At 61.0% G+C, this 54,380-nt stretch carries 58 protein-coding genes and 5 tRNA genes (2 of these 63 cut by a window edge); 23 read left to right on the top strand and 40 right to left on the bottom strand.

Translation table 11 applies throughout. The annotated features are described in order from the left end of the window. On the bottom strand, positions 1–415 hold the 5' portion of the coding sequence (gene moaB, locus ACF8R3_RS11890) for a molybdenum cofactor biosynthesis protein B (RefSeq protein ID WP_078478147.1). Its footprint begins 101 nt before the window's first position; 415 of the gene's 516 nt are visible here — the first part of the coding sequence; its start codon is at positions 413–415; its stop codon lies beyond the left edge, outside the window. Positions 416–556: 141 nt separating this feature from the next. On the opposite strand from moaB, the gene ACF8R3_RS11895 reads away from it, so the two are divergent. Beyond that, a complete protein-coding gene (locus ACF8R3_RS11895; protein WP_196127463.1) occupies positions 557–1,444 on the top strand; it encodes a LysR family transcriptional regulator in 888 nt (295 codons plus the stop codon). A gap of 9 nt (positions 1,445–1,453) precedes the next feature. On the opposite strand, the gene xenA is transcribed toward ACF8R3_RS11895, so the two are convergent. Continuing rightward, the gene (xenA, locus tag ACF8R3_RS11900) at positions 1,454–2,545 is read right to left on the bottom strand and encodes a xenobiotic reductase XenA (RefSeq protein ID WP_027914248.1); all 1,092 of its coding nucleotides are present in this window, start codon (positions 2,543–2,545) and stop codon (positions 1,454–1,456) included. Between the two features lie 48 nt (positions 2,546–2,593). Here xenA and ACF8R3_RS11905 point away from each other — a divergent pair, with 48 nt between their 5' ends. Further along, positions 2,594–2,929 (top strand): helix-turn-helix transcriptional regulator, encoded by a 336-nt coding sequence (locus tag ACF8R3_RS11905; protein ID WP_078478144.1) that lies wholly within the window; start codon positions 2,594–2,596, stop codon positions 2,927–2,929. 165 nt (positions 2,930–3,094) lie between these two features. On the opposite strand, the gene mqo is transcribed toward ACF8R3_RS11905, so the two are convergent. Together mqo and ACF8R3_RS11915 are read right to left on the bottom strand one after the other, a co-directional pair. Beyond that, a complete protein-coding gene (gene mqo, locus ACF8R3_RS11910) occupies positions 3,095–4,735 on the bottom strand; it encodes a malate dehydrogenase (quinone) (RefSeq protein ID WP_058638482.1) in 1,641 nt (546 codons plus the stop codon). Positions 4,736–4,974: 239 nt separating this feature from the next. Next, entirely contained in the window at positions 4,975–5,835 is an 861-nt protein-coding gene (locus ACF8R3_RS11915) for a LysR family transcriptional regulator (protein WP_144967166.1), read from the bottom strand. 195 nt (positions 5,836–6,030) lie between these two features. Here ACF8R3_RS11915 and ACF8R3_RS11920 point away from each other — a divergent pair, with 195 nt between their 5' ends. The 5 genes from ACF8R3_RS11920 to ACF8R3_RS11940 are packed head-to-tail and all read left to right on the top strand — an operon-like array spanning position 6,031 to position 8,730. Then, on the top strand, positions 6,031–6,777 hold the full coding sequence (locus tag ACF8R3_RS11920; RefSeq protein WP_182139795.1) for a 2OG-Fe dioxygenase family protein: 747 nt from the start codon (positions 6,031–6,033) through the stop codon (positions 6,775–6,777). After that, the gene (locus ACF8R3_RS11925; protein ID WP_145129942.1) at positions 6,761–7,243 is read left to right on the top strand and encodes an N-acetyltransferase; all 483 of its coding nucleotides are present in this window, start codon (positions 6,761–6,763) and stop codon (positions 7,241–7,243) included. Before ACF8R3_RS11920 ends, ACF8R3_RS11925 begins: the two co-directional genes overlap by 17 nt. Then, positions 7,240–7,941 carry an AzlC family ABC transporter permease gene (locus ACF8R3_RS11930; protein WP_027914243.1) on the top strand — a complete coding sequence of 234 codons (702 nt, stop codon included), beginning with the start codon at positions 7,240–7,242 and terminating at the stop codon, positions 7,939–7,941. The genes ACF8R3_RS11925 and ACF8R3_RS11930 overlap by 4 nt, the downstream gene beginning before the upstream one ends. Beyond that, the gene (locus ACF8R3_RS11935; RefSeq protein ID WP_023536306.1) at positions 7,920–8,240 is read left to right on the top strand and encodes an AzlD domain-containing protein; all 321 of its coding nucleotides are present in this window, start codon (positions 7,920–7,922) and stop codon (positions 8,238–8,240) included. The genes ACF8R3_RS11930 and ACF8R3_RS11935 overlap by 22 nt, the downstream gene beginning before the upstream one ends. Before the next feature lie 55 nt (positions 8,241–8,295). Further along, a complete protein-coding gene (locus tag ACF8R3_RS11940; RefSeq protein WP_182139794.1) occupies positions 8,296–8,730 on the top strand; it encodes a hypothetical protein in 435 nt (144 codons plus the stop codon). Positions 8,731–8,884: 154 nt separating this feature from the next. On the opposite strand, the gene ACF8R3_RS11945 is transcribed toward ACF8R3_RS11940, so the two are convergent. From ACF8R3_RS11945 to ACF8R3_RS11955, 3 genes are read right to left on the bottom strand one after another with little or no spacing between them, the layout of a single operon-like run. Beyond that, complete coding sequence (locus ACF8R3_RS11945; protein WP_392515655.1) at positions 8,885–10,099, bottom strand: hypothetical protein; 1,215 nt, start codon at positions 10,097–10,099, stop codon at positions 8,885–8,887. 10 nt (positions 10,100–10,109) lie between these two features. Beyond that, positions 10,110–11,972, bottom strand: coding sequence for a hypothetical protein (locus ACF8R3_RS11950; protein ID WP_392515656.1), 1,863 nt, complete (start codon positions 11,970–11,972; stop codon positions 10,110–10,112). An 8-nt stretch (positions 11,973–11,980) separates the two neighbouring features. Beyond that, positions 11,981–12,841 (bottom strand): SH3 domain-containing protein, encoded by an 861-nt coding sequence (locus tag ACF8R3_RS11955; protein WP_145255009.1) that lies wholly within the window; start codon positions 12,839–12,841, stop codon positions 11,981–11,983. A 757-nt stretch (positions 12,842–13,598) separates the two neighbouring features. Here ACF8R3_RS11955 and ACF8R3_RS11960 point away from each other — a divergent pair. Then, positions 13,599–14,036, top strand: coding sequence for a GNAT family N-acetyltransferase (locus ACF8R3_RS11960; protein WP_392515657.1), 438 nt, complete (start codon positions 13,599–13,601; stop codon positions 14,034–14,036). A gap of 262 nt (positions 14,037–14,298) precedes the next feature. Continuing rightward, positions 14,299–14,997: a hypothetical protein gene (locus ACF8R3_RS11965; RefSeq protein WP_392515658.1), complete on the top strand. Its 699-nt coding sequence runs from the start codon at positions 14,299–14,301 to the stop codon at positions 14,995–14,997. A 135-nt stretch (positions 14,998–15,132) separates the two neighbouring features. Here the strand turns inward: ACF8R3_RS11965 and ACF8R3_RS11970 are convergent. From ACF8R3_RS11970 to dapA, 5 genes are all read right to left on the bottom strand, one after another. Then, a tRNA-Ser gene (locus ACF8R3_RS11970) sits at positions 15,133–15,222 on the bottom strand. A gap of 92 nt (positions 15,223–15,314) precedes the next feature. Beyond that, positions 15,315–16,025: a phosphoribosylaminoimidazolesuccinocarboxamide synthase gene (gene purC / locus ACF8R3_RS11975; RefSeq protein WP_016498342.1), complete on the bottom strand. Its 711-nt coding sequence runs from the start codon at positions 16,023–16,025 to the stop codon at positions 15,315–15,317. Between the two features lie 29 nt (positions 16,026–16,054). Continuing rightward, a complete protein-coding gene (locus tag ACF8R3_RS11980) occupies positions 16,055–16,813 on the bottom strand; it encodes an MBL fold metallo-hydrolase (RefSeq protein WP_058638489.1) in 759 nt (252 codons plus the stop codon). After that, entirely contained in the window at positions 16,814–17,935 is a 1,122-nt protein-coding gene (gene bamC / locus ACF8R3_RS11985; protein WP_058638490.1) for an outer membrane protein assembly factor BamC, read from the bottom strand. Between the two features lie 15 nt (positions 17,936–17,950). Next, complete coding sequence (dapA, locus tag ACF8R3_RS11990) at positions 17,951–18,838, bottom strand: 4-hydroxy-tetrahydrodipicolinate synthase (protein ID WP_058638491.1); 888 nt, start codon at positions 18,836–18,838, stop codon at positions 17,951–17,953. A 259-nt stretch (positions 18,839–19,097) separates the two neighbouring features. Between dapA and ACF8R3_RS11995 the strand changes: the two genes are divergently transcribed. Both ACF8R3_RS11995 and ACF8R3_RS12000 read left to right on the top strand, forming a co-directional pair. Next, entirely contained in the window at positions 19,098–19,658 is a 561-nt protein-coding gene (locus ACF8R3_RS11995) for a glycine cleavage system protein R (RefSeq protein WP_023536329.1), read from the top strand. 10 nt (positions 19,659–19,668) lie between these two features. Beyond that, entirely contained in the window at positions 19,669–20,142 is a 474-nt protein-coding gene (locus ACF8R3_RS12000; RefSeq protein ID WP_058638492.1) for a peroxiredoxin, read from the top strand. 42 nt (positions 20,143–20,184) lie between these two features. Here ACF8R3_RS12000 and ACF8R3_RS12005 read toward each other — a convergent pair whose 3' ends face one another. Continuing rightward, complete coding sequence (locus ACF8R3_RS12005; protein WP_058638493.1) at positions 20,185–21,255, bottom strand: AI-2E family transporter; 1,071 nt, start codon at positions 21,253–21,255, stop codon at positions 20,185–20,187. A gap of 18 nt (positions 21,256–21,273) precedes the next feature. Further along, on the bottom strand, positions 21,274–21,513 hold the full coding sequence (locus ACF8R3_RS12010; protein WP_058638494.1) for a sulfurtransferase TusA family protein: 240 nt from the start codon (positions 21,511–21,513) through the stop codon (positions 21,274–21,276). Between the two features lie 121 nt (positions 21,514–21,634). Between ACF8R3_RS12010 and ACF8R3_RS12015 the strand changes: the two genes are divergently transcribed. Next, positions 21,635–23,071: a M48 family metalloprotease gene (locus ACF8R3_RS12015; RefSeq protein WP_058604302.1), complete on the top strand. Its 1,437-nt coding sequence runs from the start codon at positions 21,635–21,637 to the stop codon at positions 23,069–23,071. 248 nt (positions 23,072–23,319) lie between these two features. Here the strand turns inward: ACF8R3_RS12015 and nadA are convergent, their stop codons facing one another. Continuing rightward, positions 23,320–24,378, bottom strand: a complete 1,059-nt coding sequence (nadA, locus tag ACF8R3_RS12020; RefSeq protein WP_058604303.1) for a quinolinate synthase NadA — start codon at positions 24,376–24,378, stop codon at positions 23,320–23,322. Between the two features lie 225 nt (positions 24,379–24,603). After that, on the bottom strand, positions 24,604–26,115 hold the full coding sequence (locus ACF8R3_RS12025) for a YdgA family protein (RefSeq protein WP_392475509.1): 1,512 nt from the start codon (positions 26,113–26,115) through the stop codon (positions 24,604–24,606). 431 nt (positions 26,116–26,546) lie between these two features. Between ACF8R3_RS12025 and ACF8R3_RS12030 the strand changes: the two genes are divergently transcribed. Then, positions 26,547–27,902, top strand: coding sequence for an APC family permease (locus ACF8R3_RS12030; RefSeq protein ID WP_392515659.1), 1,356 nt, complete (start codon positions 26,547–26,549; stop codon positions 27,900–27,902). A 12-nt stretch (positions 27,903–27,914) separates the two neighbouring features. Further along, positions 27,915–28,874 carry a cation diffusion facilitator family transporter gene (locus ACF8R3_RS12035; RefSeq protein ID WP_058604307.1) on the top strand — a complete coding sequence of 320 codons (960 nt, stop codon included), beginning with the start codon at positions 27,915–27,917 and terminating at the stop codon, positions 28,872–28,874. Positions 28,875–28,884: 10 nt separating this feature from the next. Here the strand turns inward: ACF8R3_RS12035 and ACF8R3_RS12040 are convergent, their stop codons facing one another. Then, positions 28,885–29,670, bottom strand: a complete 786-nt coding sequence (locus ACF8R3_RS12040) for an EAL domain-containing protein (RefSeq protein ID WP_058638499.1) — start codon at positions 29,668–29,670, stop codon at positions 28,885–28,887. 225 nt (positions 29,671–29,895) lie between these two features. Here ACF8R3_RS12040 and ACF8R3_RS12045 point away from each other — a divergent pair, with 225 nt between their 5' ends. Further along, complete coding sequence (locus ACF8R3_RS12045; RefSeq protein WP_232105907.1) at positions 29,896–30,669, top strand: alpha/beta fold hydrolase; 774 nt, start codon at positions 29,896–29,898, stop codon at positions 30,667–30,669. A 66-nt stretch (positions 30,670–30,735) separates the two neighbouring features. Here ACF8R3_RS12045 and ACF8R3_RS12050 read toward each other — a convergent pair whose 3' ends face one another. The 20 genes from ACF8R3_RS12050 to ACF8R3_RS12145 form a co-directional block, all read right to left on the bottom strand. Next, positions 30,736–31,113: a hypothetical protein gene (locus ACF8R3_RS12050; protein ID WP_058638501.1), complete on the bottom strand. Its 378-nt coding sequence runs from the start codon at positions 31,111–31,113 to the stop codon at positions 30,736–30,738. 22 nt (positions 31,114–31,135) lie between these two features. Beyond that, the gene (locus ACF8R3_RS12055) at positions 31,136–31,699 is read right to left on the bottom strand and encodes a hypothetical protein (RefSeq protein ID WP_058638502.1); all 564 of its coding nucleotides are present in this window, start codon (positions 31,697–31,699) and stop codon (positions 31,136–31,138) included. A gap of 331 nt (positions 31,700–32,030) precedes the next feature. Continuing rightward, positions 32,031–32,106 (bottom strand) — tRNA-Lys (locus ACF8R3_RS12060). Positions 32,107–32,167: 61 nt separating this feature from the next. After that, complete coding sequence (queC, locus tag ACF8R3_RS12065) at positions 32,168–32,842, bottom strand: 7-cyano-7-deazaguanine synthase QueC (RefSeq protein WP_145254988.1); 675 nt, start codon at positions 32,840–32,842, stop codon at positions 32,168–32,170. A gap of 15 nt (positions 32,843–32,857) precedes the next feature. Beyond that, positions 32,858–33,505, bottom strand: a complete 648-nt coding sequence (gene queE / locus ACF8R3_RS12070) for a 7-carboxy-7-deazaguanine synthase QueE (protein ID WP_058638540.1) — start codon at positions 33,503–33,505, stop codon at positions 32,858–32,860. 174 nt (positions 33,506–33,679) lie between these two features. After that, positions 33,680–34,486: a tol-pal system protein YbgF gene (gene ybgF / locus ACF8R3_RS12075; RefSeq protein WP_325942795.1), complete on the bottom strand. Its 807-nt coding sequence runs from the start codon at positions 34,484–34,486 to the stop codon at positions 33,680–33,682. A gap of 6 nt (positions 34,487–34,492) precedes the next feature. Next, positions 34,493–34,996 carry a peptidoglycan-associated lipoprotein Pal gene (gene pal / locus ACF8R3_RS12080; RefSeq protein WP_023536326.1) on the bottom strand — a complete coding sequence of 168 codons (504 nt, stop codon included), beginning with the start codon at positions 34,994–34,996 and terminating at the stop codon, positions 34,493–34,495. A 54-nt stretch (positions 34,997–35,050) separates the two neighbouring features. Further along, positions 35,051–36,322, bottom strand: coding sequence for a Tol-Pal system beta propeller repeat protein TolB (gene tolB, locus ACF8R3_RS12085; protein WP_058604312.1), 1,272 nt, complete (start codon positions 36,320–36,322; stop codon positions 35,051–35,053). Between the two features lie 26 nt (positions 36,323–36,348). Further along, complete coding sequence (gene tolA / locus ACF8R3_RS12090; RefSeq protein WP_392515660.1) at positions 36,349–37,470, bottom strand: cell envelope integrity protein TolA; 1,122 nt, start codon at positions 37,468–37,470, stop codon at positions 36,349–36,351. Further along, positions 37,470–37,922 (bottom strand): protein TolR, encoded by a 453-nt coding sequence (tolR, locus tag ACF8R3_RS12095; RefSeq protein ID WP_003254760.1) that lies wholly within the window; start codon positions 37,920–37,922, stop codon positions 37,470–37,472. Before tolR ends, tolA begins: the two co-directional genes overlap by 1 nt. A 14-nt stretch (positions 37,923–37,936) precedes the next feature. After that, complete coding sequence (gene tolQ, locus ACF8R3_RS12100) at positions 37,937–38,632, bottom strand: protein TolQ (RefSeq protein WP_023536305.1); 696 nt, start codon at positions 38,630–38,632, stop codon at positions 37,937–37,939. Between the two features lie 2 nt (positions 38,633–38,634). Continuing rightward, a complete protein-coding gene (gene ybgC / locus ACF8R3_RS12105) occupies positions 38,635–39,087 on the bottom strand; it encodes a tol-pal system-associated acyl-CoA thioesterase (RefSeq protein ID WP_058604314.1) in 453 nt (150 codons plus the stop codon). Positions 39,088–39,211: 124 nt separating this feature from the next. Then, entirely contained in the window at positions 39,212–40,258 is a 1,047-nt protein-coding gene (ruvB, locus tag ACF8R3_RS12110) for a Holliday junction branch migration DNA helicase RuvB (protein ID WP_023536242.1), read from the bottom strand. Next, a complete protein-coding gene (gene ruvA, locus ACF8R3_RS12115) occupies positions 40,255–40,872 on the bottom strand; it encodes a Holliday junction branch migration protein RuvA (protein ID WP_058604315.1) in 618 nt (205 codons plus the stop codon). The genes ruvB and ruvA overlap by 4 nt, the downstream gene beginning before the upstream one ends. A gap of 108 nt (positions 40,873–40,980) precedes the next feature. Continuing rightward, positions 40,981–41,505, bottom strand: a complete 525-nt coding sequence (gene ruvC / locus ACF8R3_RS12120; protein WP_023536229.1) for a crossover junction endodeoxyribonuclease RuvC — start codon at positions 41,503–41,505, stop codon at positions 40,981–40,983. Positions 41,506–41,664: 159 nt separating this feature from the next. Beyond that, positions 41,665–42,411 (bottom strand): YebC/PmpR family DNA-binding transcriptional regulator, encoded by a 747-nt coding sequence (locus ACF8R3_RS12125; RefSeq protein ID WP_144966268.1) that lies wholly within the window; start codon positions 42,409–42,411, stop codon positions 41,665–41,667. 107 nt (positions 42,412–42,518) lie between these two features. Further along, positions 42,519–44,294, bottom strand: a complete 1,776-nt coding sequence (gene aspS, locus ACF8R3_RS12130; RefSeq protein WP_027914214.1) for an aspartate--tRNA ligase — start codon at positions 44,292–44,294, stop codon at positions 42,519–42,521. 93 nt (positions 44,295–44,387) lie between these two features. Then, the gene (locus tag ACF8R3_RS12135; RefSeq protein ID WP_023536249.1) at positions 44,388–44,609 is read right to left on the bottom strand and encodes an FmdB family zinc ribbon protein; all 222 of its coding nucleotides are present in this window, start codon (positions 44,607–44,609) and stop codon (positions 44,388–44,390) included. A 92-nt stretch (positions 44,610–44,701) separates the two neighbouring features. Beyond that, complete coding sequence (locus tag ACF8R3_RS12140; RefSeq protein WP_027914213.1) at positions 44,702–45,031, bottom strand: ribbon-helix-helix domain-containing protein; 330 nt, start codon at positions 45,029–45,031, stop codon at positions 44,702–44,704. Positions 45,032–45,169: 138 nt separating this feature from the next. Next, on the bottom strand, positions 45,170–45,643 hold the full coding sequence (locus tag ACF8R3_RS12145) for a Dps family protein (RefSeq protein ID WP_023536324.1): 474 nt from the start codon (positions 45,641–45,643) through the stop codon (positions 45,170–45,172). Between the two features lie 274 nt (positions 45,644–45,917). On the opposite strand from ACF8R3_RS12145, the gene ACF8R3_RS12150 reads away from it, so the two are divergent. Next, positions 45,918–46,511, top strand: coding sequence for a cold shock domain-containing protein (locus tag ACF8R3_RS12150; protein WP_058638507.1), 594 nt, complete (start codon positions 45,918–45,920; stop codon positions 46,509–46,511). A gap of 78 nt (positions 46,512–46,589) precedes the next feature. On the opposite strand, the gene ACF8R3_RS12155 is transcribed toward ACF8R3_RS12150, so the two are convergent. Further along, on the bottom strand, positions 46,590–46,796 hold the full coding sequence (locus ACF8R3_RS12155) for a SlyX family protein (protein ID WP_058638508.1): 207 nt from the start codon (positions 46,794–46,796) through the stop codon (positions 46,590–46,592). Beyond that, positions 46,786–47,217: an HIT domain-containing protein gene (locus ACF8R3_RS12160; protein WP_058638509.1), complete on the bottom strand. Its 432-nt coding sequence runs from the start codon at positions 47,215–47,217 to the stop codon at positions 46,786–46,788. The genes ACF8R3_RS12155 and ACF8R3_RS12160 overlap by 11 nt, the downstream gene beginning before the upstream one ends. Before the next feature lie 587 nt (positions 47,218–47,804). On the opposite strand from ACF8R3_RS12160, the gene ACF8R3_RS12165 reads away from it, so the two are divergent. The 3 genes from ACF8R3_RS12165 to ACF8R3_RS12175 all read left to right on the top strand — a co-directional run bounded on the left by ACF8R3_RS12165 (position 47,805) and on the right by ACF8R3_RS12175 (position 52,100). Continuing rightward, complete coding sequence (locus ACF8R3_RS12165; protein WP_058604319.1) at positions 47,805–49,076, top strand: OprD family porin; 1,272 nt, start codon at positions 47,805–47,807, stop codon at positions 49,074–49,076. 337 nt (positions 49,077–49,413) lie between these two features. After that, a complete protein-coding gene (locus ACF8R3_RS12170; protein WP_058638510.1) occupies positions 49,414–51,129 on the top strand; it encodes a proline--tRNA ligase in 1,716 nt (571 codons plus the stop codon). 20 nt (positions 51,130–51,149) lie between these two features. Further along, positions 51,150–52,100, top strand: a complete 951-nt coding sequence (locus ACF8R3_RS12175) for a hypothetical protein (protein ID WP_058604321.1) — start codon at positions 51,150–51,152, stop codon at positions 52,098–52,100. A 73-nt stretch (positions 52,101–52,173) separates the two neighbouring features. On the opposite strand, the gene dinB is transcribed toward ACF8R3_RS12175, so the two are convergent. Further along, complete coding sequence (dinB, locus tag ACF8R3_RS12180) at positions 52,174–53,232, bottom strand: DNA polymerase IV (RefSeq protein WP_392515674.1); 1,059 nt, start codon at positions 53,230–53,232, stop codon at positions 52,174–52,176. A gap of 215 nt (positions 53,233–53,447) precedes the next feature. On the opposite strand from dinB, the gene ACF8R3_RS12185 reads away from it, so the two are divergent. The 4 genes from ACF8R3_RS12185 to mprF form a co-directional block, all read left to right on the top strand. Then, a tRNA-Met gene (locus ACF8R3_RS12185) sits at positions 53,448–53,524 on the top strand. Positions 53,525–53,658: 134 nt separating this feature from the next. Then, positions 53,659–53,735, top strand: a tRNA-Met gene (locus ACF8R3_RS12190). Positions 53,736–53,895: 160 nt separating this feature from the next. Continuing rightward, a tRNA-Met gene (locus ACF8R3_RS12195) sits at positions 53,896–53,972 on the top strand. A gap of 259 nt (positions 53,973–54,231) precedes the next feature. Beyond that, positions 54,232–54,380 carry the start of a bifunctional lysylphosphatidylglycerol flippase/synthetase MprF gene (gene mprF / locus ACF8R3_RS12200; RefSeq protein WP_058604323.1) on the top strand. 2,494 nt of this gene lie beyond the right edge of the window, so the window shows 149 of its 2,643 coding nt (coding positions 1–149); the start codon lies at positions 54,232–54,234; its stop codon lies off the right edge, out of view.

The following is a 54,380-nucleotide window of genomic DNA, read 5'->3' on the forward strand; positions in this document are numbered from 1 at the left end:
CTGACAGACAACAGACCAGCGTACGATTGCTCAGCCCTGCCAAGGCGCGGCTGTGCACGGTCGAGGCGCCGACATCCAGAATGGACAGCGCACGGAACAACTCGCCGAACCCGTCCACGCGCCGTTCGAGCAGGCATTCGACCGCCTCCGGGGTGCTGTCCCTGCCACTAAAGCCTGTTCCACCGGTGATCAACACTGCCTGCACCTGCTCGTCGGCAATCCAGGTCGCCACCTGGGCGCGTATCTTGTAGACGTCATCCTTGAGCAGAACCCGTGCAATCAGGCGGTGCCCCACCTGCACCAAGCGATCCGCCAGCAGTGCACCTGATGTGTCGTTCTCGACAGTGCGGGTATCGCTGACGGTCAAGACAGCGATGTTGAGCGGCACGAAAACCGCATTGGGTTGAACACGCACAGCACAGCTCCTTGCAGTGGGGTTACGGCCACGCTAGTAACAGGCGCTGCCAGCGTCCAATCGATAGCGCAAACGGCTCGATCGATGGCATCTATCGCCACGGTACGTTACTGTCGGCGTAACCCTTTAGCAGGCGCAGGCATGGATATCAAGCAACTGAAGTTTCTCATCGCCCTGGACCAGACTCGCCATTTTGGCCAGGCGGCTGCGTTGTGCCACATCACCCAGCCCACGCTGTCCATGCGCCTGCGTAACCTGGAAGACGAACTGGACCTGGTGCTGGTCAAGCGCGGTCAGCGGTTCGAAGGGTTCACCGAGGCGGGCGAACGCATTCTGGCCTGGGCGCGGACCCTGCTGGCCGCCCATGACGGTTTGCACGCCGAAGCTGCCCATTGCCGCGGTCAGGTGGTCGGGAGCCTGCGCCTGGGCACGGTGCCGCTGGCCAGTTTCAACCCGATGCAACTGCTGTTGCCGTTGCGGGCCAAGTACCCGGGCCTGCACTTCGAACTCAGTTCCCTAAGCTCCGAGCAGGTGATCGACGGTCTGAGCCGTAATCAACTGGACTTGGGCATCTGCTACCTGGACCAGGTCAACACGCAGTTTTTCGACGTCATCGAGCTGGGTACCACTACCATGGGCCTGCTGCACGATACCCGGCATTTTCAGTTCGAGGCCCAAAGCCTGCACTGGGACCAACTGGGCGATACGCCGCTGGGCCTGTTGAGCAAGGGCATGCATTACCGGCAGTCGCTTGACTTGAGCTTCCGTAGCCGCGGCCTGGAACCGAACGCTGTACTGGAAAGCGACTCCAGCTTCCAGCTGATCCAGGCCATCACCACTGGCCTGTGCTGCGCCATCATGCCGCTGGGGTGCGGCCTGGAAGGCCTTAGCGAGCACCTGCGCATCGTGCCGGTCACCGATGCTGCCATCCACAGCCCGGTGGGCCTGTTATTGCGCCGCAGCGAGCCCCGCTCGGCGATTGCCGAGCAGTGCTTCGCCGAGGCGCAGGTGGCACTTCAAACGCCCTGACCGCGACCCTTAGCGATACCGTTCAAGCCAGTGTGCATAGGGCGCTGGCAAGGTCCATGCAGCTTTCTCCACCCCCAGCTCCTTGGCCGCGAAATAAGCCCAGTGCGGGTCAGCCAGGTGCGCACGCCCGACCGAGACCAGGTCCAGTTGTTCGGCACGTACGGCCGCTTCTGCCAATTCCGGTTTGCCAAAGCCCCATGCCGAGGTGACGGGGATACCCGCTTCGCGGCGCACGCGTTCGGCAATCGGGCCCATGAAGGCTGGGCCCCATGGAATGTTGGTGTCGGGAATGGTAAAGCCCACGCTTACGCTGAGCAGGTCCAGACCGCCCGCCTTGAAGCGGCGCGCCAGCTCGATCGACTCTTCCAGCGTCTGCTCGTCCCGACCATCGTATTCCAGCACCCCGAAGCGAGCGGTCAACGGCAGGTGCTCAGGCCACACTTCGCGTACCGCTGCCAGGGTTTCGAGCAGGAACCGGCTGCGGTTCTCGAAGCTGCCACCGTAGGCATCGGTGCGCTGGTTGGAGTGCTCGGAGAAGAAGCTCTGGCCTAGGTAACCGTGGGCAAAGTGCAGCTCGATCCACTCAAAGCCGGCGTCGCGTGCGCGGCGCGCTGCATCGACGAAGTCCTGCTTGACCCGAGCGATGTCGTCCAAGGTCATGGCGCGCGGCACCTTGGGCAGGTTGGCACCGAAGGCGATGGCCGACGGGGCGATGGTTTCCCAGCCGCGTGGATCATCGACCGCGATGTGATCATCGCCTTCCCATGGGCGGTTGGCGCTGGCCTTGCGACCGGCGTGGGCGATCTGGATGCCTGGGACGGAGCCCGCCGCCTTGATCGCCTGCACCACAGGCACGAACGCCTGGGCGTGGGCATCGCTCCAGATACCGGCGCAGCCTGGGGTAATGCGGCCTTCGGGCGATACCGCCGTGGCCTCGACCACCAGCAGACCGGCGCCGCCCCGGGCCATGCCAGCCAGGTGCACGTGGTGCCAGTCGTTGATCATGCCGTCTTCAGCGCGGTATTGGCACATCGGCGGGATGGCGATGCGGTTGCGCAGGGTAACGTCTTTGAGGGTATAGGGTTCGAACAAGGCTGCCATGGAACACTCCAGGATCATTGAATACTGTAGTTCGATCATAATCGAACTATGGCAATAATGAAAAGCCCCGGTATCATGCAGACCATGCGAGCCTACAAACATCCCAATCCTGATGATCTAATTCTCGAACGCGTGCTGTACGCCTTGAGCGACCCAGTGCGCCTGGGCATCGTCCGCCATCTTGCCGGGGTGACCGAGGCCAGCTGCGGCGAGCTGGACGGAGGGCGGCCCAAGTCGAGCATGTCCCACCATTTTCGTGTGTTGAGGGACGCCGGGCTGGTACACACCCGCAACGTGGGCACCACGCACATGAACTCACTGCGCAGCAAAATGCTCGACGAGCGTTTCCCGGGGTTGCTGGACTGCATTTTGCGGCAGGCCTGAGTGACCTGCGCCCTGCCCAGGTTTCCCCAAGCGATCGCCTCGCGCACCATCAAGGCTGCCGAGTGCCTGCGCGGGCGCGATCTTGGCCAAGCCCTGCCTGTCTAACCGCGCAAAAAAAAACCACGAGGTCACCCCCGTGGCTTTCGATTACGTCAGGGCCGTGAGTTACAGGGCCATGTCGTTCTCAGGCTTGCTTTCAACCGGCTGGCTTGGCGCAACGACGCTGGTGCCGACGCTTTCGTCGATGACCGGCGGCTTGGCCAGCTGCAGCACTTCGGCCGTGTAGTTCCACTCTTTCTGCGTAGCAGCGGCCGAGTCGTTCAGCTTGGTGCCGTAGCTCGGGATGATTTCCTTGATCTTGGCCTGCCACTCTGGGGTAGCGACCTTTTCCTTGAACACGGTTTCCAGCACGTTCAGCATGATCGGCGCAGCAGTCGATGCACCTGGCGAGGCGCCCAGCAGACCGGCAATGGTGCGATCCTGAGAGGCCACCACTTCGGTGCCCAGCTTCAGCACGCCGCCCTTCTCTTCGTCACGCTTGATGATCTGCACGCGCTGACCGGCTTGCCACAGTTTCCAGTCTTCCTTCTTGGCATTCGGGAAGTAGGTGCGCAGGGCGTCGAAACGGTCGTCGTCAGACAGCATCAGCTGGCCTGCGAGGTATTCCACCAGTGGGTACTGGTCGATGCCCACGCGGGTCATTGGCCACAGGTTGTGGGTGGTGGTGCTGCTGAGCAGGTCCAGGTACGAGCCGTTCTTCAGGAACTTGGTCGAGAAGGTCGCGAATGGGCCAAACAGAATCACACGCTTGCCGTCGAGCACGCGGGTGTCCAGGTGGGGTACCGACATGGGCGGCGCACCGGTGGAAGCGATGCCGTAGGCCTTGGCCATGTGCTGCATGGCAATGGTTGGGTTCTCGGTCACCAGGAACGAGCCACCCACAGGGAAGCCTGCATATTCCTTGGCTTCCGGAATGCCGGACTTCTGCAGCAGCTTCAACGCGCCACCGCCAGCACCGATGAACAGGAACTTGGCATCGGTAGCCGACTTGCTACCGTCCTTCAGGTTCTTGTACTCGACGTGCCAGGAGCCGTCCTTGTTGCGGCTGATGTCCTGCACTTCGCTGGACAGCTTCAGGTCGAAGCCTTTTTGGGTCTGCAGGTGACCGACAAACTGGCGGGTGATTTCGCCGAAGTTCACATCGGTGCCGATTGGCGTCCAGGTGACAGCCAGCTTCTGGGCCGGGTCACGACCTTCCATCATCAGCGGGACCCACTTGGCGATCTGCGCGTGATCTTCGGAGTACTGCATCGGACGGAACAGCGGGCTTGCCTGCAGCGCTTCATAGCGCTTCTTCAGGAACTTGATGTTGTCGTCGCCCCACACGAAGCTCATGTGCGGCGTGGTGTTGATGAACGCGCGCGGGTTCTTCAACACGCCCTGGCGTACCTGCCAGGACCAGAACTGACGGGAAATCTGAAAGGCTTCGTTGATTTCAATGGCCTTGGAGATGTTGATGTTGCCGTCTTTGTCTTCGGGGGTGTAGTTCAGCTCAGCCAGTGCGGAGTGACCGGTACCGGCGTTGTTCCAGCCGTTGGAGCTTTCTTCGGCCACGCCGTCGAGGCGCTCGACCATCTCCATCGACCAGCTTGGCTCCAGCTCGTGCAGCCAGACGGCCAGGGTGGAGCTCATGATGCCGCCGCCGACCAACAGTACGTCGACTTTCTTGGTTTCAGCGGCGTGTGCGTGCATGACAGTTGCAGCGACAGCCAGACCCAGCAAGGTCTTGCCAGCTTTCTTGAACATTGATCAATTCCAGTCAGGAGAACGGAGGTGGGCCTGTGGCTGACCCAGGTAACGCGTGTTCTTCAGCGCAGGCTTGTTATTGATCATTGTTCAGCAGCCAGAGAACCGGAAAACGAATCAGGCTTTTGTCGCATTGACCTACATCACTGAATCGTTTTTCCGATTGTAACCGAAATGCCAGCACAAACAAATTGGGCGGCCAAGCGCAAGACGACAGGTTGTCTCAGGCTGACGGCGCTTCAGGCATTGATCGACTCGAAGGCGTGCATCGGCGCTGTCTTGGGGTAGAACTGAGGAAACTCCTCCTCCACGATCCATGGCTCTTTCATCACCAGGTACACATCGAGGTATTCGGAATACCCTTCCCAGATGTGCAGGTCGTTCGTCTCGGCCACGGCCCGCGACAGCACGCCCATGCCGCCGAAGCTCTTGATCATCGACACGCTGACGATCTCGCTGCCGGAATGGAACACGGTAGCAGCCTCGAGCCCGCCGCCCTGATGGTTGGCGAAACGCGAAAAAATGGAGGCGTACGGGCATTCGGGCAACGGCTTGATGACCACCGAAGGGGCGGTGTCGGCACTGACCGAGCAGGCCACCACCTCAATGCGCAGGCCCTTGAGCGAAACCGAGTAGAACCCCTCGGGCATGCTGTCGCCCAGGATCACCACCATGTCGGCTTCGCCCTTGGCCAGCTTGGTAAGGTTGTCGGGGGATTCGGAACAGCTGAAGATGGGGCTGCACCCGGACAGATTGCTGGCCACACCGGCCATGATCTGCTGGTTGATTTCCATCGACAGGGTGCTGTTCAGGGCGACCCGCAAGGGCTGGCTCTGGCGCTCGCGCAGCTGTTTGATTTTCAGTTGCATGCGCTCGGAGCAGCGCACGATCTCCAGCACATGGGGCAGGATCCCGACCCCTTCCTGCGTCAACGACACGCCTTTGTTGGTGCGGTCAAAGAGCTTGAAGCCGCAATGGTCCTCCAGCTTTTTCAACTGCGCCGCCAGTGCCTGCACCGTGACGTGGACCTGCTCGGCGGCATCGGTGATCGACCCCGTCCTCGCGACATTGGCGATGTTTCGCAGCACCTTGATATCCATTCGACACCCCTCCCAAGACGCGCTCAAGCCCGCATGCAACAAGGCCTGGGAGGATAACGCACAACCGCCGCCGCTGTCTGCTCAGTACGTCGGCTGGCACCAAGCGGCGGTTGAGGCACCTCAAAAAAAAGTGAAGTTTCTGCCATCATTTCGCCTGCTAGATTGGCGCCCAGATTTCAACGGGAAGAGATGCCAATGCTTACACTCAAACGGAATATTGATGACGCACTGCGCCTGAACAAGACAGTCAACGTGCTGGGCAACGACTTTGCACTCAATGGCGGGTTTGGCCATTTCGTAGCGTTTTCCAAGACCTGGGAAACCATGGGCGTGGACAAGTACTACGGCCAGGCCGACAAGGGTACCCGCTACCGCCGCTATAGCGATTTCGACTTCAACCCGGCGACCGGCGAACTGCAGCAGCTCGAACACCGTGCCTATGAGCAGTCCGAGGCCCATAACCAGTATGTGGGCGGCATGCGGCGCCACTTTGACGATGTGTCCAGCGATGTCTTCAACTCACCGGTGCTGCGAGCCCTGATCAAGCTGGACTTCGACGTGTACAAGGCCGTGCTGCCTGAAGAACTGCACAACGTGCCTTGGCAGTGCCAGGTTCACCAGATCCGCATCGAGGTCAAGCCCGGCGAGCAGATCGAAATCACGCCCGAAGGCATCCATTGCGACGGCTACCCTTTCAGCGGCGTGCACTTCTGGGGCCGCCACAACATCGAAGGCGCCACCAGCAAGGTCTACGACAAACAGTCGAACGTGATCGACTCCGGCACCTACCAGGAAATTCTCGACACCACGTATTTCCTCGACCGCGAGCTGCAGCACTACGTGACACCGGCCACCAACCCCAGCGAATCGGAAATGGGCTATCGGCAGATCATCGCCATCTCCTTCTCCCGGCCGGGGACCGAACATGACATTGTCAAATAGCCTTGAGCAGGCAACGCGCAGCGTTGCCGTGCCCGACCGCATGAACGGCCTGACCATCAAGAAGGCCACGCCGTTTCATGCCACGCGCCTGGTCAATTTCCTCAAGCGGTTCGACGAGATTGCCTTCTGTGACTGGCAAAACGAGGACCTGCTCAAGGGCCTGTTGAGCCATGACAACACGTTCTGCTACCTGGCGGAAAACCACAGCGGGGCGATCATCGGAGCCGTGGCCGGAGGGGCGATGGGTACGCGCGGTACCATCAACCACCTGGCCGTGTCGCCGGACTATCGCCACAGCCGCATCGGCACGTCGTTGACCACCTCGATCCTCAACGACTTCCGTCAGCATGGCATCCGCCGGGTGTTCCTGTTCATCGACCAGGACAATGCGTCGGCGGTGCGCTTCTGGAACCGGCAGGGCTTCAGCCAGACGCGCGGCGAGATCACCTGCGAGGTCGATCTATGACCGACCTCGCCTTGCACCCGGTCTCGCGCAGGGAAAGCTTCGTCGATGCCTTGCCGGTAATTACCGGCTACTTCGTGGTGAGCTTCGTGTTTGGCGTGATGTGCATCAATGCCGGGCTGCCCTTGTGGCTCCCGGTGGCGATGTGCGTATTCGTCTACGCAGGCGCCGCGCAGTTTGCGGCGCTGGCGTTGATCACCTCGGGTGCGCCGTTGCTGACCATCGCGTTGTCGACGCTGCTGATCAATTCGCGGCACATGCTCATGGCCATGTACATGGCCAAGCAGAGCGATGGGCTGGGCATCTCCCGGTCGCAAAAGCTGATGTATGCCTTTGGCCTGACCGACGAATCGTTCGCCTTGCACAGCCAACGGCTACAAGCCGGCAAGTACACCCCGCCTGGCTATCTGCTGCAGTTCAACACCTGGTGCCATGCCAGCTGGATTGCTGGCGCCCTGCTCGGCGCCGTGGCCTCCGATGCGCTGAGCCGCTTCTCCGCGTTCAAGCTGGACTACGCGCTGACCGCCATGATGATCTTCGTGCTCGTGTCGCTGTGCAACAGCCGGCCCAAGCTGATCGTCGCCCTGGTGGTGATTGCCGCGACCTGCCTACTCAACGCGCTGTACCCCTCCCCTTTGAATGTGTTCGTGGCGACGGCCGTGGGCTGTGGAGTAGGCCTATGCCTGAAGAAAAATACCTGATCGGCGCGGTGGCCTTGATGATGGCCATCACCTACTTCACCCGGGCCACGCCCCTGCTGTTCCGAATGCAGGGCACGCCCAAGGTGTTCAACGATGTCATCGAGTACCTGCCTGTGGCGATCATCGCCAGTATCACCGTGCCTGCGTTGCTGATGGCCAAGGACGGCTCGCTGATGGCAGTGAACGCCGACATGCTGGCCGCAGTGCCGGTGGTGATCGTGGCCTACTTCACCCGGAGTTTGATTTTCAGCGTGGCGGCAGGCATCGCCGCGCACGTCGCCATCACGCTTGTGGCGTGACGTCGACCTCAATTGCACCTGTGCCTGAGCGCATCGAATCTACAAGGACACCGGCATGAGCCCTGCTCATAAACACGTGACACTGGAAAACCTGAGCGAGTTTGCCCGCCTCATGCCCAAGGGCTTGCCACAGGAGCAGGTGATCGCGGCACTGGGTGAGCTGTCGCTGGAATGCTCGCTGAACTACCAGCTGAGCAAGACGTTTCTGGCCGACGGCTGGATCGTGGAGTACCGACACCTGCGCGCTGCGGCCCGGCTGAGCACCATCAACGACCTGCTTTTGTTCGCAACCGCCGGTGGCTTGAGGGTCATCAAGGCCGATGGCACGCAGCAGATGATGAAAAGCGGCGACCAGCTTCTGCTGGCAGCGGATACCCAAGTGACGGTATGGCCGGAGGGCGAGGATGGAAATGCGAGTCTGATTGCATTGTCTGTTGAGCTGGATTTGGGGCAGGTGCTTGAGGATGTGGGGGATGAGCGGGTTTGGTAGATGAGTGACGCCCAGGGGGGTAACGGCCGCGATAGACCGCAACGCGGTCTCGGCAATGTTAGCGGCGAGGCTCCAATCCTGGGGCTGCCGCGATGGGGCCGTGAAACGGCCCCGGCATGCTTGCGGTTTGCACAAGGCCCGCCCCGACAACGTCCTAGTTCGTCTCCAGCTCATACGCCTTGCTCACGAACAACGCGGCGTACAGGCTCTTGCCTTCCTTGAAGGTGTAGGTTTCCTCGAAGTCGTCCCCGGCCGCCAGCTTCTGCGCAATGGCGCATTCCGAATCGCTGTGCTGCTTGGCCTTGGTGCCAAAATCGCTGCTCCAGGTTGAAAGCCCTACTTCTTGGCAGAAGTCGGCAAACTTGGCGTTGGGCGTGGTGTGCTGGAAGGCTTCGAATGCCGTACGCATGGGCTTGAACCCGCTATAGCTGACCTCATAGCGCTCCACCTTGGCCTTGCGCGCCAAGTCCGATACTGCGCCGCTGAACATGGCCAGACCAGAAGGCGGGCTGAAGGCGGCGACAATCTGGCCGCCCAGGGCTGCTTTGAACTGTTCCTGCACATCATCGAGTTCGGGCATGGATTGCAAGGTGGCCTTGCGCACGATTTCGCCCACCTTCGAACCGTCGTTGCGGTGAGTGACCACGAACGTCATAACGCCCTCGCCATCGCTTGAACGCTGCAGCGTGAGGTCAAGATCGATCTTGGTCCCGAATTGCCCCGTGCTGTTGACCAGGAAAGCGCCCGTGACCGGCTGGCGCGCCGCCAGGTTCACCCCCCAAGGCATCTTCGCCTGGGACGCGCGCCCGTTGGCCGTCAGCTCGGCGCCCGGCTGGATTTCGTCGCTCACATCGCAGACACGGACGATGTCCTGGCCCTGGGCCGCGATATACGGATCGGCCATCTGCATGCCCAGCAACTGGACATGGATTTCGCCGTCCTTGCTGTCACCGCTGTGCGACAGTTTCAACGCATCAGCCTTTAGAAAAACGCCGGTCACGTAGCGTGATTCGAGTGCGTTCATCTGGTACTCGGCCCAGTTGCCCAGGCCCTCCTGCATGTCCATGCCCCGCATCGAGGCCACTAAGCCGGCCATGCTGCGCATGAACTGTTGCGCGCCGTTGGTCTGCACGGCGGCCACACGTATCTCCGGGTCGGCCACTGTCAGGTTACCGGAAAGTGCCGAGTACGAAATGTCGCCTTCGGATAGCACGTCTTCGAGGAAGTAGCGTTCCTTGAAATCTTCGTAGTACGCCATGGCTTGCTTCTTGCCACTGCTCGAAACCACGGCATAGGTGACGCCGAGCGCTACCGCCACGACCGCCATACCGCCAATCAACTTCTGCTTTGCGTTCATCTGCTTGATCATGGGTTATGCCTCACTGGACCTGTGCCGACGCGTTGTTCCAGTCGTTCACAAACTGTTGGGAGACTTCGGGCGTCCAGTTGGAGTCGATGCCTGCATTGGGGAATTCCTTGGCCAGCACGGCGCCATAGGACACGCGGTCGGCGCAGCGCTCCTGCTCGCAGGCCTTCGGCTCGCCCACGCTGTAGGCGCGGTAGGTAGGGATGGCGCGACCGTCTTCGAGCGGGTAGTAAGGGGTAGCGTTGGCCACCTGGGCCACGTACCAGCCTTCGGGGTACTGCTGCTCGGCAACCAGACGCCCTTCGCCTGGGTAGTCGAGGGTGTAGAACTCGCCCTTCTTGCCGGTGACATGCACCATCATCGGCGTCACGTTCTGCGACGACGTAGGGTCCTGCTGCTGCAGCGGCGAAGGGTAACGCACCTTGATGCCGGCCATCTGCGCCAGTGCCTCGGTTTCACGCCCCTTGAATTCCCCCATGCGCTCCTGCAATTGCTGGTAACGCTCAAGCACACGGGTGTGTTCCCAGGCCAACTGCTGCTGACGATTGCGGGCTTCCCGCACGCGCTGCTTCTCACGCTGCTGCGCCCAGTTGGCGCCGCTGCGCACATCGAAGTACAAGCCCTGGCGGCTCATGCCGATGCGGTTGCGCACGATCTTCTGGTCATCGTTGCCCCAGATTCTGTTGGAAATGGCCGACAGGTCCTTGACGATGAGCAGGTCTGCCACGTCGGTGGTGCTCGGCGATGCGTTCTTGATCAGGTCGAAAACCTGCAGCGCAGTCTCCTTGTACTTCACCGGGTCCAGGGCGAAGGCGTCGTCCGGGGTTACGGCGACGTAGTACGGGTCGGCGAGGAAAGGCCCCACAGCGCCGTAGGTAGGCCGGGAGAACGCCAGGTACACCTTCATGTTCCGATCGGGAATTTCGCCCACCAGCAACGCCACCTGGTCCGCTTCGGCCGTGAGGTAGCTGACCGACTTGTCCTTGACCGCCGCCTCGTAACGCTTGCTGAACATCAAGGCACTGGGGTGGACGTAGATACGATTCCAGTCGTTGCCGCGGTAGGTGCCTTCGGCTTTCCAGCTGATCTTTTCGAAATTGCCCTCACCAAAGCCGGAAGCCGGACAGGGCATGGCCGGCGTGGTGCCGAACGTGAGGGTATCGCCCTCACTGATGATGGTGCTATTGAGCACCCACTTGCAGCCCGCCGCATCGGTGATCTGCATCAGCTTGTTGTTCTTCAGCACCACTGAACGGCCATAGTCCGAGGTGGGCGCAGCCGCGACGGCTGCGCCGGCTACCTTGGGCGCGACGGCAGGTGCTGCCGCCGGTTCAGGTGCGGGCGCTGGGGTTGGGGTGGGGACAGCGGCCGGTTCTGGCTTGTTGGTCGGCGCTGGGGCAGCCGCCACGGCCGGTGCTGGGGCCTCGGCAGGCGCAGGCGTAGCGGCAGGTGCGGATGCCTCTGCTGGTGCTGGCGCAGATGATGGCGCTGGCGTTTGAGCCTGCTGGGGGGCTGGCGCCGTGGCTGCGGCAGGTGCAGCAGCCAGGTTCATCAGGCCCAGGTTGCCGGCAGTGCCAGCGCCGCTGGCATACAGCGTGCCCTTGTCATCGACCGCTTTCCAACTGACCTTGGCCGTGGAGCAGTCCTTGGCGAACACGAACGGCAACTTGTTCAGCAAGCCCGAAAGCATGTCCGGGTTGTCCCAGACAGGTCGGGTGATGGTCAGCTCGACCTCGGGCTTGCACCAGGTCGCGGCCTCACCGGGCACTTCGACCTTGATATTGTCCTTCTTCGAAAACGCCAGCTCGTGGGCGAAAGCCTGCGGTACCAGACCGCAAGCACCGATCACGGCGAGCGCAAGGGCGTGCTTTTTCATGGAGGTTCTCAAATCAGTTCCCAGGTGCCATTGGCCTGTTTGCAGAAGGTGTTCTGTTCCTGTTCGGTCTTGCCTTCCTTGGACTTCAGACTGACCGTCACAGGGCGACAAGCCGCTTCGGCAGCGACGGTCTGGGTAGGCAGGTTCTGCAGCGTGTCCAAGTCGAAACCTTTGGTTTCGCTACTGGTCGCCACGTCCAGCTCATCCAGGTTCACCGCCGGGGTGACGCGCTTGGCCACGGCCTGTGCCTTGGGCTCGACGTAGTCCTTGTGCACGTAACCGACCGTCACGCCTTTGCGCCCTACCAGCACCCAGTCGCCCGTTGAACCGACGGCCGTGAATTCGGTGTGGTTCTTCAGGCTGCCGACTTTCTCGCCCTTGGCGTTGGGCGCGGCGCGTACATTGAGGTTGTCGCTGGTGGTCACGTAGGGTTCGTTGATCAGCTTCATCGACGGAACGGCCTGGATCTTCGGCGCACGCTTGACCTCGACCTGCTTGGTCTTGGTGTAGGTCTTGCCAGTGACGATCTGCGCGGTGGCGCCGGAGTGGTCGGACTTCCAGGTCACCGGCTGTGCACTGGCCGTGGCCTGTTGCTGGCTCAGCACTTCCTGGGTGCGCAGGGCCAGGGCCTGCTGGTCTTTTTCATCGAGCATGTTGCCGATGCGGTTACCCACGTAGGCACCGATGCCGCCTGCGATCAAGGCAGCCGCCAGTTTGCCGTTGCCGCTGCCCATGGTCGAACCGATGGCAACACCCGCCAGACCGCCGATCACGGTGCCGGCCTGTTCCTTGCTGATGCCAAGCTGGGCGCAGGCGGTGGTCGAGGCGATGGCGACGGCCAAGAGGGAGGCGATGAATTTCTTATGCACGTGGATCACTCCATTTTCCAGTGGACGCACAGCCGTGAACCGCAGCCTTCGGGCAGCAGCGTGGGCGTGGTGTGGTGGGTTTGCAGAGGGGCGCAAGTGGCAGCCGCAGAAGGCGACGCCACGGATGAGCGAACAGTGATGGGTAGGTATGGCGAAGCGCAAAGCATCCAACGAATCCATGTCAGGAAGCGTTCATCGCCCGGCGCGCGTAGTCATTACGGCGTGTTGCCCGGGCGTGAGTGGCGAACAGAGGGCGGCATTGTAGCGCAGGTGGTGAATGGCAGATCAAGACAAAATGTTGCGGAGGGTTGAGCGGCAGGGGATCGCTTCGATCGGTACTTTTGGGTCTCTGAACTCAGATTAATCCCCTTACTTGTAGGCCGTTTCCGAAACATACTGCTCCGCTGCTCAAACGGTTGCGACGGAGCAGGTCACGTTCTAGTCTCGGCGGGCCGTTGCAGATCAACGACCGGCTTTGACAGGCCGACCCTTCTCCGCACACGTGCAACCCTTATGGCGGTGGTACGTAGGGCACCTTGTGTGCGCTGAGTCTCCGGAGTCCTCGGTCTGTCAACCCGCGTATCGCTGCCACCCTCTTGTTTGACAGCAAGGCTGTAGCAGCCCGACTGACTCTGTTGAAGCGATGAGTTGTCACAATCCTTCGGTTGACCCAGCGGTGCAGGGAACAGGAATACCGACTGAGGAATTTAGGGATCCTATGAATTCAAGGAAGCCCGCTTAGAGGCTCAAACCAAATATGAACCACTCAATCAGACTCGCCAACCTAGCGGATATTGATGCGATTTTTGATATTCGAACCAGCGTGCACGAAAATCACTTATCCCGTGAGCAGCTAGCCGCAATGGGAATTAGCCCCATTACGGTAAGGCAGGCCATTTTAGAGGCCCCCTGTGCTTGGATTGCCGAGGTCAATGGTGCCCCTGTAGGTTTTTCTATGGCCGATGTCGAGGGCGGGTGTGTGTTTGCCGCTTTCGTTCTACCCGGATTTGAGGGAAACGGGCTGGGCCGCAGACTCATGGAGCAAGCAGAGACGTTCCTCTTTCAACACCATCAAACGATCTGGTTAGAGACAGCTCAAGCGAGCCGTGCATGTGGCTTCTATCGGCACCTTGGCTGGCAGCCTGTGAAGAACTTGACTGAGGGTGATGTTCGCTTTGAAAAGTCTCGAAGCTAACAACTAATAAAGGTGCCCTAGATCTCACACCTGGGCGGGCATCCGCCTGATCACGCAAGCTGTGTTCGACAGACGCCTACTGGACTTGCTTGTACAGCCCATCTCGCAAGCCTTAGAAAAGCTCACAACAGCACCGCCACCATCGCTGGCTTTGGCTGGATGGGCGCTTTGAAACGCGGGAATGTACGCCAACCTCGCCCCATTCCAACATAGCCTGACTTATGCCAAAGTTATCCGTCTCACTCCTCGACAATGGACGCGTATGAACATCCCTTCCGCTTACATCCAGACGGCTCAGGCTGACCCGCTGAATGGAACTCTCGCCATAATCTCTTACGTTGAAGATCAAATCGGGCCTACATTCGACGAAGACGATCACGCACTGCTCATTGAAGCCTTGGCCCTTGTATCAACGTTACGTGAAGCTGATCTCATCTTCCTAGATGTCTACGAGCCAAAAGTCGGTGGACCCTTGCCTAAGGTATGCTCAGACATCTGGGACTTTCTTCGATTCGCTAAAGACCAGCTGCTTTCACAGTCCGCGACTCAGAAATTAGAGAACCTGAAGAAAAAGTTTTCTGTATCTTTGAACGACAGCTTCGGTTACAAGTTTACAGATGGCGACGTGTCAAAAATCCAACACCTCATTAACGAACTGCGAGACTTTTTGGTACAAAATACGTCGCTGGATGAGAGCCACAGACAGCGGATGATGAAACGCCTTGAAGACCTTCAAAAAGAGCTCCATAAGAAGGTTTCGGATCTCTCGAAAATGTACGCTCTATGGGGTGATGCGGGGATCATGCTGGGCAAATTCGGTGAAGATGCGAAGCCTTTCGTTGATCGGTGCCGCGAGATCATGGGGATTGCATTCCGCGCGGAAGCACAAGCCGAAAACTTGCCGTCGGACAGTAAACCCCTTGCCATTGGAAGCGATCCTACCCCCCCTCGCCTTGAATGATGCATACATCTCAGCGCCCCCCCTCAAACTGGCAGAGCGGGGCAGCTGAGCTGCTCAGATTTACGTACAAACACTATGTACAACCCAGAAACGAAAAAGCCCCGCAGACCTTGGTCTGCGGGGCTTAACGGATAATGGCGGAGAGATAGGGATTTGAACCCTAGGTACTGTTGCCAGTACAACGGATTTCGAATCCGTCCCGTTCGACCACTCCGGCATCTCTCCAATGCCGCGCATCATACCAGCGAATTCTGAAAACGCAAACCTTTATTTTCAAAAAAACCGCGTGGTATCAGGCGCTTGCGTGTGCGGGCGCCTTACAGCGGCACGCCCAAGCGCTTGGCAACTTCTTCGTAGGCTTCGATCACATCGCCCAGACCCTGACGGAAGCGGTCCTTGTCCATCTTCTTACGGGTTTCCTTGTCCCACAGGCGGCAGCCGTCGGGGCTGAACTCGTCGCCCAGCACGATCTGGCCGTGGAAGACACCGAACTCCAGCTTGAAGTCGACCAGCAGCAGGCCGGCGTCGTCGAACAGCTTGGTCAGCACCTCGTTGACCTTGAGCGACAGCTTCTTCATTTCGACCAGTTGCTCGGCGGTGCCCCAGCCGAAGGCGACAACGTGGGATTCGTTGATGAAGGGGTCGCCCTTCTCGTCGTTTTTCAGGAACAGCTCGAAGGTGGACGGCTCCAGCTTAATGCCCTCCTCCACGCCCAAGCGCTTGACCAGGCTGCCGGCTGCGTAGTTACGCACGACGCATTCGACCGGGATCATGTCCAGCTTCTTGACCAGGCACTCGTTGTCGCCCAGCAGTTTGTCGAACTGGGTCGGCACGCCGGCTTCTTCGAGCTTCTGCATGATGAAGGCGTTGAACTTGTTGTTCACCGTGCCCTTGCGGTCCAGCTGCTCGATGCGCTTGCCGTCGAAGGCCGACGTGTCGTTGCGAAACAGCAGGATCAAGCGGTCGGCGTCATCGGTCTTGTAAACCGATTTGGCCTTGCCGCGGTAGAGTTCGTCGCGTTTTTCCATGATTGGGCTCCGCTTGCGTGAGGGGTGGGCTAGGCGATGGCACGCCAGTCGAGCCCGTGTTCCTGATTTGCCACCTCAAGCCAGTCAGGGTCGCACCCAAGGGTGTCGACAAAGCACTGGCGGGCCAGGTGTGGCAGGTTGTTCTTGCTGCTGAGGTGGGCCAGCACCAGATACTGCAGGGTATTCCAGCCCAGCTCATGTACCAGGCTCGCGGCCTGGTGGTTGTTCAAATGCCCGCGCATGCCGCCGACCCGCTGCTTGAGAAAGTAGGGGTAGTGACCACGCGCCAGCATGTCGCGGCAATGATTCGCTTCGATCAACAGCGCATCCAGGTCGCGATAGCCGTTCAGCAGCCGCGCGTCGTACGAGCCCAGGTCCGTCAGCATGCCGAAACGGCGTGTGCCGTCGCTGACCACGTATTGCAACGGTTCATGGGCATCGTGCTCTACGCGCGATGCCGTAACCTCCAGGCTGCCGACGCTCAGGCGCTGGCCGCAAGCCAGGAAACCGGCCACTTCCACCGGCTTTCGCAGCCCGCGCAAAGTGCCCTGACTCAGGTAGACCGGTACATTGTAGCGCCGCGACAGCAGGCCGACCCCATGCACGTGGTCGGCGTGCTCGTGGGTGACCAGCACGGCGCTCAGCTGGGCTGCCGACACACCGAGCAGCGCCAGGCGCCGCTCGGTCTCGCGCAGGGAAAAGCCGCAATCGACCAGGATGTAGGTATCACCACTGGCGATCAGCGTGCCGTTTCCCTGGCTACCGCTTCCAAGTACGGCGAAGCGCACTTAACCCAGGTGGTCCTGAATGGCGCTCAGCACACGGCGAGCGACATCGGCCGGAGCCACGGTGTTGATGTTCTTCTCGACCGTGACCTGCACGTTCTCACCCACTTTGCTCAGGCGTACCTGATAGCGCTCGGCACGGGCTTCGCGCTCTTCCTTGGTGGGCTCGCTGCCGAACACACGGCCGAAGAAGCCAGGCTTGTTCTCTTTGTCCTCGGGTTTTTCGGACAGGTTGATGTAATACAGGCCCAGGCTGCGGTTGATGTCCTCGACCCGCCACTGGCCACCCTGCTCCAGGGCACGGCCCACACTGGACCAGGCGCGATCCAGGTCGGCGCCCACGTTCAGGACCGGGTTGCCGCTGCCGTCTTCGCTCAGGCTGACGCGGTTCGGCACATCGAAATCACGTTCGGCCAGCAGCGACACCGAACCGCCCTTCTCGGCGCTGCGGTTCATGCTGGCGAGCAGCTCGTCGACCAGCAGTGCGTCGGCGCCGGTGTTGGTGGAGCTGGACGGGAAGTCGGGTTCGGCGCTGCTGCCAGCCGGACGCTCGACGGTGACCACGTACACCTCGGAGGTGTTGCGCTGCACGCCGGGCTCCATGCGCACACGCACGCGCACTTCGCTGTCGTTGCTGCTGGCCGTGCTGGCCAGGCGCTGGCCAAGGGAGGCCGAGAGTTCGTCGAAACGCTGCCAGGTGGTGCTGAATTCACCCGTCTGCGGGCGCTCCTCAGCAATACGGAAGCCGTTGTCCTCGAAGAACTGACGCGCCACCGGCCAGACTTCAGCCGGGGCGTGCTGGGCCAGTACCCACCGGCTGCTGCCGCTGCGCTGCAGGCTGTAGTCGTTGGCCTGGCCCGCACCGCCGGTCAGCGGCTGAGGGCGCGGCACTTCGTACTCGCCGCTGACGTTGTCGTCGGCAACATTGCGCGGGATGGGCAGCAGGGGGTCGAGGCGCTTGACGCCGCTGACGTCCGAAGGCAACTGCATGGGCGCGGTCGAGTGCGCCTGCAGGTAATCGCTGCCGCGGTCGCGGAAATAACCATCCTCGCCCCACAGCCAGCCGCACCCACTGGTGCTGGAGATGATCAGGGCAAGGGCAGAAAGGCCAGCCAGTCGCTTCATGCAGGGTACTTCCTCTTAAACCAGTACGCCGGACTGGCGCAGGGCAGTACGGACTTTGTCGTGGCAGCCTTCGCTAAGCCAGGTCAGTGGCAGGCGAATGCCTTTTTTCATCAGGCCCATCTCGACCAGCGCCCATTTGACGGGGATCGGGTTGGACTCGCAGAACAGGTCTTTGTGCAGGGGCATGAGCGTGTCGTTGATTGCGCGGGCCTTCTCGGCATTGCCCTCAAGGGCGGCCTCGCACAGGTCGGCCATTTGCCGCGGGGCGACGTTGGCCGTGACGGAGATGTTGCCCTTGCCGCCCATCAGGATCAGCTCGACGGCGGTTGGATCGTCACCGGACAGCACGATGAAGTCGCTGGCAACGCCCTCGAGGATGGCCTTGGCGCGGGCCATGTCACCGGTGGCTTCCTTGATGCCGATGATGTTGGGCACCGTCGAGAGGCGGATGACGGTTTCGGCCTGCATGTCGCAGGAGGTGCGGCCTGGCACGTTGTACAGGATCTGCGGGATGTCGACCGACTCGGCAACGTGCTTGAAGTGCTGGTACAGGCCTTCCTGGGTCGGCTTGTTGTAGTACGGCACGACCAGCAGGCAGGCATCGGCGCCGGCATTCTTGGCGTTCTGGGTCAGGTGCACGGCTTCGGCAGTGGAGTTGGCACCGGTGCCGGCGATGACCGGGATCGGGCTCTTGCTGCGCTTGACGCGCTCGACCACGTGCTTGATGACCAGGATGTGCTCTTCGACATCCAGCGTGGCGGACTCACCGGTGGTGCCGACGGCGACGATGGCGTGGGTGCCGTTTTCCAGGTGGAAGTCTACAAGTTTGTCGAGGCTGCCCCAGTCAACACGCCCTTGTGCATCCATGGGAGTGACCAGTGCCACCATACTGCCCGCAATCATGTATCTGCTCCTGCCGGAAAAAGAGAGCGGTAATGGTACTGGGGGCATCGGCCTTGCACAAGCGAAGCAGGCGGGCGGAGCATTCCCCTCGGCGCCTTATTTCGCTACCCTTGATGCTTTGATCGGTGCAGCACGGCCCGCCGGGCCGTAGACCCTGCTCCCGGCCAGCGCCCCGGCCCTCGCCTGCGAGTGCCGAGCGCTGCCTACAGGAGGCTTTCGCCCGTCCTGCATCGACCGCTCATCGCTTTAGGAATGCTGCATGTCCACCCCCACTGTCCGCGAACAATTCCTCGTCATCAGCGCCTTGGGGCCCAACCCCATGGAGCTGGCCAATGTACTGAGCCGCGCTGCCTTCGAAAACCGCTGCGCGGTGGTCACCTCGCGCCTGAGCCGCCATGGCGAGACCAGCGCACTGGTTTTGCAGGTCGGCGGCAGCTGGGATGCCCTGGCGCGCCTTGAGGCCATGCTCCCCGGCCTTGGCAAGAAGCACGGCCTGACCCTTGACGTGGTGCGCAGCGCCGACCAGGAAGTACGCCCGCAGGCCCTGCCCTACGTGGCCTATGTCAGCGCCGCCTACCGGCCTGACATCATCAACGAGCTGTGCCAGTTCTTCCTTGACCACCGTGTCGAGCTCGAAGCCATGACCTGCGACACCTACCTGGCACCGCAGACTGGCAGCAGCATGCTCAATGCCCAGTTCACGGTGATCCTGCCGGCCGGCACCCAGATCAGTTGGCTGCGCGACCAGTTCCTGGATTTTGCCGACGCGCTGAACCTCGATGCCCTGATCGAGCCCTGGCGCCCACAAAACCCTGTCTGAGGAGGTTCCCATGGCCGTTGCACTCGACCAACCTGTCCCCGACTTCACCGCCCAGGCCACCAGTGGGCAGACGGTCAGCCTGTCCGCGCTCAAGGGCCGCCAGGTGGTGGTGTATTTCTACCCCAAAGACAGCACGCCAGGCTGCACCACCCAAGGCCAAGGCTTTCGCGATCAACATGGCGCCTTCGAAGCCGCCAATACCGTGGTGCTTGGCGTCTCGCGCGACGGCATGAAGTCCCACGAGAACTTCAAGGCCAAGCAGGGTTTCCCGTTCGAGTTGATCAGCGACAAGGACGAGGCCCTGTGCCAGCTGTTCGATGTGATCAAGCTGAAAAAACTGTACGGCAAGGAATACCTGGGCGTGGATCGCAGCACCTTCCTGATCGATAAGGAGGGCGTGTTGCGCCAAGCGTGGCGGGGGGTGAAAGTGCCTGGCCATGTGGATGCCGTGCTGGCAGCGGCCCAGGCCCTTAACGAGGCCTGATCGGATCAGGCTGCGTCGGTCATCGGCGCAGCCCTATGGCTGTCAGAGCAAGGGCGATACACTGGGCTCCTGACGCGGCCAGGCATCCAGCACGGCCTTGATCAGGGTCGCCAACGGAATGGCGAAGAAGATGCCCCAGAACCCCCACAGCCCACCGAACAGCAAGACCGCGCAGATGATCGCTACCGGGTGCAGGCTGACGGCCTCGGAGAACAGCAGCGGCACCAGCACGTTGCCATCGAGCGCCTGGATGATCGCGTAGACCGTCATCAGGTAGATGAACTGGTCTCCCCATCCCCATTGAAACAACGCGATCAGTGTCACCGGCACGGTAACCACCACCGCCCCTACATAGGGCACGACCACCGACAGCCCAACCAACAGTGCCAGCAACGCGGCGTAGTTCAGGCCCAGGGCGATGAACGCGATGTAGGTGGCGATGCCACAGATCAGAATTTCGATGCCCTTGCCCCGGATGTAGTTGGCGATCTGCCGGTTCATCTCGCTGCCCACACGGTTGAGCAAGGTGCGCTGACGCGGCAGGTAGCCACTGACCCAGCGGCCGATCAGCTCGCGGTCCTTGAGGAAGAAGAACACCAGGATCGGCACCAGTACCAGGTAGATCATGGCGTTGACCAGCAGCGGCAGGCTGGACAGGGAGAACGTCAGGGCCCATTGCCCGAACTTGCCGATCTCGCCACGGACCGACTCGATGGCATGCAGCACCTGCTCGTCCGACACCAGGTGCGGGTAGCGCTCTGGCAGCAGGAGCAGCAGTGACTGCCATTTGCCAAGCATGCCCGGTAGCTCGTTGAACAGGGTGATCAGCTGGTGCCACAGCAGCGGCACCAGCACCAGCATGAACACCGCCAGCGCGCCCATGAACAGGGCAAATACCAGCATGACCGCCAGTCTCGAAGGCACTCGCAGACGCTCCAGGGCGTTGACCAACCCCTGCATGAGAAATGCCAGCACCATGCCGGCCAACACTGGCGCCAGCATCCCGCCCAGCGTGAGCACCGCCGTGAACGCCAGAAACAGCAAGACCGCCAGCACCACCGCTTCTTCATCGGAGAAGTAGCGCTGGACCCAGTCGCGTAGCACTTTGAACATGAACGATCCTTGTAGGACTCAGGCCTTGCGCAGCCAGTAGGTGTAGGTACCGGCCTCGGCCGTTTCGTGCAACAGGCTATGACCGGCCAATTTAGCGAAGGTGCGAAGGTCGCGTTGGGAACCTGCGTCGGTCGCGATGATCTTGAGCACGGCACCACTGGCCAGGCCATTGAGCGCCATCTTGGCCTTGAGCAGCGGTAACGGGCAGTTCAGCCCGCTGGCATCGAGTTCGGCGTCACAGGTCAGGGGGGTGCTCATCAACGGGACTCTCCAGGGCAATGCCGGCCTACGGCCTGATCGGCCGCCTAGGATAGCGCCACTGGTCGCCAACGTGTGAGCCCGCTACAGTAGCAATCTTTGACCGACGCGAGCTTCGTGCATGAATCTACTGCGCCCTACCCTGCTGACGCTGGCCTGCCTGATGGCCCTGCCTGGCCATGCTGACGACTTGCCGTCGCTGGGTGACGCCAGTTCGGCGATCGTTTCGCCACAGCAGGAACATCAGCTTGGCCGCGCCTGGCTGAGCCTGCTGCGCGGCCAGGTCAACCAACTCAACGACCCGCAGCTCAAGGACTACGTGGAGACCAGCGTGTACCGCCTGGCCGAAACCAGCCAGCTGCAGGACCGTCGCCTGGAATTCATCCTGATCGACAGCCGCGAACTCAACGCGTTTGCAGCACCAGGCGGCATCGTGGGTGTCAACGGCGGGTTGTTCCTCAATGCGCAGACCGAAGGCGAGTACGCGTCGGTGCTGGCGCACGAACTGGCGCACTTGTCCCAACGGCACTTTGCCCGAGGTATCGAGGCCCAGCAACGCATGCAGTTGCCGATGATGGCAGCGTTGCTCACCGGTATCGTGCTGGCGGCCGGTGGCGCCGGTGATGCCGGCATCGGCATGATTGCCGGTACCCAGGCTGCGGCGATTCAGGAGCAGCGCAGGTTCTCCCGGCAAAACGAGCAGGAAGCCGACCGCATCGGCATTCAGAACCTGGAAAAGGCCGGCTACGATCCGCGCAACATGCCGACCATGTTCGAACGCCTGGCGCGTCAGTACCGTTATGACGCCAAGCCGCCGGAATTTCTGTTGACGCACCCGGTAACCGAGTCGCGGATCGCCGACACCCGTAACCGGGCAGAGCAGGCGCCAAAAGGCGGTGTGGAAGACAGCCTGCGCTATCAGCTGATCCGCGCCCGGGTAGCGCTGACGTATGAAGGTACGCCGGGGCTTGCGGCCAAGCGTTTTCGCGCCCAGCTCGACGAAGACCCCAAACTCGATGCGGCGCGTTATGGGTTGGCGCTGGCGCAGATCAAGGGCGGTCAGCTCAACGAAGCACGGGAGATGCTCAAGCCGCTGCTGGCCAAGGCGCCCAACGACATTACCTACAACCTGGCGCAGATCGACCTGGATATCACCAACAATCGCCTGGCCGATGCACAGCAGCGGGCCGAGCGCATGCAGGGGCTGTACCCAGGCAATTACCCGCTCAAGCAGGTGCGCGCCGACCTGCTGGTCAAGCAGAACAAGCCGGCCGAGGCGGAGAAGGTGTTGAACGATCTGATCAAGAGCCGCCCGGATGATCCGGACGTCTGGTACGACATGGCCGAGGTGCGCGGGCTGTCGGGCAATACCATCGGCCTGCACCGGGCGCGGGCGGAATACTTCACCTTGGTGGGGGACTTTGATCAGGCCATTCAGCAGCTCGACTATGCCAAGCGCCGCGCCGGGGGGAATTTCCCGCTGGCCTCGCAGATCGACCAACGCCAGCGAGAGGTGCTGGAGCAGCAGCGCATGGTGCGGGAGATGATGGGGCGCTGAGGCGTTTCAGGGTCTGGGGCGGGACCGTTTCCAATGTTGAACAACATGCCTGAGCGGTCTCGCCGGGGCGCCGGACCGGCCGCGCCGGCCTGTGATGCGGGGCTGACATCTGAGGGCTGCTGCGCAGCCCATCGCGGCGCGAGGCCGCTCCCACACGGAGATCCTCTAGCTCACCGATTCGGCGCAATGTAGGAGCGTCATCTGCCTCGGGCATGGCACCAGGACCTGCATTTCAGCCAGCGCTTACCTCACGCGTTCCCGGAAAGCTTCAACCTGGCCGCCTGGGTGAAATCCAGCATCCGGTTCAGCGGCTTGATGGCCTTGGGCACCAGGGCTGGGTCGACGAAGATCTCGTCCCCGCCACTGCGCAGGCAATGCAGCACGCGCTCCAGGGTGTTCATGGCCATCCACGGGCAGTGGGCACAGCTGCGGCAGGCCGCGCCGTTGCCGGCAGTGGGCGCCTCGATGAAGACCTTGTCGGGGCATAGCTGCTGCATCTTGTAGAAGATGCCGCGGTCGGTGGCGACGATAAAGGTCTTGTTAGGCAGCGTCTGGGCAGCCTTGATCAACTGGCTGGTGGAGCCCACCGCATCGGCCAGGTCGATCACCGACTCCGGCGACTCGGGATGGACCAGCACCGCGGCGTCCGGGTACAGGGCCTTCATGTCGGCGAGCTGACGCGACTTGAACTCCTCATGAACGATGCAGGCACCGTCCCACAGCAGCATGTCGGCACCGGTCTGCTTCTGGATGTAGCGACCCAGGTGCTGATCGGGGCCCCAGATGATGGTCTCGCCGTTATCCATCAGGCTTTCGACGATTTCCAGCGCGCAACTGGAAGTGACCACCCAATCGGCCCGTGCCTTCACGGCAGCGGAGGTGTTGGCGTAAACCACCACGGTACGCTCGGGGTGCTGATCGCAGAAGGCAGAGAATTCTTCGATGGGGCAACCCAGATCAAGCGAACAGGTCGCTTCAAGCGTGGGCATCAATACGCGTTTGTGAGGAGTGAGAATTTTGGCGGTTTCACCCATGAAACGCACGCCGGCTACTATCACCGTCTCGGCCGGGTGCTGCTTGCCAAAGCGGGCCATTTCCAGCGAGTCGGACACACAGCCGCCGGTTTCCTCCGCCAGGGCCTGGATCACCGGGTCGCAGTAGTAATGGGCAACCAGCACGGCATTCTGCGCCTTGAGCTCGGCAGCGATGGCCGCACGGTATTCGGCCTGCTGCTCGTCCGTCAGCGGGTTGGGCTGCTTGGCGTCGAGGTGAGCCTGTACCAACAGGCGTTCGGAAATCTGGGTCATGATCGCTGGACCTGCAAGCGCGTGCGCGCATCAAATCGAGTGTATCACCCGGCCCTGGCAGATCGGCTAAGGGCGCCGGACGGCGCAGGCCGCCACGGCCCTCTGCGGGCGCGGATTATTATGGAGGCCGAAGGCTACAGAGAAACCCAAGATTTCTAAAGCGGTTTTTATCCAGCCCTTACCCGCCCTCGTACCAGCGGCTCAAGGGCAGGTAAAGCCGGGCACTCAGCGTTGCGGCGAGAGCATTGCCAGCCGTGTATTGACGAACGCGGCAAAGGCTTCGAGCGTCATTTTCTGGCCATTGAAATCGACCATGCCATCGGCATAGTGCAACGAGCTGATCACCTTATCGCCTTCCACCGTAGCCAGGCCGCTCTGCACGCCCATCAAGCCGACCATCTCTCCTGCCTGGCCAGACTGCGTGGCGATGGCCTGGGCATCGGTCTGACCGTCGAGCAGGGCCTGCAAGGTCGCCAGGTCTCCTAGCATTGGCTTGGACAAGGACAGTTTGCTGGTGACCTGCGTCACCATCTGCTTCAACGCCTGATCTTGTGGCAAGTCGAAGGAAGACGGCGCGTCGAAGTCCATGGCCAGGTTGAAGTGGCTCTCGCCATTGGCGGTCTTGAGGCTCAAATCTTCGAGCGCCACCTTGGGTTTTGCGGCCAGCAGCGTGCGCAAGTCACCTTGGAATTTAGCCTTTTCAGCTTCGGTCATGTTGATCTGTGGCGCCGACTGCCCGGCAGCTGCCGCTGCCTCGAACTCAGGCAAATGCGCCGCATACCAGTTACTCAACGCCTGCAGCGCGGGCGCATGAATGGACTTGAAGCCGACGATCATCTGGACCTTGCCGACCGCTCGCCCATCCCAGGTGATGTCCCCAAGTTTGTATTCGACACGCCCGCCAAAGGTGTCGGGACCTTCGAGGCTTTGCAGGGTACTGAGCTCTCCCCCCTTGATGACCAGCGCCTGCTGCCTGGGCCCGAGGATAATCTTGGTCTCGGCCAGATAAAGGTCAGCGTTGCCCGAGAACAGGTTGTCATGCGCAGTCGCCGCCAGCTTGCCACCCAACTTCAGCCCATTGAGCTCGAAGATGACGGGAGGTTGGTCTTCGCTCACCAGCTTCATCAGAAAGTGATCGGCTTCGCCATGGAAGCGCGAATCCTTGCCGTCGCGATCCCCGCTGACCCCAAGCTCCATGCCCGAGAACGCCAGGCTGGTGCCGTTGGCATCGTCGAGCTTGACCGGCGCCAGGCGAACCTGGCTGTCGACACTGCCGCCGTACCCCATGCTGGTCTGGGCGCTGAACGGCACGCGGTCCCCGGCTGCTGCGTACCAGGGCGCCGTGACATCGTCCTTGTCCAGCGTGGTGTTGCTCAGCGCCAGCACTGGCAAAAGCTTGAAGGTCTTGACGCGGGACCATGGAAACGGGCCGTGCTCGATCTGATCGGTCACGCCCACGTCAAAATTCATGACCTGCTGGCTGCTGGCACGCACATCGCGAGCGACAACACGGTAGTGCGCCGTACTGCTGAACCAGCGCTGGTCCAGCGATACCAACTCGATGCGTACGCTGCCACCTGTGTTCACCAGCGACTTTTGCAGCTGCGCGTTGCTCAGGGCCAAGGCATGGTCCAGCTCACTCGGCAGTCGCTTGCCGGTGTACCAGGCGCCGCCAATGACCACTGCGGCAAAGGCCACCGCTACGCCGGACAGAATTGCTACTGAAGTCTTCTTCATGAATAAAACCGATTGATGTCCATAAAGGCTCGCACATCGCCTGCGCAGCCAGGAAAATGCAGCATATCACCGAAGGCCAGGCAGGTTGGCGGCAGTTCCAGGCAGGAAATCGTGCAACCCGTTGCACAGGCCCACTTCAAAGATGTCAATTTTTACGAACACGCTTATGGCCTTAGCAGTGAAAATAAAGACTACAGAGACGCTCGAGTGCGTTAATTCCTCGATAAAAAGCGGACCCTCGAAACACCTTGTCATGTTTAACTTGACACCCGAGACCCTATCGTTTTTTATTTTGATCACTTGCGTGATCCAGTCACGCCTCTGCTGCTCCTACATAAAGGTGAACAATATGGAGCCCACCCGCTCGCCGCTGCTGCTTGCGCCCTTCGCTGTGCCTGTCTTTCAAGCCCTCGCCTTGGAGCCACGCCAGCATGCAGCCTGAATCCTACGCACCCGAAGCCGGCCAACTGCGCAAGACCTTGCGTCTGTGGCATGTGATCATCATTGGCCTGGCGTACCTGACGCCCATGACCGTGTTCGACACCTTTGGCATCGTGTCAGGCATCACCGCAGGGCACGTACCGAGCGCCTACATCCTGGCCCTTGCCGGGATCCTGTTCACGGCCGTCAGCTATGGCACCCTGGTCAAGCGCTTTCCTCAGTCGGGCTCGGCCTACACATACACCCAGCGTGCCATGAATCCACACGTGGGCTTTCTTGTGGGCTGGTCCTCTTTGCTGGACTACCTGTTGCTGCCCATGGTCAACGCCTTGCTGGCCAAGCTGTACCTGTCTGCCATGTTTCCCGAGGTGGCGCCGTGGGTCTGGGTCGTGGCCTTCGTGTCCCTGATCAGCCTGATCAACATGCGCAGCGTCAATCTGGTTGCGCATTTCAACCTGCTGTTCGTCGGCGTGCAGGTGGCGATCATCGCAGTGTTCATCTACCTGTGCATACGCGGCCTGGACCAGGGCGAAGGGCTGGGCACGGCATGGAGCCTGTTGCCCTTCGCCGACCAGCAGACCCACCTGAGCGCCCTGGCGGCAGGCGCAACCATTCTGTGCTTCTCATTCCTGGGTTTCGATGCGGTCACGTGCCTGTCCGAAGAAACGCGCGACCCGGGCAAAACCATACCGCGGGCCATTTTCCTCACGGCATTGATCGGCGGCGTTGTATTCATCACCGTTTCCTACTTCATCCAGGCTTATTTCCCCACGATGGCACGCTTTCAGGATCAGGAAGCGGCGCTGCCGGAAATCGCCCTGTACGTGGGCGGCAAGCTGTTCCAATCGGTGTTCATCGCGTGCACGGTAATCAACACCATCGCCTCGGGGCTGGCGTCGCAAACCAGCGTGTCGCGCCTGCTGTATGTCATGGGCCGTGACAAGGTCATACCCGCGAGCGTGTTTGCACGGTTGCATTCGCGCTACAAGACACCCGTACTGAACATTGCCGTGGTAGGGGTGATTTCGCTGTCGGCGATCTTCTTCGATCTGGTCACCGCCACCTCCATCATCAACTTCGGTGCATTGGTAGCGTTCAGCTTCGTCAACTTGTCGGTGATTAATCACTGCTACCTGCGAGAGGGCAATCGCCGAGGGCTGGCCAACCAACTTAAGTACCTGGTACTGCCCACCACTGGCTTCTGTATCGTCGTTTCGCTGTGGCTGGACCTGAACATGCACTCGCTGCTGTTCGGCGGGATCTGGGCCACGCTAGGCCTGGTGTACCTAGCCTGGTTGACCAAGGCGTTCCGTGCGGCGCCGCCCAACTGTATCGCCGAGGGATGACGCATACCGACCATGCACAGCTCAACCACAACCGGTTTCTTCGACATCACCACTGAGCAGGGCCTGCTGCGCACCTCGATCGCGGTCACGCTGTTCATCGCCAGCATCGGCATTGCCTTTGGCTTGGCGTCGGGCTCGTTTTCCATCGTGTTCGACGGCGTCTACTCGCTGGTCGATGCCAGCATGAGCGGGCTGTCGCTAATGGTGGTCAGGCTGATCACCTCCCATGCCAGCAGCCTGCAGATGTCGCGCAAACTGCGTGAGCGCTTCACCATGGGCTTCTGGCACCTGGAGCCAATGGTGCTGGCACTCAATGGCATCCTGCTCAGCGGGGTCGCCATCTATGCCCTGATCAACGCCGTGAGCAGCCTGCTGGAGGGTGGCCGTCACTTGGAGTTCGGTATCGCCATGGTCTATGCGGCGCTTACCGTCACCGCCTGCGTGACCATCGCGGTGATCGAGGGCAAGGCCAACCGCAAGCTGCGCTCTGATTTCGTCGCCATGGACGTCAAGGGCTGGGTGATGTCCGCCAGCATCACGGCGGCGCTGCTGATCGCCTTCTGCTTTGGCTATGCCGTGCAGGGTACATCGCTTGAATGGGTATCGCCCTACATCGACCCGGCGGTGCTGGCACTGGTCTGTCTGGTGATCGTGCCGCTGCCGATGTCGGTCGTTCGCCAGGCGTTGGCGGATATCTTTCTCGTCACGCCGGGCGATCTCAAGCAGCATGTGGATGTGGTTGCGCAGGCTTTCGTCGAACGGCATGGCCTGCAGTCCTACCGCGCCTATGTGGCCAAGGTGGGGCGCTCACGGGAGATTGAGCTGTACTTCATCGTGCCGCCGCAAATGGCGGCCAAGACCATCGAGCAGTGGGATGCCTGGCGCAACGAGATCGGCGAGGCCATCGGCGGCGAAGGGCCCAACCGCTGGCTGACGGTGGTGTTTACCGGCGACCCCGAGTGGGCCGAATAGACATCAGCACTCAGCCACGCAGGCGTTCGATCAGCGGCAGCGCTTCGATTTCAGGCCGGGCGAAATAGTAGCCTTGCATCAGCTCGATACCCAGGGCTGCCAACGCCTGGCACTCGGCTTCTGTTTCCACGCCTTCGGCGACCAGCAGAATGTTCAGCCGCTGCGCCACCAGCACGATGCCTGCCACAATCACCTGGCGCACCGGGTCGGCCCCAAGGTTGCGTGTCAGCGCCATGTCCAGCTTCAGCAGGTCCGGTTGAAACTCGGCAAGCAGGTTCAAGCCCGAGTAGCCTGACCCGAAATCGTCAATGGCCGTGGTGAAGCCCTGCCGGTCGTACTCGCGAAAGATGGACTTCAGGTGTTCGGTGTCCTCGACCCGTTCGCCTTCGGTCACTTCGAAGATCAGCCTGTCGGCCGGAAAATCGAACTGCCTGGAGGCCTCGAGTGTTGCACGAATACAGGTGGCGGGACGGTACACGGCGTTGGGCAGGAAGTTGATGCTGAGCTTGCAATCCTGCACCCGATTGAGCCCAAGCTCGGAGGCTTTTTCGATGGCCTTGACCCGGCAGGCCTGGTCGAAGCGATACAGGTTATCGGGTGTGACCTTGGCCAGCACCTGCGCAGCCCCCTCCCCCGCTACACCTCTGACCAGCGCCTCGTAGGCGTACGGTTTACCCGAAGGTTGGTGAACGATAGGTTGGAAGGCCATGGTGATGCCGAAGCCGAGGTCAGCCATCTCACGGCATTGCTTGCAACCCACAGCTTCAAATGGCTGCGCAAAGATCAAATCGGCCATGGTGTCTCCGGCAGCTTGATGAAGAGGAAGTAGCGCTGGAATAACACGATCGTCAGAACGTCAGGACAGCGTTGTTGGCACTTTGACAGCATGGTTGCCCAGAGGTGCGGTGGGCAAGGTAAAGAACAGACAAAAAGGCCTGGCAGCTCGGATTAATTGGGCTTGGGCGGGTAACTCGGTACACTGACGCCCGATACAACAGCTGACGACATGGACAACTTCGACATGACTGTCTTCAACCACCGGGGCGGCGAGTACCTCACCGTCGGTGATGCACGCCTTTATTACGAACAGCTGGGCGCACCTGACGCACCAGTACTGATCCTGCTGCATGGCGGGCTTGGACATATCGAAACCTTCAACGCCATTACTCCGCATTTAGCCCACCGCTGGCGCGTAATCGGCATCGACAGCCGCGGCCAGGGCATGTCCACCTTGGGCAGCGCACCACTCACCTATGAACGCATGCAGCACGACGTAGAGCGGGTGATCGAGCATCTGGCCCTTGAACGCGTCAGCCTGATCGGGCACAGCGATGGCGGAATCGTCGCGTTGCGCATGGCTGCCTCGCAGGCTGTGACGGTCGATAGGCTCGTCACCATCGGGGCTCACTGGGCGCTGGGCGAGAACGACCCTGCGCGGGCCCTGTACGAGGGCATTACCGCCGCGAAATGGCGCGGCCTGTTTGCTGAAGATGTAGCTCGCTATGAGGCGATCAACCCGCAACCGGACTTTGCAAGGTTGCTGGAGGCCGTGCGGGGGATGTGGCTCGATGACAGCGAGCACGGGTATCCCGCAGCCAGCGTGGGTGGCATTACCGCGCCATTGCTGGTGGTGCGTGGCGATCGTGATCGCCTGGTTTCACGCGCCAATGCCCTGGAGCTGGTAGAGCAAGTGCCTGGGGCGCAGCTGTTGAACCTGGCGCTGGCTGATCACTCACCTCATGAAACGCACCCGCAATGGTTACTGCCTGTGGTGGAAGCTTTTTTGAATCAGTGATAACGGGAGGCGAAAGCGGTCATCGCTTAACGCCCCTTTGCCCGGTACCTGCTTCCCACTACCGGGCTACGCCTTGGGCGCCATGTCGATGACCGCACAGCGACCATTGGCCCTGACTTTCTGCACCACGTGCGCCCTGTCGACAAAGACGTTGATTTCGCAACTGCCTGAATGCTCGACATCCTGCCAATACTCGCGGTGTACCAATTGGCCATTTTCAGGGCCGGTGTAGGTGCCCGCAGCCTCCCGGGAGATATACGTGCTGTCGCGCACGTACCTGAGCACAACCATGTCCTGATCAGGTGCCACCATGATGACCCTGGGCACACCGAAATAGTCGATCAGCTCACCGACCGGGCGGCCTTTCCACGCACTGGTTGCCTCAAGTGACGAGCAACCGCTAAGCAGGACAGCGCCCAGGCAAAACACGAGCAGACGGATCATGGCTTCTCTCCTTGGTGGCCAGTTACTTGGCAGGCATCTGTGTGAAGGCGTGGTCGATCTGCCTGATGACCTCGGCCCTGAGCGCTTCGCGGTTCGTTATCTCAAATAGCTGGGGGCCAGCGCGGCTCAACTGCGAAGCTGACATCACACCCAGGTGCTCCATTTTGAGCGCTTGGCGCTCAGCTGGCTTGCAGATGAAATTACGGCTTTGCGCCAACCACGCTTGTTGATCGCCCTGCCATTGATTGGAGAACTTGGCCCTGCGCAAGGTATTGGCCACGCTGCTGAAGTCGAGCGCCCCTGTGACACGGGCCCGCTTGTTCTTGCAATCGACTTCGACGTCGTAGACCGTGAAATCGGGCTTGCCGGGCTGCTGGTCAAACAGGTAGACGCCCACGGATTTGGCGCCGCCGGGGCGCTCGTAGATGTTACTGGGGTCGCCATCTGCAAGGTACACCTTGCTCTTGCCCAGGCTGGCTTGATGATGCACTACCCAGTAATCGCCCTTTTGGGCATTGTCCGCATGGACGGATAAGGCACCCAACAGGAGTGCAAGCGACAGCAGTTGTTTCACTGGGGAGCGCATGACTGGCCATCTCTCTGCCATTACTTAGACGGAACATTTTCCCATCCGCAGTAGTGGGCAAAGGGCTATCTAGTACACCTGGAGTAGGGGTCGCCTGCTGAGACTTCATCGGAGGCCACCTTGCACGTGAAACACTGCCCATGAATGAGGCAGTGTCACTGCAGACAGACTACGGCCCAGTACTTTGACCAGAAACGAAAAAGCCCGCCGATGAGGGCGGGCTTTTCGTACAGATTTCACACAGAAGCGAACTGACTGTTCGATCCATACAATTGCTTTACCTGACGCTGACCCGGTGGTCTAGCTTGAGTATTCGCAACCGCTGCGAAGATGGTGGGTCGTGTAGGATTCGAACCTACGACCAATTGGTTAAAAGCCAACTGCTCTACCAACTGAGCTAACGACCCGTTGGATGGCGCGTATAATACTGATTTCTATAGAGAAATCAACACCCCACAATAAAATTTCTTAAAAATAGCGCGTCGGGTCCGCCACGGCGGCTGCCTTGAAGCCGTCAGCGCGCAAGCGGCAGCTGTCGCACTTGCCACAGGCACGCCCGTCGTCATCAGCCTGGTAGCACGACACAGTCAAGCTATAGTCGACCCCATGCGCCACGCCGGCCTGGACGATCTGGGCTTTGCTCATGTTTTGCAAGGGCGCCTGAATGCGGAACCCCTGCCCTTCGACCCCTGCCTTGGTAGCCAGGTTGGCCATGCGTTCGAAGGCTTCGACGAATTCGGGGCGGCAGTCCGGGTAGCCGGAATAATCCACGGCATTGACACCGATGAAAATGTCACGGGCTTGCAGCACTTCGGCCCAGCCCAGCGCCAGCGACAGAAACACCGTGTTGCGCGCTGGTACGTAGGTCACCGGGATACCCTCCCCTGGCGTTTCCGGCACATCGATGCTGCTGTCGGTCAGGGCCGAGCCACCGATGCCGTCCAGGTTCAGCCCGATCACCTTGTGCTCTACCACGCCCAGGTCCTGGGCGACCCGTGCCGCGGCGTTGAGCTCGGCGCGGTGACGCTGGCCGTAGTCGAAGCTCATGGTATAGCAGGCATAGCCCTGGGCCTTGGCCATGGCCACTACCGTGGCCGAGTCCAGACCACCGGACAGAAGAATTACTGCGCGTTTATCAGTCATGTCTCACTCTCTTGCTCAGCGGCCAGGTTCGTCGTTCCACAACAGCTTGTGCAGCTGAAGCTGGAAACGCACAGGCAAGTTGTCGGCAACGATCCAGTCGGCCAAATCAGTGGCACTCACCTGGTGGTGGCTGGGCGAGAACAATACTTCGCCGGCGCGCTCGGCCAGGTTGTACTGAATCAACTTGGACACCGCCCAGTCGTAGTCTTCGCGGGAGCAGATGACGAACTTGACCTGGTCGTTGCGCGTCAGGTGCTCGATGTTCTCATAGCGGTTGCGGTGCGATTCTTCCGAACCTGGGGTTTTCAGGTCGACGACGCGGCTGACACGGGTGTCGGTGCCGGCGATATCGAGCGCGCCGCTGGTTTCCAGCGAGACTTTGTAACCGGCATCGCACAAGCGCTGCAACAGGGGCAAGGCGTTAGGCTGGGCAAGGGGCTCGCCGCCCGTCACGCAGACATAGCGCGGCTTGAAGCCGGCCACCTGTTCAAGGATCGAATCGAGGCTGCGAAGGGTACCGCCACTGAAGGCATAGGCGCTGTCGCAGTACTGGCAACGCAGGGGGCAACCGGTGAGCCGCACGAAGACCGTGGGCAGCCCAGCCGTTCGTGTTTCACCCTGCAACGAGTAAAAGACTTCGGTGATGCGTAATGTATCTTGCATGATCGCCACGGGCGTGACAGCAAAACAGGCTGCCCGCCTCCGTCAGGCACTGGCACAGACTCGACATAGCGTTATCCGTGACAGCGTGTTTACGAAAAAAGGGCGGTGATTCTAACGAAAAAACCCGCGCCAGGCGCGGGTTTCTTTCGAACAGGGGGCAAGCGCCGCATTACTTCACAGCTTTTGCAGGTCTCGCTGCGCCAGTTGCGCAGCCGATGTGCCCGGGTATTGGGTCACCACCTGCTGAAGAATGCCCTTTACCTTGTCCGTGTGGCCGAGACGACGCTCGACGTCGGCCAGTTTGTACAAGGAGTCTGGCACCTTGCTGTGTTTGGGGTACTTCTGGCTTACCTGGGCGAACGCCTGGCTTGCGCCCTGCAGGTCACCCTTGGCCAGGTTCACTTCGCCCAGCCAATACTGTGCGTTACCGGCATATTGGCTGCTGGGGTACTTGCGCAGGAAGGCGTTGAACGCCTGGCTGGCCTTGTCGAAGTCTTTTTGCTTGATCAGGTCGAAGGCAGCATCGTAGTAGAGCTTCTCCTTGGCCGGATCACCGGGCTCGCTACTGGCGGCCGGTTGTTGGGCAGCAGCACCGGCTGCAGCCCCCGCGGCGGCGCCAGAGGCACCACCGGCGGAAGAATTGTCAGGGGTCGCGGCAGCCGCGGCGCCACTGTTGATGCGACGGTCCAGGTCCTGGTATCGCTCCAGGTTTTCCTGCTTCATGCGAGACACATCGTTTTGCAACTCTTCGATGATGCCTTGCTGGCGGGAAAGCTGATCCTGCATCTGTTGCAGCTGCATGAACAGCTGGCCCTGTGCAGAGGCAGGGGCCGAAGCCCCTGACCCGGCATAGGCGCCGCTCGTGCCATAACCCGCAGGCGGATAGCTGCCTGTGTTGTCATCTACTACAGGGACTGCAGCCCACGCCGAAAGGGGCAGGCTGAGTGCGAGGACGGTTACTGCACGACGGCACTTGCGCATAGGAACTTACTTACGCAGTTCTACGCGACGGTTTTGAGCCCAGGACTGCTCGTCGTTGCCGGTAGCAACTGGACGCTCTTCACCGTAGGAAACCACTTCCAGCTGAGCAGGGGAAACGCCCTGCAGAACCAGGTAGCGCTGAACGGCCTTGGCACGACGCTCACCCAGAGCCATGTTGTACTCGCGGGTGCCGCGCTCGTCGGTGTTGCCTTCCAGGACAACGCGGTTGCCGTTGGCTTTCAGGTCCTTGGCGTGAACGTCCAGAGCGCGCATGGCTTCTGGCTTCAGGTCCGAGCTGTCGTATTCGAAGTAGAAGGTGGTGATTGCGCGCAGAGCGGCTTCTTCGCTCAGGGAACCGTCGACTGCGCCGGTGTTGGCACCGTAGCCAGCGTTCGGGTCAACGGCGCCAGCGCCTTCACCTGCGTTGTCACCGCCCTTGGAGGAGCAACCTACAGCCACAGCCATGGCCAGAGCCAGCGCAGCGAATTTACCAAACTTCAGCATTTCCATCGTGAAACTCCTAATGAAACCCCAGTGTGTTAAGCAAAACGTATTACGCCGCAATCAGTTCAGGTAAGGGGACCAGGACGGTTCTCTGACTTCGCCTTGAGCGGTAGGAAGTGGGAGCCTCACGCGGCCATTAAGCGACACGAGCATCAAGACTCCCCGGCCCTGCTGGCGGGTGGCGTAGATTAGCATGGTGCCGTTGGGCGCAACAGTGGGAGACTCATCAAGACTTGTTTCCGAGAGAATCTTTACACTTCCGCGTTGCAAGTCCTGAGCGGCAACTTTGAAGTTGGTGAAACCCTGTTGGCGGTGAATCATCACCAGGGTCTTTTCATCCGCCGAGAGTTTAGGGTTGGCGTTGTAGTTACCCACGAAGGTTACGCGCTCGGCGCTGCCGCCACTGACCGACTGTTTGTAGATCTGCGGCTTGCCGCCACGGTCGGACGTGAAGTACAGGGTGTTGCCGTCTTTACCCCAGAAGGGCTCGGTATTGATGCCAGGGCCGGCGGTCACGCGGCTGATCTGACGCGAAGCCACGTTCATCACGTAGATGTCCGGGTTGCCATCCTTGGACAGCACGAAGGCCAGGCGCGAACCATCGGGCGACCAGGCAGGTGCGCCATTGAGGCCCTCGAAGTTGGTGACCTGTTCACGGCGACCGGTATCGATGTGCTGGACGAAGATACGCGGGCGCTTCTGCTCGAACGACACATAGGCGATGCGTTTGCCATCGGGCGCAAAGCGCGGCGACAGGATGGGCTCGCGGGACTGCAGCAGGGTCACGGCGCGGGCACCGTCATAGTCCGAACGCTGCAGGGTGTAGCGCGTGTTGTTGGTGGAGAAGCGCTCGGCCGTCACGTACAGCATGCGCGTGGAGAAGGCACCCTTGATACCGGTGAGCTTCTCGAACGACTGGTCGGCGATGTAGTGCGACATGTCGCGCAACTGGTCGGTGCTGCCAGCGACGCTGCCGGTCAGGACCTGCTGCTCGGTGGCGACGTTGAACAGGGCATATTGCACCTGCAAGCGCCCACCGGAGGGCACGATGCTGCCGACCATCACGTACTGGGCACCCAGCGCCTTCCAGTCGCGGAAGATGACTTCACTGGCCTGGGATGGCTGGCTGATCATGTTCTGGCGCGGGATAGGCGAATAGTAGCCGGAGTTGCGCAGGTCGTTGCCGATGATGTCGGCCATGTCTTCAGGCAGCACACTGCCACCCTGAACAGCGAACGGCACCACCGCAATTGGCGTTGCCCGGTCACTGCCACTGGTGACCAGGATGTTCTTTTCCTCTGCTACGGCCATGCCTGCCACGCAGCACAGCATGACCAGCAGTCCTCTCAGACGTTTAATCACAACGCTAGATCCTCAGGTGTAAATGTCATCTTGAACGAGCGATATTGGTTGAAATCGCTCGGCTTCATGCCCTGCATTTCAGTCAGGCGACCGATGTTTTTCACCGCTGCCACCGCCGAGCTGTCGTAGGGGCCGTCACCGCTTGACCGGGCCACACTGACGCTGGTGATGGTGCCATCGGGCAACATGCTGATCTGCAGTACCACCGTCATGCCTTTACGCGCCGATGGCGGGCGAGCCCAGCCTTCTGCCGCGCGCATGCGGATCAAGTCGTCGAAGTCGCCGGCCACCTGGTCACCCTGCTCATCGGCCAGCGCCTGCTGCCGCTCGGTGGTGTCGGACAAGAGCTCGGCCAGGGCCTGTGCCTTCTTGTCTTCAGCCGCCTTGCGAGCCGCTTCCTGTGCCTTTTTCTTCTGAGCATCGGTCGCGGCCTTCTTCTTGGCGTCTTCGGCTGCCTTCTTCTTCGCTTCTTCGGCCGCTGCCGCCTTCTTCTTGGCGTCTTCGGCCGCTTTTTTCTTCGCATCCTCGGCGGCCTTCTTCTTGGCCTCCTCGGCAGCTTGCTTCTTCGCCTCTTCAGCGGCCTGTTTCTTGGCCTCTTCTTCGGCTTTTTTCTTCGCTTCTTCCTCGGCCTTCTTCTTGGCGATGTCAGCCTGCTGTTTCTCGGCCGCTTTCTTTGCCTCATCGGCCTTCTTGGCTTCAGCCGCTTTCTTGGCCTCGGCGGCTTTGGCAGCTTCAGCGGCCTTGGCGGCGTCCTCGGCTTTCTTGGCCTCGGCTGCCTCGCGTGCCTCCTGGGCCTTTTGAGCAGCGTCGGCTTTCTTTTGTTCCGCAGCTTTCACCGCTTCCTGCTCGACCTTCTTCTGCTCAAGCTGCTCGACCTCGGTCTGGCGCGAAGCGGTTTTCTTGGCTTCCCCGGCAATCTTCTGATTGGTCTGAGTGGTGGCCTGGCTCTTGGACTTGAGCTGATACAGCGTAGCCTGAACGATCGGCTTGGACGGCGGCAGTTCGGGCGTCATGGCAAAGCTTACGAACAGCATGCCGAATACCAGCACATGCAGGCCGATGGCCCAGATACTGGGCCAGAAGTAGCTTTCCGAGGCAGAGGGCTCGCGCTGTTGCATCAGGGCGCCTCGGTAATCAGGCCGACGTTACCGACACCGGCTTTCTGCAGCCCGCCCATGGCGCCCATGACCGCGCCGTAGTCCACCGCCTTGTCGCCGCGGATGAATACCTGGGTCTGCTTGCCCTGGTCGCGGCCGGCCGCGATGATCTTGGTGACGGCGTCGGTCATGGCCGGCAGGGTCATGGCCTTGTCCATCTGCTTGTCGGTATCGACTTCGCTGCCAAGGTTCCAGTAGTAGGTCTTGTCGGCCTTGATGGAAATGGTAAGGATCTGGACGTTGTTGTCCTGCGGCAAGGCTTCGCTGGAAACCTTGGGCAGGTCGACCTTCACGCCCTGGTTGAGCATGGGCGCCGTCACCATGAAGATGACCAGCAGCACCAGCATCACGTCGATGTAGGGCACCACGTTCATCTCGGCGACGGGCTTGCGTTTGTGGCGAACTCGGGCCATGGGCTTCTACCTGATTACTCTTCGCTGGTGTGCACTTTGCGGTGCAGGATCGCCTGGAATTCGTCGGCGAAGGTGTAGTAACGGCCGATCAGCGTCTCGCTGCGGGCCGCGAAGCGGTTGTACGCAATCACCGCCGGGATGGCCGCGAACAGGCCAATGGCCGTGGCGATTAACGCCTCGGCGATGCCCGGTGCAACGGTGGCGAGCGTGGCTTGCTGGGCGCTGGCCAGGCCGCGGAAGGAGTTCATGATGCCCCATACGGTACCGAACAGGCCGATATAGGGGCTGGTCGAACCCACGGTCGCCAGGAACGGCAAACTTTGCTCGAGCTTTTCTTCTTCGCGGGAAATGGCAACGCGCATGGCACGGCCAACCCCTTCCATCACGGCATCCGGGTCAACGCCGGGTTGCTGGCGCAGGCGGGAAAATTCCTTGAAGCCTGCACGGAAGACCTGCTCCACACCCGAGTCCGGGTCCGGGTTGCTACCGGCCTGGCGGTACAGCTTGGACAGGTCGATACCCGACCAGAAGCGCTCCTCGAAAGCATCGAGCGCACGACGACCGGCGCGCAGCATGGTGCTGCGCTGGAAAATCATGATCCACGAGGTGACCGAGGCGGCCACCAGGGTCAGCATCACCAGCTGCACCACGACGCTGGCGTTACTGACCAGACTCCACATGGAGGTATGGTCGACGACGTTAGCTTCCACGCTTATTCTCCTGCATTCGATTGATTACCCGAGCCGTCTGCCGCAAAGGCGTCGCGCAGCTGGGGAGGTATGGCTCGGGGTTTGAAAGTGTCGGCGCGCACAGCGGCTATCAGGAACCGCCCTTCGCAGAGCAGCGTGTCGTCCCTTTCCCGCCACACTTGCTGCACGAAGTGCAAGCTGGCGCGATTGAGTTCAAGTACGTGCGCGGTCACCCGCAATTCATCGTCCAGCCGCGCCGGCGCGTGGTAGCGCGCTTCGCTGGAATGGACCACGAACAGCAGGTTGTCGTCAGCCAGTTGCGACTGGGAAAAGCCCAGGTGCCGCAAGCGTTCGGTGCGCGCGCGCTCCATGAATTTCAGGTAGTTGACGTAATACACCACGCCACCGGCATCGGTATCTTCGTAATAGACGCGACAACGGTGTGTGAACGGTTCCAGGCCTTTTTGCGCGCGCATACTCTAGTGCTTACTCCTCGGCTTGCCAATCCGCTCTGGCAACTGTTTTTCAACATTCATGTCCAGGTGCCAACGCCCCCGCTGCATGCCAGCGGTAGGACCACGAAAAGCGTGTTTCGATCTGTCATTCATCACCCGGCTCGGAAAAATCCGCGCCCTCCCCCAACCGCCCGGGAACATTCAGGCCGAAGTGCAGGTAGGCGTGCCGAGTCACCACACGGCCACGGGGGGTGCGCATGATGTAGCCCTGCTGGATGAGATAGGGCTCGAGCACGTCCTCGATGGTGTGACGCTCTTCGCTGATGGCGGCGGCAAGGTTGTCGACACCGACCGGGCCACCGTCGAACTTCTCGATCATGGTCAGCAGCAGGCGCCTGTCGGAATGGTCGAAGCCGCGCTCATCGACGTCCAGCAGGTTGAGCGCCATGTCGGCCACGGCCTTGGTGATCTGGCCTTTGCCGCGCACCTCGGCGTAGTCGCGTACCCGCCGCAGCAAGCGGTTGGCAATGCGCGGCGTGCCACGGGCGCGGCGTGCGATCTCGTAGGCACCGAGGTCCTCGATGACCAGGCCCAGGATGTTGGCCGAACGGCTGACGATGGTGGCCAGGTCCTTGTCGCTGTAGAACTCCAGCCGCTGCACGATACCGAAACGATCGCGCAGCGGGTTGGTGAGCATGCCGGCGCGCGTCGTGGCCCCGACCAGTGTGAAAGGTGGCAGGTCGAGCTTGATCGAGCGGGCCGCCGGGCCTTCGCCGATCATGATGTCGAGCTGGAAGTCTTCCATGGCTGGGTAGAGCACTTCTTCGACGACCGGCGACAGCCGGTGGATCTCATCGATGAAGAGCACGTCATGAGGCTCAAGGTTGGTCAGCATGGCGGCCAAGTCGCCAGGGCGCTCGAGGATCGGCCCCGAGGTGCTTTTGACCGACACACCCATTTCGTGGGCGATGATGTTGGCCAGGGTGGTCTTGCCCAGGCCTGGCGGGCCGAAGATCAGGGTGTGGTCGAGCGACTCGCTGCGCCCACGCGCCGCCTGGATGAACAACGCCATCTGCTCGCGCACCACGGGCTGGCCGATGTACTCCTCCAGCCGCAATGGCCGGATGGCGCGATCCTGGACTTCTTCGCGGTCGCGGCCACTGGCAGCGATCAGGCGGTCGGCTTCGATCACTTGGTAATCATCCCCTTGAGGCTGCGACGAATCAGCTCTTCACTGGAAAGCCCCGACTTGTCCTTGATCGCGCCGATGGCCTTGCTCGCTTCCTGAGGCTTGTAGCCCAGGGACACCAGGGCGCTGACCGCATCCGCCTCGGCGCTGGACTCGCTGGCGGCCGGCAGTGGGCCATCGGACACCAGCGTGAACATGGCCGGTGACGTTTCCCAGGCCTTGAAGCGGTCCTTGAGCTCGACCAGCAGGCGCTCTGCTGTTTTTTTGCCTACGCCGGGTACGCGTACCAACACCGAGGCGTCCTGGGCCTGGACGCAGCGCACCAGCTCATCGATCTCGAGCCCGGACATCAGTGCCAGGGCCAGCTTGGGGCCTACACCGTTGAGCCGAATGAGTTCGCGGAACAATTCGCGCTCGCGCTTTTCGGCAAAGCCATAGAGCAGGTGGGCGTCTTCGCGCACCACAAGGTGTGTGTGCACCGTCACCGGCTCGCCCACCTTGGGCAGGCGATAGAGCGTCGTCATGGGGACTTCCAGTTCGTAGCCCACGCCATTGACGTCGATGATGAGGTGCGGCGGCTGCTTTTCCGCCAGGGTGCCGCGCAAACGTCCGATCACGTTTCTATCCTTTTCACGGGTAGCTGCTCGATGGCCGCTCAACCCTATCAGCAAATACGGCAGGCGGACGCTCCACCTGCACAAAATGTGTATCAGCGCATGAAGCGCTTACAGACGCAAGCGCCCACCGCGCCGACGCGCCGTCGACAGCCCATGGGGCACCAGACTCGAACGGGTGTGGGCATGGCACAAGGCGATGGCCAGCGCGTCGGAAGCATCGATCTGGGGCTTCTGGGTCAGCTTGAGCAGATGCATGACCATCATCATCACCTGGTCCTTGTTCGCCCCGCCGGTACCGGCCACCGCCTGCTTGACCTGAGTGGCGCTGTACTCGGCGATTTCCAAGCCTGCTTCAGCCGCGGCGACGATGGCCGCGCCTCGGGCTTGTCCCAGTTTGAGGGCGGAATCGGCGTTGCGGGCCATGAACACCCGCTCGATGCCCATGGTCACCGGGCCGTGCTGGCCGATGACTTCGCTGACCCCCCGAAACACGATCTGCAAGCGCTCGTGCAGTTCACCACTGCCTGTGCGGATGCAGCCTGAGGCCACGTACTCGCAACCACGTGCGGTCTGGCGGACGACGCCATAACCTGTGATGCGCGAGCCGGGGTCGATACCTAGAATCAGAGTCATAGCGCCTGTCGTTGAAGTGAAGCGGTGTGCAAACAGTACAGGCCCTTTCGCAGGCCAACCCCCTGGCCAGGTCGCATGTGTCGCCACCTGTGCCACGGGTGCCCTGCGAAAGGGCCTGTACGACGCCCGGAAGCGTCAGTATGGCGCGCCGGAAAGCCTTCAGCCGAGGTTTTCCATGATCTCGTCGGAAATCTGCGCATTGGAGTAGACGTTCTGTACGTCGTCCAGGTCTTCGAGCATGTCGATCAGCTTGAGTACCTTCTCGGCGCCCTCCTGATCGAGTTCGGCGCTGGTGGTCGGCTGCATCACGATTTCGGCGTCGGCCGCCTTGAAACCGGCCTCTTCCAAGGCATTGCGCACGGCGTAGAAGCTGTTGAACGAGGTGAACACGTCAAACGAGCCGTCCTCGTGGGCCACCACGTCGTCGGCATCGGCCTCCATCGCCGCCTCCATCAAGGCATCCTCCTCCAGGCCCGGTGCAAAACTGATCTGCCCCTTGCGCTCGAACAGGTAGGCGACCGAGCCATCGGTGCCCAGGTTGCCCCCGCACTTGGCAAAGGCATGGCGCACGGCTGCAGCTGTGCGGTTGCGGTTATCGGTCATGGCCTCGACCATGATCGCTACACCGCCCGGCCCGTAACCTTCATAGGTGAGCTCTTCGACGTTGTCGCTTTCGTTCGTGCCGGCGCCACGGGCCACTGCGCGATCGATGATATCGCGGCTCATGTTGGCGCCCAGGGCCTTGTCCAGCGCCAGGCGCAGGCGCGGGTTGGAGGCAGGGTCCGGGCCGCCTTGCTTGGCAGCGACTGTCAGCTCGCGGATCCACTTGGTGAATACCTTGCCCCTCTTGGCATCCTGGCGCTCTTTGCGGTGCTTGATGTTCGCCCACTTGGAATGACCCGCCATAACGACTCCCGATCCGTGTAACAGAAACAGGTTCCGCCCCGAAGGGCGGAACGTGGAAAGACTGCGCCAAAGCGCGTGGGCGCAACCGCCGGCTGCGCCCGGGCCGATTACTCGACCTTGGTCTGCTCGCGCAGACGGATGTGCAGCTCACGCAATGCCTTGGCATCGACCATGCCCGGCGCCTGGGTCATGACACACGCAGCGCTCTGGGTTTTCGGGAAGGCAATCACTTCACGAATCGACTGGGCGCCGGTCATCAGCATGACCAGGCGATCCAGGCCGAAGGCCAGGCCACCGTGAGGCGGTGCACCGAACTTCAGGGCATCGAGCAGGAAGCCGAACTTCTCTTCCTGTTCCGCCGCCTCGATACCCAGCAGGCGGAACACGGCCTGCTGCATTTCCTTGCGGTGGATACGGATCGAGCCGCCACCGAGCTCGGTGCCGTTGAGCACCATGTCATAGGCACGGGACAGGGCCGTGGCCGGGTTGGCTTCCAGTTCCTCGGGCGTGCACTTGGGCGCGGTGAACGGGTGGTGCAGCGCGGTGAAGCTGCCGTCTTCGTTTTCTTCGAACATGGGGAAATCGACGACCCACATCGGCGCCCACTCGCAGGTGAACAGTTCGAAGTCGTGACCCAGACGAATACGCAGGGCGCCCAGCGCTTCGCTGACCACCTTGAACTTGTCGGCACCGAAGAACACGATGTCGCCGTCAACGGCGCCCACGCGGTCGAGGATGGTGTTGAGATTGGCCTCGGGGATGTTCTTGACGATCGGCGACTGCAGACCTTCAACGCCCTTGGCACGCTCGTTGACCTTGATGTAGGCAAGGCCACGGGCACCGTAGATGCCGACGAACTTGGTGTATTCGTCGATCTTGCTGCGCGGCATGCTGGCGCCGCCTGGCAGGCGCAGCGCGGTGACGCGGCATTTAGGATCGTTGGCGGGGCCGGCGAATACCTTGAAATCCACGTCCTTGAGCTGGTCGGCGACGTCAACCAGCTCCAGCGGGATGCGCAGGTCTGGCTTGTCGGAGCCATAGCGACGCATGGCTTCCTCGAAGGTCATGTGCGGGAATTCGCCGAATTCCAGGTCCAGCACTTCCTTGAACAGCTTGCGGATCATGCTCTCGGTCAGGCCCATGATCTCGGACTCGTCCAGGAAGCTGGTCTCGATGTCGATCTGGGTGAATTCCGGCTGGCGATCGGCACGCAGGTCTTCGTCGCGGAAGCACTTGGCAATCTGGTAGTAACGATCGAAACCGGCGACCATCAGCAACTGCTTGAACAGCTGCGGCGACTGCGGCAGGGCGAAGAAGCTACCGGCGTGGGTACGGCTTGGCACCAGGTAGTCGCGCGCGCCTTCAGGGGTGGCGCGGGTCAGGATCGGCGTTTCCACGTCGAGGAAGCCGTTTTCGTCGAGAAAGCGTCGAATGCTGCTGGTGATGCGCGAACGCAGGCGCAGCTTGTCGGCCATCTCAGGGCGACGCAGGTCGATGAAGCGGTAGCGCAGACGCGTTTCTTCACCAACGTCGGAGTATTCGTTCAGCGGGAACGGCGGGGTTTCGGCTTCGTTCAGCACATTGAGCTGGTAGCCGAGGATTTCGATGGCACCGGAGGCCATGTTGCTGTTCACCGCACCTTCCGGGCGACGGCGGACCTTGCCGGTGATCTGCACGACATACTCGCTGCGCACACGGTCTGCTGCGGCGAAGGTGTCGGCGCGATCCGGATCGAAAACGACCTGGGCCATGCCCTCGCGGTCACGGATGTCGAGGAAGATCACCCCGCCGTGGTCCCGGCGACGATGGACCCAGCCGCAAAGGGTGACTTCCTGGCCGTCCAGGCTCTCGTTCAGTTGGCCGCAATAATGGCTGCGCATCATGATGGTGGTTTCGCTTCTCGTGATTCGTGTATTCGATGGAGGCCTTGGCCGCCCGGAGGGCTAATACTGCAAGACCCGGTCATAGCATTCAACTCAGTCGGCCTTGTCGCCGCCTGCCAGATTCTTTTTCGCACCGGTCTTGAAGTCGGTTTCGTACCAGCCGTTACCGCTCAGGCGAAAGCCGGGTACCGACAGCAGTTTCTTCATCGCCGGCGCCTGGCAGGCCGGGCAATCGGTGAGCGGCGCGGCGCTGATTTTCTGCAGCACTTCCATACGGTGCTCGCAGGACGCACATTGATAGTCGTAAAGGGGCATGGATGTCTCTCGTCAACCATAACGCTGGCTGCCTGGGCAGCAAAAGGCGGGATTATATATGGTTAACCAGCGCTGCGCAGCCCGCCGGGCAATCAGTGCGACGTCGGTGGCTGCTGCAACCAGGCAACGCAGATCACCCGTATCAGCCCGCTGAAGTTGCGCACGCCCCCCTGGCGCAGGTGCACCTCACGGTCGACGTAGGACAACACCGCACTGACCGAGCACTGGTTGGCAGCGGCAATGCGCTCGAGGATACCCCAATACACGGCTTCAAGGCGCAGACAGGTGGAAAAACCATTGAGCCGCACCGAGCGGGAAACAGGCTGGGTCTGCAACATGTCGAAATCTGCCGTGAATGGGTCGACGCATTGTTTGCCGGGCCAGCGCCCCTGACCTGCCGTCCGCTTGCCAGACTGAGCCATCTGCACACCTCCTGATGATTGAACCAAGGGGTGTATCAAGCGCCGAACGCGCCAGTGCAGAGCAGCGGCAAACCCTTCCCGCACAGAAACCGGCAGGCCGGCCCAGTCACCCTGGGCAGGCCTGCCGGCACGGTCCGGCTATTTCTCGTCGAGCAACACGCGCAGCATCCATGCGGTCTTTTCGTGGACCTGCATGCGCTGGGTCAGCAGATCGGCGGTGGGTTCATCGCTGACCTTGTCAACCGCTGGGAAGATACTGCGGGCGGTGCGCACTACCGCTTCCTGCCCTTGCACCAGTTGCCGGATCATCTCGTCGGCTGGGGGAACCCCCTCCTCTTCCTTGATCGAAGAGTGCTTGGCGTAGAACGCGTAGGACCCAGGCGCCGGGAACCCCAGGGCGCGGATGCGCTCGGCAATGGCGTCCACCGCCAGCGCCAGCTCGTTGTACTGCTCCTCGAACATCAGGTGCAGCGTACGGAACGAGGGCCCGGTGACGTTCCAATGGAAGTTGTGGGTTTTCAGATACAGCACGTAGGTATCTGAAAGCAGGCGGGAAAGCCCATCGACGATGGACTTGCGATCTTCTTCACTGATGCCGATATCGATTGCCATGATGCTCCCCTTCGGAAAACGTGAAACCCAAGCGGGTGCCGACCACTTTAGCAACACTCTGAGCGCCGCGCCTCTGTCAGGTGGCCGCAGGCACAGGGCGCCGGGTGCAGTTTGAGTAGCCTGCAGGTTTACGGTTAAATAGGCAGCGTGCCATTCGTGCGGACTGCAATTGCCGAATGCATAGGCTGAAGGCCACGTGTTCGCGCCAACACTTCATGCGCACCGGGCCGTCAGCTCTTCCCGTGATCAGCTTCAATCAATGTGAGCCAATCCCATGTTCAAGATCGTCCACCTGGTGACAGGCGCGGCAGCCTTGCTGCTAGCGTTCATACCCAGTCTTAAAACCGAGGCAACGCCTTTCCTGCAACAACCCGACGCGGTCTACCTGGCCCTGTTCGGCTTGCTCAACCTGATCCTGGCGCCTGTCCTGCCGCTGTACTACCGAGGTGCCAGGCAGCAGCTGCAATACCTGGCCTGCGCCCTGCTGGTGGTGGCCGTGGTGCTGCAGACCCTTACCGTGCTGGCTCGACCGGAGCTTGGCAACCTCGCGGCGCTGGTGTGCGCCGCTCTGGCCGTGGTCCTGCACCTGGGCGCAGGCTTTGCCCAGGGCACGCGCAAGGTACGCAGCAGCCAACAGCCACTGACGGAGGCCGGCAACCGAGATATGGGCACGGTCAAGTGGTTCAATACGTCCAAGGGGTTCGGGTTCATTTCCAGGGACTCAGGCGATGACATCTTCGTGCACTTTCGCGCCATCCGCGGCGAGGGCCATCGCGTCCTGGTAGAGGGTCAACGCGTCGAGTTCTCGGTCATGCACCGCGACAAGGGCCTGCAGGCCGAGGATGTGGTCCCCGTCACGCGCCGCTGACAGGCGAGCAGGCTTCAACACGTTGAAACCAGGCCTGTCGCTTCGCCCATGGGTGCGACAGGCCTGAGGACCAGATGATCAATAGTGAGGCGGCGGCGCCTCTTCACCCTCGCTGCCATACTGACCTGCTATCTCTTCGTAACGTTTGATCAACTCGGCCATCTGCAACTGCAGCCGCTCGATCACGCGCCCTTGCTCGACCACCACATCGTTGAGCGCCTGCAGGGTGTCGTCCTGGAATGCCTGGCGCGTTTCCAGCTCGATCATTCTCGGCTCAAGCGACATCGGCGGCCTCCTGGAAACCTTCGAGGTGTAGATTTCGTACGCGGGCGCGTATCGCCTGTACTTGTGCGTCGGTATAGGCCACGGCCGGGCATTTGCCCCAGACCGGTGCAGGCCAGGCCACATCATCGAGCTGGCGAACGATCACGTGCATGTGCATTTGGCTGACCACATTGCCCAGCGTCGCCACGTTCATCTTGTCAGCCCCGTAGCTGCGCTTGAGCGCCTCGGCAAGCTGCGTGGTTTCCTGCCAGAGCAGGTGCTGGTCATCCAGGCTCAGGTCGAACAGTTCGCTGACCTCGGCACGGCGGGGCACCAGGATGAACCAGGGGTAGTTGGCATCTCGGCTCAGCAGCAACTGGCACAGGGCGAAATCGCCCAGCACCCAAGTGTCCTGCTGCAAGCGTGGATCAAGAACGAACACGGCGTACCTCCTTCAGGCAAAGCGACCCGCACGGGTGGCGGTAAAAACGGCAGCAAGGATACCTTGCGCAATTGCGGTAACACAGCGCTACTTTTCGCACCAATAAGGTGCTTCGCCACGTCAACTGACTCCCTAGCCCACCACAATTGACACCGCATTAACATGTTGCGGTAACACATTGACTTTGATAGCAAGCTAGCCAACTGAATAGCCCGGCCGGGCGGGCTTGAGGTGCAGTCCGACCAACCCCCGTGTTTACGGCGGTTGAAACGAATTCCTGAAAATTTTGTGAAAAATTCATCAATGCCAGCCCAAGTTGAGCACGCTTGTTGCATTGCCTTCACCCCAAGTCGGCATGCTCTCTGAAACACCTGCACACCGGGCGTCACCACCCTCGGATGCGACGCTGAATTGCCCGACAGCGACACGGCCAAAAAGTTCCATCAAGAGTGCTTTACGCCATATCGCCAACGACCTTCAGCGTGCTATACATTTTCGCCGACATAACAAGAAAGAGCTGCACCCTATAACTAGAACACCTGGATGCAGCGGTACTCTTCCTAAAAAAACCAAAGGAGCAAGTCACGATGCGCGTGATGAAGTGGAGCATGATCGCCCTGGCCGTTTCGGCGGGGTCCTCGCAGATGGCACTGGCCTCTTCGCAGGATGAGTCCAAAGGTTTCATTGAAGACAGCAAGCTGAGCGTCAAAACTCGCATGCTGTATTTCAGCCGTGATTTCCGCAACAACGAAGGCGGCCAGAGCCGCCGTGAAGAAACCGGCCTCGGCTTCGTGGGTACTTATGAGTCGGGCTTCACCCAGGGCACCGTGGGCGTGGGTATCGACGCCATTGGTATGCTCGGCCTGAAACTGGACAGCGGCAAGGGCCGTGCTGGCACCGGCCTGTTCCCGAACGGCTCGGACGGCCGTGCACAGGATGACTACTCCAAGGGTGGCGGCGCGGTTAAATTCCGTATCTCCGACACCGTACTGAAAGTCGGCGACCAGTTCACTGCCCTGCCAGTGTTCGCCACCGACGACAGCCGCCTGCTGCCGGAAATCGCCCAGGGCGCGTTGCTGACCAGCAACGACATCAAGGGCCTGACCCTGCACGCGGGTCGCTTCACCAGCCTGACCGGTCAGGAACAGACCAACCGTGACAGCCTGCGCCTGAAAGAAGCCGACGTATTCGGCGGCACCTATGCCTTCACCGACAGCCTGTCCACCAGCCTGTACTACTCCAAGGTCGAAGACTACTGGCGCAAATACTACGCCAACGTCAACTGGGCGCTGCCGCTGTCGGACAAGCAAGGCCTGGTGTTCGACTTCAACTTCTATGACACCAAGAGCGACGGCCAAGGCCTGCAGCGCGCCGAAAAAGACGGCGTGACCAAGCTCGACAACCGTGCGTTCAGCCTGTCCGGTGCGTACAACATCGGCGCCCATACCTTCACCCTGGCCTACCAGAAAGTGACCGGCGACGGCGACTATGGCTACGGCGTCGACGGTGGCGGCACCGTGTTCCTGGCCAACTCCGTGGCCCGTTCCGACTTCAACGCCGAAGGCGAGAAGTCCTGGCAGGCTCGCTACGACCTGAACTTCGCCGAGTACGGCATTCCAGGCCTGAGCTTCATGACCCGCTACGTGCGTGGCAGCGGCGCCGACACCGGCACCACCAGCAACGGCAAGGAATGGGAACGCGACATCGACATCAAGTACGTGATGCAAGAGGGCCCTGCCAAGGACCTGAGCTTCCGCGTTCGTCAAGCCACCTACCGTTCTTCCGATGGCGTCTACTACGGCTCCCCATCGCTGGACGAGCTGCGCCTGATCGTGGAGTACCCGCTGAGCATCCTGTAAGCCTGGCTTGCAACGCTGCGCACCTGAAAAGCCCGGCCACCGCGCCGTAATGCAGTTCACTTAGGGCCGCTTCGCAGCCCATCGCGGCACAAGGCCGCTCCCACACTGACCGCGTGATGCCCTAGTTGGGGTACTCACAGGGCTTGTAGGAGCGGCCTTGTGCCGCGATGGGCCGTGAAACGGCCCCAGCGGTATTGAGTGAACAGCCTTACGGCGACCGTGCCGGGCTTTTTCTTGGCTGACAAGCAGGACGCCCTGGGGCATCCTGTACGCCTTGGCTTCACCCCCGTACAATGCGGGGCTATTTCAACGTCTTAGGCAATCGACACGGCTAACCATGCGCACCAGTCAATATTTGCTCGCCACCCAAAAAGAAACCCCTGCCGACGCAGTGGTCATCAGCCATCAGCTCATGCTGCGTGCCGGCATGATCCGCAAACTGGCTTCGGGCCTATACACCTGGCTGCCGATGGGCCTGCGGGTAATGCGCAAGGTCGAGAACGTGGTGCGCGAGGAAATGAACGCCGCCGGTGCCCTTGAAGTGCTCATGCCCAGCATCCAGCCTGCCGAACTGTGGCAGGAGTCCGGCCGCTGGGAGCAGTACGGCCCCGAGCTGCTGCGGGTCAAGGACCGGCATCAGCGCGATTTCTGCGTGGGCCCAACCCACGAAGAGGTCATCACCGACCTGGCGCGCAACGAGCTGTCGAGCTACAAGCAGCTGCCGTTGAACATGTACCAGATCCAAACCAAATTCCGCGATGAAATCCGCCCGCGCTTCGGCCTGATGCGTGGTCGCGAGTTCATCATGAAAGACGCCTACTCCTTCCATGCCGACCAGGCTTCCCTTCAGGAAACCTATGACCGCATGCACCAGGCGTACACCAATGTGTTCACCCGCTTAGGGCTGGATTTCCGTCCGGTGCAGGCCGACACCGGTTCCATTGGTGGCAGCTACTCCCATGAATTCCACGTCCTGGCGCAGTCCGGTGAGGACGATGTGATCTTCAGCGATAGCTCCGACTATGCTGCCAACATCGAAAAGGCCGAGGCCGTGCCGCGCGAGACCGTGCGCCCTGCCCCAACCGAAGAGCTGCGCCTGGTCGATACGCCCGATGCCAAGACCATCGCCCAGCTGGTCGAAAAATTCGGTCTGCCGATCGAAAAGACCGTCAAGACCTTGATTGTACGCGGCGCCGAGGAAGGCAAGCTGGTCGCCCTGATCGTGCGCGGCGATCACGAGCTCAACGAAATCAAGGCCGCCAAGCTGGAACAGGTGGCGGACCCCCTGGTCATGGCCACCGATGCCGAACTGCGCGAGGCCATCGGTGCTGGGGCAGGCTCGCTGGGCCCGCTGAACCTGCCGCTCGAGTGCGTGATCGACCGTTCGGTCGCCCTGATGAGCGACTTCGGTATCGGTGCCAATATCGACGACAAGCACTATTTCGGGGTCAACTGGGAGCGTGACTTGCCAGTGCCCCAGGTGGCCGACCTGCGCAACGTGGTCGAAGGCGACCCGAGCCCGGATGGCCAGGGTACCCTGGTAATCAAGCGTGGCATCGAGGTGGGTCACATCTTCCAGCTGGGTACCAAGTACAGCGAAGCCCTCAAGTGCCAGGTTCTGGGCGAAAACGGCAAGCCGGTCATGCTGTCCATGGGCTGCTATGGCATCGGCGTGTCCCGCGTGGTAGCGGCTGCCATCGAGCAGAACCACGATGAGAAAGGCATCATCTGGAACGACGCCCTGGCGCCCTTCCAGATTGCCCTGGTACCCCTGCGCTATGAAACCGACGTGGTTCGCGAAGCGACCGACAAGCTGTATGCCGAGCTGACTGCGGCAGGTTACGAAGTGCTGCTCGACGACCGCGACAAGAAGACCAGCCCCGGCATCAAGTTTGCCGACATGGAGCTGATCGGCATTCCGCATCGCATCGTCGTCAGTGATCGCAGCCTGGCCGATGGCAACCTGGAATACAAACACCGTACCGAGCAGGATGCCCAGGTGTTGCCACTCGAAGAAGTGCTGACCTTCCTGCAGGCCCGCGTTCGCCGCTGATAATCAATGCACGAGTGATCATGTCCAAGCGAAGTACCTATAAGCTCAAGGGCGCCGCACTGTGCGGCGCCCTGCTCGTCAGCGGCTGCGCCAACCAGATGCCCCAGCGCAGCGACCACGAGGAGCGCGTCGAGCGCAAACTGCTCGAACACACCCTGCAGATCGACGTTGGCGAGCCGAAGGTGATGGAGCTGCCGCAACGACGTGTACGCGTACATGAGCAGAAGCGTTTCGAGGTCACCGAGTTCGAGGTGACGCGCCACTACGACCGCTACACGCCTTACCAACCCTGGCGGGAAATCTACGAGATTCCGCTGGGTGCCGTGGCGGTTGTAGCAGGCGTGGGTGCCAACGTGGTCAACGTCTTCGCCTTGGGCAACCTGCCCCAGAGCATTACCCACGATTGGCTCAGTTATGGCGTGGACGGCCTTAATCCGTTCATGAACGTGCCTTCCAACGGCCGCGCCCAGCAGAACCTGGCAGGTATCAGCGAAGTGCAGAAAGCCAAGCGCGAAGAGGCCACGAGCATGCCGTGGAGCGAGCGCCTGGTGGAGGTCAAGGCCGGCAAGAACACTTATGAGCTGACCACCGACCGTGCGGGCATCCTGCGCCTGAACCTGCTCGACAGCCCCTTCTCGGAGCAGAACCTCAACCATGTCGGCACCTTGCATCTGCAAGTGGTCGATGAGGACAACGCCGTGCGCGGTGACGCCAGTTTGTTGATCAGCGCCACGCTGCGCAACAAGTTGCGCGAAGCTCACGAGCTGATTTTCGACGACCTCGAAGATGATGAGGTGAGCCAGTGGGTGCACCGAGTCAAGCGGCTGTCCGAGCTGGGCCTCGAGGAGGAAGCCAGTGAGTTGGAGCAGAGCCTGATCGAGCTGACGCGCAACGATCCCGAGTTGCAACAGGAGTTCTTGCAGTCCCTGACCAAGGCCACTGGCCGACTGGTGGCTGATCCAGGGCATTGACGCCCGCCTGTGGCTGACCCGCGCTGGATCCGTGAGGGTCTCAACGCGGGCAACTGAGCACTTTTCTTGCGAGCTATAGCGGCGGGAAAAGCTCCAGCTGTTCATGCGCACCGCGCAAGTCCCGCAATCTCACCCCTACACCTAGCAATCGCACAGGTTTACCACCGCGCGCGAACGCCTGCGTCACCAGCTGCCGGTAACTGTCCAAGTCCCTGCCGGCGCCTGCTTGCTCAAGGGTGGTCTGGGTAAAGTCATGGAACTTGACCTTGACGAAAGGCTTTTCCGGCCGGTAGGTGCTGTCCATCCGCTCGATGCGCTCGTTCAGGCTCTGCAGCAATTCCGGCAACCGTGCCAGGCAACTGGGCAAATCCGGCAGGTCGGTGTCGTAGGTATTCTCGACGCTGACCGACTGCCGGCGGCTGTCGTTTTGAACCACGCGATCATCGATACCACGCGCCAGTCCCCACAACCGCTCGCCAAAGGTGCCGAACTCTCGCACCAGCGCCAGGCGAGACCATTCGCGCAACTGCGAGCAGGTCTCGATCCCCAGGCGGGTCAGCTTGTCTGCTGTGACCTTGCCCACACCGTGCAGACGGGTGACCGGCAGCGTCGCCACGAACGCTTCTATTTCATCAGGCCTGATCACGAACAGGCCATTGGGCTTTCGCCAGTCGCTGGCGATCTTGGCCAGAAACTTGTTGGGCGCCACTCCGGCCGAGACGGTGATATGCAGGGTACGGGCCACGCGCCGACGGATGTCCTCGGCGATGCGTGTAGCGCTACCGGCATACCATTGGCTTTCGCTGACATCCAGGTAGGCCTCGTCCAAGGACAGCGGCTCGATCAGGTCGGTGTAGTCACGAAAGATGGCATGGATCTCTCGAGAAGCCTCACGGTAAGCCTCGAAGCGCGGCTTGACGATCAACAGGTCCGGGCACAACTTGAGGGCGTGACGGGACGACATTGCAGAACGCACCCCGTAGGCACGCGCTTCATAATTGCACGTGGCGATGACCCCACGCCTTTCGGCCGACCCGCCCACTGCCATGGGGCGACCTGCAAGACGAGGGTCGTCGCGCATTTCGATGGCAGCATAAAAGCAGTCGCAGTCGACGTGAATGATCTTGCGCAAGGGCATGGATGACCGTAGGCACTGTAAATTCATACAGATAATAGCGCATGGTTTCGTGTTCAAACAGCATGGCCGTGGGTTGGGCAACGCCGGTCTTCGGCTCAGGGGAACGACCCCAGCCCGCGCCTTGCAAGGCTAAAGGGTTGAACGAAAAGGGCTTTTCACACTATTTGCTTGACACTGGGCGAGAAATCCGTAGAATTCGATCTCACAGGCGCGGGATGGAGCAGCCTGGTAGCTCGTCGGGCTCATAACCCGAAGGTCGTCGGTTCAAATCCGGCTCCCGCAACCAGATTCGTGAAAAGGCCACTGTTAACGCAGTGGCCTTTTTCTTTGCGCGCGCGTAAAGCAATTCGAAAAAACCTCGGTAAATCAATGAGTAGCACTTGACACCCCCTGCTAAAGCTGTAGAATCCGCCCCACAGACGCGGGATGGAGCAGTCTGGTAGCTCGTCGGGCTCATAACCCGAAGGTCGTCGGTTCAAATCCGGCTCCCGCAACCAACTTCAAGAAAAGACCACTGTTAACGCAGTGGCCTTTTTCTTTGCCTGTCATACGGCGGCAGGATTGGCACGGATGCGCCCTGCCCTGTTCGAGTGTTGGCCGTGCGCTTCATTGAACACTTGACATCAATGCACTTCGCTGTATAATGCGCACCTCTGACGCGGGATGGAGCAGTCTGGTAGCTCGTCGGGCTCATAACCCGAAGGTCGTCGGTTCAAATCCGGCTCCCGCAACCATATTCGTCAGAACAAACCCCGCACGTAGCGATACGCGCGGGGTTTTTCGTTTTTACCTCCCTTACTTGCAAGCGATGCCTGCATGCCTTGGCGCACCCCCGATTAGCGGCTGGCGCTGCCCTTGCGTGGATGAACTATCTTTAACCCCTGCCGGGCTGTTATGCGCCCATGGCCGGAGTAATATTGGATACGTTTTCCAAAGGGACTTTCACTTGGCCGCGCCTCTTCTTCACCTCGTGCCTGACGCCCGGGGTAATTCATGACCGCTCAGAACCCTGAACCTACGGTGCCGCTGGCCACAGCGTTGCCCGGAGCCGTGCAGCGCCTGCCCTTGCTTGAACGGATAAGCCGCTATCGTCAGCCGATCGGGCTGGCGGTGACGCTGGTGCTGTTCACCATGGCCTTGAT

The sequence above is a fragment of the Pseudomonas sp. FYR_7 genome (genome assembly GCF_043106155.1).
Classification (GTDB): domain Bacteria; phylum Pseudomonadota; class Gammaproteobacteria; order Pseudomonadales; family Pseudomonadaceae; genus Aquipseudomonas; species Aquipseudomonas parafulva_B.

What these genes read in the sequence shown, in the direction of transcription:
- ACF8R3_RS11895 (WP_196127463.1), top strand. Translation starts at nt 557, where the DNA reads ATGGATATCAAGCAACTGAAGTTTCTCATCGCCCTGGACCAGACTCGC.
- xenA (WP_027914248.1), bottom strand. Translation starts at nt 2,545, where the DNA reads ATGGCAGCCTTGTTCGAACCCTATACCCTCAAAGACGTTACCCTGCGC.
- ACF8R3_RS11905 (WP_078478144.1), top strand. Translation starts at nt 2,594, where the DNA reads ATGGCAATAATGAAAAGCCCCGGTATCATGCAGACCATGCGAGCCTAC.
- mqo (WP_058638482.1), bottom strand. Translation starts at nt 4,735, where the DNA reads ATGTTCAAGAAAGCTGGCAAGACCTTGCTGGGTCTGGCTGTCGCTGCA.
- ACF8R3_RS11915 (WP_144967166.1), bottom strand. Translation starts at nt 5,835, where the DNA reads ATGGATATCAAGGTGCTGCGAAACATCGCCAATGTCGCGAGGACGGGG.
- ACF8R3_RS11920 (WP_182139795.1), top strand. Translation starts at nt 6,031, where the DNA reads ATGCTTACACTCAAACGGAATATTGATGACGCACTGCGCCTGAACAAG.
- ACF8R3_RS11925 (WP_145129942.1), top strand. Translation starts at nt 6,761, where the DNA reads ATGACATTGTCAAATAGCCTTGAGCAGGCAACGCGCAGCGTTGCCGTG.
- ACF8R3_RS11930 (WP_027914243.1), top strand. Translation starts at nt 7,240, where the DNA reads ATGACCGACCTCGCCTTGCACCCGGTCTCGCGCAGGGAAAGCTTCGTC.
- ACF8R3_RS11935 (WP_023536306.1), top strand. Translation starts at nt 7,920, where the DNA reads ATGCCTGAAGAAAAATACCTGATCGGCGCGGTGGCCTTGATGATGGCC.
- ACF8R3_RS11940 (WP_182139794.1), top strand. Translation starts at nt 8,296, where the DNA reads ATGAGCCCTGCTCATAAACACGTGACACTGGAAAACCTGAGCGAGTTT.
- ACF8R3_RS11945 (WP_392515655.1), bottom strand. Translation starts at nt 10,099, where the DNA reads ATGATCAAGCAGATGAACGCAAAGCAGAAGTTGATTGGCGGTATGGCG.
- ACF8R3_RS11950 (WP_392515656.1), bottom strand. Translation starts at nt 11,972, where the DNA reads ATGAAAAAGCACGCCCTTGCGCTCGCCGTGATCGGTGCTTGCGGTCTG.
- ACF8R3_RS11960 (WP_392515657.1), top strand. Translation starts at nt 13,599, where the DNA reads ATGAACCACTCAATCAGACTCGCCAACCTAGCGGATATTGATGCGATT.
- ACF8R3_RS11965 (WP_392515658.1), top strand. Translation starts at nt 14,299, where the DNA reads ATGAACATCCCTTCCGCTTACATCCAGACGGCTCAGGCTGACCCGCTG.
- purC (WP_016498342.1), bottom strand. Translation starts at nt 16,025, where the DNA reads ATGGAAAAACGCGACGAACTCTACCGCGGCAAGGCCAAATCGGTTTAC.
- bamC (WP_058638490.1), bottom strand. Translation starts at nt 17,935, where the DNA reads ATGAAGCGACTGGCTGGCCTTTCTGCCCTTGCCCTGATCATCTCCAGC.
- dapA (WP_058638491.1), bottom strand. Translation starts at nt 18,838, where the DNA reads ATGATTGCGGGCAGTATGGTGGCACTGGTCACTCCCATGGATGCACAA.
- ACF8R3_RS11995 (WP_023536329.1), top strand. Translation starts at nt 19,098, where the DNA reads ATGTCCACCCCCACTGTCCGCGAACAATTCCTCGTCATCAGCGCCTTG.
- ACF8R3_RS12000 (WP_058638492.1), top strand. Translation starts at nt 19,669, where the DNA reads ATGGCCGTTGCACTCGACCAACCTGTCCCCGACTTCACCGCCCAGGCC.
- ACF8R3_RS12005 (WP_058638493.1), bottom strand. Translation starts at nt 21,255, where the DNA reads ATGTTCAAAGTGCTACGCGACTGGGTCCAGCGCTACTTCTCCGATGAA.
- ACF8R3_RS12010 (WP_058638494.1), bottom strand. Translation starts at nt 21,513, where the DNA reads ATGAGCACCCCCCTGACCTGTGACGCCGAACTCGATGCCAGCGGGCTG.
- ACF8R3_RS12015 (WP_058604302.1), top strand. Translation starts at nt 21,635, where the DNA reads ATGAATCTACTGCGCCCTACCCTGCTGACGCTGGCCTGCCTGATGGCC.
- nadA (WP_058604303.1), bottom strand. Translation starts at nt 24,378, where the DNA reads ATGACCCAGATTTCCGAACGCCTGTTGGTACAGGCTCACCTCGACGCC.
- ACF8R3_RS12025 (WP_392475509.1), bottom strand. Translation starts at nt 26,115, where the DNA reads ATGAAGAAGACTTCAGTAGCAATTCTGTCCGGCGTAGCGGTGGCCTTT.
- ACF8R3_RS12030 (WP_392515659.1), top strand. Translation starts at nt 26,547, where the DNA reads ATGCAGCCTGAATCCTACGCACCCGAAGCCGGCCAACTGCGCAAGACC.
- ACF8R3_RS12035 (WP_058604307.1), top strand. Translation starts at nt 27,915, where the DNA reads ATGCACAGCTCAACCACAACCGGTTTCTTCGACATCACCACTGAGCAG.
- ACF8R3_RS12040 (WP_058638499.1), bottom strand. Translation starts at nt 29,670, where the DNA reads ATGGCCGATTTGATCTTTGCGCAGCCATTTGAAGCTGTGGGTTGCAAG.
- ACF8R3_RS12045 (WP_232105907.1), top strand. Translation starts at nt 29,896, where the DNA reads ATGACTGTCTTCAACCACCGGGGCGGCGAGTACCTCACCGTCGGTGAT.
- ACF8R3_RS12050 (WP_058638501.1), bottom strand. Translation starts at nt 31,113, where the DNA reads ATGATCCGTCTGCTCGTGTTTTGCCTGGGCGCTGTCCTGCTTAGCGGT.
- ACF8R3_RS12055 (WP_058638502.1), bottom strand. Translation starts at nt 31,699, where the DNA reads ATGCGCTCCCCAGTGAAACAACTGCTGTCGCTTGCACTCCTGTTGGGT.
- queC (WP_145254988.1), bottom strand. Translation starts at nt 32,842, where the DNA reads ATGACTGATAAACGCGCAGTAATTCTTCTGTCCGGTGGTCTGGACTCG.
- queE (WP_058638540.1), bottom strand. Translation starts at nt 33,505, where the DNA reads ATGCAAGATACATTACGCATCACCGAAGTCTTTTACTCGTTGCAGGGT.
- ybgF (WP_325942795.1), bottom strand. Translation starts at nt 34,486, where the DNA reads ATGCGCAAGTGCCGTCGTGCAGTAACCGTCCTCGCACTCAGCCTGCCC.
- pal (WP_023536326.1), bottom strand. Translation starts at nt 34,996, where the DNA reads ATGGAAATGCTGAAGTTTGGTAAATTCGCTGCGCTGGCTCTGGCCATG.
- tolB (WP_058604312.1), bottom strand. Translation starts at nt 36,322, where the DNA reads ATGCTGTGCTGCGTGGCAGGCATGGCCGTAGCAGAGGAAAAGAACATC.
- tolA (WP_392515660.1), bottom strand. Translation starts at nt 37,470, where the DNA reads ATGCAACAGCGCGAGCCCTCTGCCTCGGAAAGCTACTTCTGGCCCAGT.
- tolR (WP_003254760.1), bottom strand. Translation starts at nt 37,922, where the DNA reads ATGGCCCGAGTTCGCCACAAACGCAAGCCCGTCGCCGAGATGAACGTG.
- ybgC (WP_058604314.1), bottom strand. Translation starts at nt 39,087, where the DNA reads ATGCGCGCGCAAAAAGGCCTGGAACCGTTCACACACCGTTGTCGCGTC.
- ruvC (WP_023536229.1), bottom strand. Translation starts at nt 41,505, where the DNA reads ATGACTCTGATTCTAGGTATCGACCCCGGCTCGCGCATCACAGGTTAT.
- ACF8R3_RS12125 (WP_144966268.1), bottom strand. Translation starts at nt 42,411, where the DNA reads ATGGCGGGTCATTCCAAGTGGGCGAACATCAAGCACCGCAAAGAGCGC.
- aspS (WP_027914214.1), bottom strand. Translation starts at nt 44,294, where the DNA reads ATGATGCGCAGCCATTATTGCGGCCAACTGAACGAGAGCCTGGACGGC.
- ACF8R3_RS12135 (WP_023536249.1), bottom strand. Translation starts at nt 44,609, where the DNA reads ATGCCCCTTTACGACTATCAATGTGCGTCCTGCGAGCACCGTATGGAA.
- ACF8R3_RS12140 (WP_027914213.1), bottom strand. Translation starts at nt 45,031, where the DNA reads ATGGCTCAGTCTGGCAAGCGGACGGCAGGTCAGGGGCGCTGGCCCGGC.
- ACF8R3_RS12145 (WP_023536324.1), bottom strand. Translation starts at nt 45,643, where the DNA reads ATGGCAATCGATATCGGCATCAGTGAAGAAGATCGCAAGTCCATCGTC.
- ACF8R3_RS12150 (WP_058638507.1), top strand. Translation starts at nt 45,918, where the DNA reads ATGTTCAAGATCGTCCACCTGGTGACAGGCGCGGCAGCCTTGCTGCTA.
- ACF8R3_RS12155 (WP_058638508.1), bottom strand. Translation starts at nt 46,796, where the DNA reads ATGTCGCTTGAGCCGAGAATGATCGAGCTGGAAACGCGCCAGGCATTC.
- ACF8R3_RS12165 (WP_058604319.1), top strand. Translation starts at nt 47,805, where the DNA reads ATGCGCGTGATGAAGTGGAGCATGATCGCCCTGGCCGTTTCGGCGGGG.
- ACF8R3_RS12170 (WP_058638510.1), top strand. Translation starts at nt 49,414, where the DNA reads ATGCGCACCAGTCAATATTTGCTCGCCACCCAAAAAGAAACCCCTGCC.
- ACF8R3_RS12175 (WP_058604321.1), top strand. Translation starts at nt 51,150, where the DNA reads ATGTCCAAGCGAAGTACCTATAAGCTCAAGGGCGCCGCACTGTGCGGC.